General features: G+C 67.2%; 44 protein-coding genes, 1 other RNA gene, 1 pseudogene and 1 riboswitch. Of the genes and pseudogenes, 20 read left to right on the top strand and 26 right to left on the bottom strand.

All coding sequences use genetic code 11. From position 1 onward, the window contains the following. A pseudogene (locus ACZYZ5_RS20205) lies at positions 1–248 on the top strand (HNH endonuclease); the annotation flags it as partial. A gap of 140 nt (positions 249–388) precedes the next feature. On the opposite strand, the gene ACZYZ5_RS20210 reads toward ACZYZ5_RS20205, so the two are convergent. Further along, positions 389–1,261 (bottom strand): sulfurtransferase, encoded by an 873-nt coding sequence (locus ACZYZ5_RS20210; protein ID WP_463904136.1) that lies wholly within the window; start codon positions 1,259–1,261, stop codon positions 389–391. A 48-nt stretch (positions 1,262–1,309) separates the two neighbouring features. Here ACZYZ5_RS20210 and ACZYZ5_RS20215 point away from each other — a divergent pair, with 48 nt between their 5' ends. Next, a complete protein-coding gene (locus tag ACZYZ5_RS20215) occupies positions 1,310–2,464 on the top strand; it encodes a PLP-dependent cysteine synthase family protein (RefSeq protein ID WP_463904137.1) in 1,155 nt (384 codons plus the stop codon). A gap of 11 nt (positions 2,465–2,475) precedes the next feature. On the opposite strand, the gene ACZYZ5_RS20220 is transcribed toward ACZYZ5_RS20215, so the two are convergent. Next, the gene (locus tag ACZYZ5_RS20220) at positions 2,476–3,132 is read right to left on the bottom strand and encodes an MBL fold metallo-hydrolase (protein WP_463904138.1); all 657 of its coding nucleotides are present in this window, start codon (positions 3,130–3,132) and stop codon (positions 2,476–2,478) included. 105 nt (positions 3,133–3,237) lie between these two features. Here ACZYZ5_RS20220 and ACZYZ5_RS20225 point away from each other — a divergent pair, with 105 nt between their 5' ends. Further along, positions 3,238–3,696, top strand: a complete 459-nt coding sequence (locus ACZYZ5_RS20225; protein WP_463904181.1) for a Fur family transcriptional regulator — start codon at positions 3,238–3,240, stop codon at positions 3,694–3,696. Here ACZYZ5_RS20225 and ACZYZ5_RS20230 read toward each other — a convergent pair. The 8 genes from ACZYZ5_RS20230 to ACZYZ5_RS20265 all read right to left on the bottom strand — a co-directional run bounded on the left by ACZYZ5_RS20230 (position 3,693) and on the right by ACZYZ5_RS20265 (position 13,237). Then, on the bottom strand, positions 3,693–5,321 hold the full coding sequence (locus ACZYZ5_RS20230; protein ID WP_463904139.1) for an MDR family MFS transporter: 1,629 nt from the start codon (positions 5,319–5,321) through the stop codon (positions 3,693–3,695). The two genes, ACZYZ5_RS20225 and ACZYZ5_RS20230, sit on opposite strands and share 4 nt — an antisense overlap. Continuing rightward, complete coding sequence (locus tag ACZYZ5_RS20235) at positions 5,318–5,947, bottom strand: TetR/AcrR family transcriptional regulator (protein WP_463904141.1); 630 nt, start codon at positions 5,945–5,947, stop codon at positions 5,318–5,320. The genes ACZYZ5_RS20230 and ACZYZ5_RS20235 overlap by 4 nt, the downstream gene beginning before the upstream one ends. Positions 5,948–6,048: 101 nt before the next feature. Beyond that, positions 6,049–6,939 (bottom strand): metal ABC transporter permease, encoded by an 891-nt coding sequence (locus ACZYZ5_RS20240; RefSeq protein WP_463904142.1) that lies wholly within the window; start codon positions 6,937–6,939, stop codon positions 6,049–6,051. Then, entirely contained in the window at positions 6,940–7,755 is an 816-nt protein-coding gene (locus ACZYZ5_RS20245; protein ID WP_463904143.1) for a metal ABC transporter ATP-binding protein, read from the bottom strand. A 163-nt stretch (positions 7,756–7,918) separates the two neighbouring features. Continuing rightward, positions 7,919–8,890 carry a metal ABC transporter solute-binding protein, Zn/Mn family gene (locus ACZYZ5_RS20250; RefSeq protein WP_463904144.1) on the bottom strand — a complete coding sequence of 324 codons (972 nt, stop codon included), beginning with the start codon at positions 8,888–8,890 and terminating at the stop codon, positions 7,919–7,921. Between the two features lie 99 nt (positions 8,891–8,989). Beyond that, on the bottom strand, positions 8,990–10,054 hold the full coding sequence (locus tag ACZYZ5_RS20255; RefSeq protein ID WP_463904145.1) for a hemolysin family protein: 1,065 nt from the start codon (positions 10,052–10,054) through the stop codon (positions 8,990–8,992). Beyond that, positions 10,051–11,388 (bottom strand): hemolysin family protein, encoded by a 1,338-nt coding sequence (locus ACZYZ5_RS20260; RefSeq protein WP_463904146.1) that lies wholly within the window; start codon positions 11,386–11,388, stop codon positions 10,051–10,053. Before ACZYZ5_RS20260 ends, ACZYZ5_RS20255 begins: the two co-directional genes overlap by 4 nt. A gap of 370 nt (positions 11,389–11,758) precedes the next feature. After that, complete coding sequence (locus ACZYZ5_RS20265; RefSeq protein ID WP_463904147.1) at positions 11,759–13,237, bottom strand: GuaB1 family IMP dehydrogenase-related protein; 1,479 nt, start codon at positions 13,235–13,237, stop codon at positions 11,759–11,761. A 315-nt stretch (positions 13,238–13,552) separates the two neighbouring features. Between ACZYZ5_RS20265 and ACZYZ5_RS20270 the strand changes: the two genes are divergently transcribed. The 5 genes from ACZYZ5_RS20270 to ACZYZ5_RS20290 all read left to right on the top strand — a co-directional run bounded on the left by ACZYZ5_RS20270 (position 13,553) and on the right by ACZYZ5_RS20290 (position 19,842). After that, positions 13,553–17,341: a multifunctional oxoglutarate decarboxylase/oxoglutarate dehydrogenase thiamine pyrophosphate-binding subunit/dihydrolipoyllysine-residue succinyltransferase subunit gene (locus tag ACZYZ5_RS20270; protein WP_463904148.1), complete on the top strand. Its 3,789-nt coding sequence runs from the start codon at positions 13,553–13,555 to the stop codon at positions 17,339–17,341. A gap of 129 nt (positions 17,342–17,470) precedes the next feature. After that, on the top strand, positions 17,471–18,070 hold the full coding sequence (locus ACZYZ5_RS20275) for a GDSL-type esterase/lipase family protein (protein WP_463904149.1): 600 nt from the start codon (positions 17,471–17,473) through the stop codon (positions 18,068–18,070). Between the two features lie 129 nt (positions 18,071–18,199). Further along, positions 18,200–19,027, top strand: a complete 828-nt coding sequence (locus ACZYZ5_RS20280) for a DUF4097 family beta strand repeat-containing protein (RefSeq protein WP_463904150.1) — start codon at positions 18,200–18,202, stop codon at positions 19,025–19,027. After that, positions 19,027–19,647 carry a PadR family transcriptional regulator gene (locus tag ACZYZ5_RS20285; protein WP_463904152.1) on the top strand — a complete coding sequence of 207 codons (621 nt, stop codon included), beginning with the start codon at positions 19,027–19,029 and terminating at the stop codon, positions 19,645–19,647. Before ACZYZ5_RS20280 ends, ACZYZ5_RS20285 begins: the two co-directional genes overlap by 1 nt. 120 nt (positions 19,648–19,767) lie before the next feature. After that, entirely contained in the window at positions 19,768–19,842 is a 75-nt protein-coding gene (locus ACZYZ5_RS20290) for a 50S ribosomal protein bL37 (RefSeq protein ID WP_104061284.1), read from the top strand. 99 nt (positions 19,843–19,941) lie between these two features. On the opposite strand, the gene rsrA is transcribed toward ACZYZ5_RS20290, so the two are convergent. Both rsrA and ACZYZ5_RS20300 read right to left on the bottom strand, forming a co-directional pair. After that, the gene (gene rsrA / locus ACZYZ5_RS20295; RefSeq protein WP_463904153.1) at positions 19,942–20,202 is read right to left on the bottom strand and encodes a mycothiol system anti-sigma-R factor; all 261 of its coding nucleotides are present in this window, start codon (positions 20,200–20,202) and stop codon (positions 19,942–19,944) included. Then, complete coding sequence (locus tag ACZYZ5_RS20300; RefSeq protein WP_463904154.1) at positions 20,199–21,047, bottom strand: sigma-70 family RNA polymerase sigma factor; 849 nt, start codon at positions 21,045–21,047, stop codon at positions 20,199–20,201. Before ACZYZ5_RS20300 ends, rsrA begins: the two co-directional genes overlap by 4 nt. 302 nt (positions 21,048–21,349) lie before the next feature. Here ACZYZ5_RS20300 and ACZYZ5_RS20305 point away from each other — a divergent pair, with 302 nt between their 5' ends. The 11 genes from ACZYZ5_RS20305 to ACZYZ5_RS20355 all read left to right on the top strand — a co-directional run bounded on the left by ACZYZ5_RS20305 (position 21,350) and on the right by ACZYZ5_RS20355 (position 30,405). Further along, positions 21,350–21,931 carry a DoxX family protein gene (locus ACZYZ5_RS20305; protein WP_307459803.1) on the top strand — a complete coding sequence of 194 codons (582 nt, stop codon included), beginning with the start codon at positions 21,350–21,352 and terminating at the stop codon, positions 21,929–21,931. Positions 21,932–21,938: 7 nt separating this feature from the next. After that, the gene (gene aroA, locus ACZYZ5_RS20310; RefSeq protein WP_463904155.1) at positions 21,939–23,384 is read left to right on the top strand and encodes a 3-phosphoshikimate 1-carboxyvinyltransferase; all 1,446 of its coding nucleotides are present in this window, start codon (positions 21,939–21,941) and stop codon (positions 23,382–23,384) included. Beyond that, complete coding sequence (gene rsgA / locus ACZYZ5_RS20315) at positions 23,368–24,483, top strand: ribosome small subunit-dependent GTPase A (RefSeq protein WP_463904156.1); 1,116 nt, start codon at positions 23,368–23,370, stop codon at positions 24,481–24,483. Before aroA ends, rsgA begins: the two co-directional genes overlap by 17 nt. Positions 24,484–24,591: 108 nt before the next feature. Beyond that, positions 24,592–25,404 (top strand): histidinol-phosphatase, encoded by an 813-nt coding sequence (hisN, locus tag ACZYZ5_RS20320; protein ID WP_463904157.1) that lies wholly within the window; start codon positions 24,592–24,594, stop codon positions 25,402–25,404. Between the two features lie 383 nt (positions 25,405–25,787). Continuing rightward, positions 25,788–25,901: riboswitch (SAM riboswitch) on the top strand. A 34-nt stretch (positions 25,902–25,935) separates the two neighbouring features. Then, positions 25,936–27,402, top strand: coding sequence for an aminotransferase class V-fold PLP-dependent enzyme (locus ACZYZ5_RS20325; RefSeq protein ID WP_463904158.1), 1,467 nt, complete (start codon positions 25,936–25,938; stop codon positions 27,400–27,402). 103 nt (positions 27,403–27,505) lie between these two features. Then, the gene (locus ACZYZ5_RS20330; protein WP_463904159.1) at positions 27,506–28,264 is read left to right on the top strand and encodes a class I SAM-dependent methyltransferase; all 759 of its coding nucleotides are present in this window, start codon (positions 27,506–27,508) and stop codon (positions 28,262–28,264) included. A 36-nt stretch (positions 28,265–28,300) separates the two neighbouring features. Next, on the top strand, positions 28,301–29,014 hold the full coding sequence (locus ACZYZ5_RS20335) for a metal-dependent transcriptional regulator (protein ID WP_463904160.1): 714 nt from the start codon (positions 28,301–28,303) through the stop codon (positions 29,012–29,014). Then, positions 29,001–29,414 carry a fluoride efflux transporter FluC gene (locus ACZYZ5_RS20340; protein WP_463904161.1) on the top strand — a complete coding sequence of 138 codons (414 nt, stop codon included), beginning with the start codon at positions 29,001–29,003 and terminating at the stop codon, positions 29,412–29,414. Before ACZYZ5_RS20335 ends, ACZYZ5_RS20340 begins: the two co-directional genes overlap by 14 nt. Beyond that, entirely contained in the window at positions 29,411–29,785 is a 375-nt protein-coding gene (locus ACZYZ5_RS20345; RefSeq protein ID WP_463904163.1) for a fluoride efflux transporter FluC, read from the top strand. Before ACZYZ5_RS20340 ends, ACZYZ5_RS20345 begins: the two co-directional genes overlap by 4 nt. Before the next feature lie 62 nt (positions 29,786–29,847). Continuing rightward, positions 29,848–30,219 (top strand): hypothetical protein, encoded by a 372-nt coding sequence (locus ACZYZ5_RS20350; protein ID WP_463904164.1) that lies wholly within the window; start codon positions 29,848–29,850, stop codon positions 30,217–30,219. A 51-nt stretch (positions 30,220–30,270) separates the two neighbouring features. Next, a complete protein-coding gene (locus ACZYZ5_RS20355; protein WP_463904165.1) occupies positions 30,271–30,405 on the top strand; it encodes a hypothetical protein in 135 nt (44 codons plus the stop codon). A 110-nt stretch (positions 30,406–30,515) separates the two neighbouring features. Here the strand turns inward: ACZYZ5_RS20355 and ssrA are convergent. The 13 genes from ssrA to ACZYZ5_RS20420 form a co-directional block, all read right to left on the bottom strand. Next, positions 30,516–30,884: a transfer-messenger RNA gene (gene ssrA / locus ACZYZ5_RS20360) on the bottom strand. A 131-nt stretch (positions 30,885–31,015) separates the two neighbouring features. Next, positions 31,016–31,486, bottom strand: a complete 471-nt coding sequence (gene smpB, locus ACZYZ5_RS20365) for an SsrA-binding protein SmpB (protein ID WP_463904167.1) — start codon at positions 31,484–31,486, stop codon at positions 31,016–31,018. A gap of 108 nt (positions 31,487–31,594) precedes the next feature. Next, complete coding sequence (locus tag ACZYZ5_RS20370) at positions 31,595–33,007, bottom strand: peptidoglycan DD-metalloendopeptidase family protein (protein WP_463904182.1); 1,413 nt, start codon at positions 33,005–33,007, stop codon at positions 31,595–31,597. A 34-nt stretch (positions 33,008–33,041) separates the two neighbouring features. After that, positions 33,042–33,956: a permease-like cell division protein FtsX gene (ftsX, locus tag ACZYZ5_RS20375; RefSeq protein WP_463904168.1), complete on the bottom strand. Its 915-nt coding sequence runs from the start codon at positions 33,954–33,956 to the stop codon at positions 33,042–33,044. Further along, positions 33,953–34,747, bottom strand: coding sequence for a cell division ATP-binding protein FtsE (gene ftsE / locus ACZYZ5_RS20380; protein ID WP_463904170.1), 795 nt, complete (start codon positions 34,745–34,747; stop codon positions 33,953–33,955). The genes ftsX and ftsE overlap by 4 nt, the downstream gene beginning before the upstream one ends. 227 nt (positions 34,748–34,974) lie before the next feature. After that, positions 34,975–36,090: a peptide chain release factor 2 gene (prfB, locus tag ACZYZ5_RS20385; RefSeq protein WP_282381705.1), complete on the bottom strand. Its 1,116-nt coding sequence runs from the start codon at positions 36,088–36,090 to the stop codon at positions 34,975–34,977. 66 nt (positions 36,091–36,156) lie between these two features. Beyond that, positions 36,157–36,570, bottom strand: coding sequence for a pilus assembly protein TadG-related protein (locus tag ACZYZ5_RS20390; RefSeq protein ID WP_463904172.1), 414 nt, complete (start codon positions 36,568–36,570; stop codon positions 36,157–36,159). Positions 36,571–36,659: 89 nt separating this feature from the next. Beyond that, positions 36,660–37,169, bottom strand: a complete 510-nt coding sequence (locus tag ACZYZ5_RS20395) for a hypothetical protein (protein ID WP_463904173.1) — start codon at positions 37,167–37,169, stop codon at positions 36,660–36,662. After that, positions 37,150–37,548 (bottom strand): TadE/TadG family type IV pilus assembly protein, encoded by a 399-nt coding sequence (locus tag ACZYZ5_RS20400; RefSeq protein WP_463904174.1) that lies wholly within the window; start codon positions 37,546–37,548, stop codon positions 37,150–37,152. The genes ACZYZ5_RS20395 and ACZYZ5_RS20400 overlap by 20 nt, the downstream gene beginning before the upstream one ends. Positions 37,549–37,551: 3 nt before the next feature. Beyond that, entirely contained in the window at positions 37,552–37,731 is a 180-nt protein-coding gene (locus tag ACZYZ5_RS20405; protein ID WP_463904183.1) for a hypothetical protein, read from the bottom strand. A 131-nt stretch (positions 37,732–37,862) separates the two neighbouring features. Beyond that, on the bottom strand, positions 37,863–38,804 hold the full coding sequence (locus ACZYZ5_RS20410) for a type II secretion system F family protein (RefSeq protein WP_463904175.1): 942 nt from the start codon (positions 38,802–38,804) through the stop codon (positions 37,863–37,865). Further along, complete coding sequence (locus ACZYZ5_RS20415; protein WP_463904177.1) at positions 38,801–39,655, bottom strand: type II secretion system F family protein; 855 nt, start codon at positions 39,653–39,655, stop codon at positions 38,801–38,803. The genes ACZYZ5_RS20410 and ACZYZ5_RS20415 overlap by 4 nt, the downstream gene beginning before the upstream one ends. Further along, complete coding sequence (locus ACZYZ5_RS20420; protein ID WP_463904178.1) at positions 39,655–40,641, bottom strand: TadA family conjugal transfer-associated ATPase; 987 nt, start codon at positions 40,639–40,641, stop codon at positions 39,655–39,657. The genes ACZYZ5_RS20415 and ACZYZ5_RS20420 overlap by 1 nt, the downstream gene beginning before the upstream one ends. Before the next feature lie 119 nt (positions 40,642–40,760). Here ACZYZ5_RS20420 and ACZYZ5_RS20425 point away from each other — a divergent pair, with 119 nt between their 5' ends. Then, positions 40,761–41,012 (top strand): DUF3039 domain-containing protein, encoded by a 252-nt coding sequence (locus ACZYZ5_RS20425; RefSeq protein ID WP_463904179.1) that lies wholly within the window; start codon positions 40,761–40,763, stop codon positions 41,010–41,012. A 53-nt stretch (positions 41,013–41,065) separates the two neighbouring features. Here the strand turns inward: ACZYZ5_RS20425 and ACZYZ5_RS20430 are convergent, their stop codons facing one another. Then, a complete protein-coding gene (locus tag ACZYZ5_RS20430; protein WP_463904180.1) occupies positions 41,066–41,368 on the bottom strand; it encodes a helix-turn-helix domain-containing protein in 303 nt (100 codons plus the stop codon). Between the last annotated feature and the right edge of the window lie 195 nt (positions 41,369–41,563).

Here is a 41,563-nt window from a genome sequence, read left to right on the forward strand (position 1 = left end):
AAGCCTGCAACCACACCAAAGAAACCCCCGGCTGGTCCTCCCGACCACGCCCCGGACCCCGACACACCCTCGACATCACCACCCCCACCGGCCACACCTACCAATCCACCGCCCCGCCACTCCCGGGAACCCCCGTCGGACAACCGGAACTGGACCAAGCCGTGACCAGAAGCCGCAACCATCGCCCCGAACGCCGCCAGGCCGCAATCCGGCTGCGCGCCCGGGCGAAAAACCGGCTCCCCGCCTGAACTAACGCCGCCCGTCACGGGCCCGCCGCGGCCGCGCCGCCGCCGTCATGCTCGGACGGCAGCCACGCCGAACGTGCCCAGAACAACGCCGCCCGCCGATCCGCGGATCGACGGGCGGTAAGGGTGGGCTGCCCGTGCCTTTAGTCCGCGGCGGTGCCGTCGGCGTAGGGCGCATCCCCGGTCACAACAGGGTTCGAGGAGTTGTTGGACCATTCCGAGAATGACCCCGGATAGAGCGCCGCAGGGAATCCGGCGATTTCGAGGGCCGCAATTTCGTGGGCCGCCGTGACGCCGGAACCGCAATAGACAGCGGTGGGGACGTCGGCGCGCACGCCAAGCCCGGTAAAGCGCTCGCGCAAGGCCGCCGCGGACAGGAACCTGCCGTCTGCGCCGAGGTTTCCGGTGGTGGGAGCGCTCACGGCTCCGGGGATGTGGCCAGCGCGCGGGTCCACCGGTTCGAAGTCGCCCCGGTACCGCTCCCCCGCCCGGGCGTCCAGCAGCAGGCCCCGCTGGCCCCAGGAGGCCGCCTCCCCGGCGTCGATCACGGGCAGGGCACCGCCCGTCAGGACCACGTCGCCGGGCGCCGCTTGGCGTTCGCCACTTTCGAGGCCGAAGCCCGCGCCGCGCCAGGCGGCCAGCCCGCCGTCGAGCAGGTAGACGTCGGAAAGGCCGGCGTTCCGCAGCATCCACCAGAGCCGGGCGGCGGCCTGGTTGCCGCTGTCGTCATAGGCCACCACAGCGTCACCGTTGCGGACGCCCCAGGAACGGACGGATGCCTGGAACTGCTCCAGGGTCGGAAGTGGGTGCCGGCCGCGGCTCGGATCCGCGGGTCCGGCCAGTTCAGTGGCGAGGTCCACGAAAACGGCGCCGGGGAGGTGTTCGGCTAGGTAGTGGTCGCGGCCGTGCGGGTCGCCGAGCGCCCAGCGCACATCCAGCACCACGGTCCGCCGGCCAGTTTTGTCGGCTGCGTCCAGCCGGTCCTTCAGGGTGGCTACATCCATGAGGGTCTGCATCCGCCCACTCTATCCATCGAATTCTGCCGCCGCGGGTAGGCTGGTGCGGTGATCAGAGGGCGACAGCAGGACAGGGCATGGGCCGCCGAGGCCATCCGCAGAATCCACGCAGAGAACAACCGGTCCGCGGACACCCACTTGTACTCCGTCCCGCTGCCCCCGCAGTGGGGTGTCCAGCTGTACCTCAAGGACGAATCAACCCACCGGACCGGCAGCCTGAAGCACCGGCTGGCCCGCTCGTTGTTCCTCTTTGGCCTGGTCAACGGCTGGATCTCGGAAGGCACCACCATCGTTGAGGCCTCCAGCGGCAGCACGGCGGTATCGGAAGCCTATTTCGCCCAGCTGCTGGGGCTGCCGTTCATTGCGGTGATGGCCCGGACCACGAGCCGGGAGAAGATCGCACTGATCGAGCAGTTCGGCGGCTCCTGTCTGCTCGTCGACCACGCCTCGGAGGTCTATGAGGCCGCTGCGGAACTCGCAAAGCGCACCCACGGGCACTACATGGACCAATTCACCTACGCCGAACGGGCCACCGACTGGCGCGGCAACAACAACATCGCCGAGTCCATCTTCGACCAGCTGGCCCTGGAGGAGCACCCGATCCCCCGCTGGATCGTCGTGGGCGCCGGCACCGGCGGCACCAGCGCCACCATCGGCCGCTACCTGCGGTACCACCGCCATGACACGGAACTCGCCGTCGTGGATCCGGAGAACTCCGCCTTCTATCCCGGCTGGCTTGCAAGCCGGCAGGCTGCCGACGGCGGACCCCCCACCGAATCGGCCGACCGCGCCGGCACGTCCCGGGTCGCCGCCACGGCCCCGGCGGGCCAGCCCTCCCGGATCGAGGGAATCGGCCGGGCACGGCTGGAACCCAGCTTCGTTCCTGCCGTCATCGACCACATGGTGCAGGTCCCGGACGCGGCCTCGGTGGCGGCGATGCGCCATCTGCTCGAGCACGCCGGCCTGCACGCCGGCCCCTCCACCGGCACCAACCTGTGGGGCGTCTGGCAGCTCATCGCTGAGATGATCGCCCAGGGCCGCCGCGGCAGTGTCGTGTCGCTGATGTGCGACGGCGGAGAGCGCTACGCCGGAAACTACTACAAGCCGGAGTGGCTGAAGTCCCAAGGCCTGGACCCCGAACCGCATGAAGCGACCATACGGGAATTCTTCGCCACTGGAGCATGGCCGACCCAGGCGTCCTAGGTGCGTTACGCCTAGACCTCGACGCTGTCCAGGCTGGAGAGGTGCCGGTATTCGGTGCCGTACTTGGCGCCGAACCGGGTCACGTGCCCTTCCACGATGCCGCGCCCGTTGTCGTTGAGCAGGGCGTCGTGGATCGGGAAGGCTGTCGGGGCGCGGACTCCTATCATGAAGTCGACCACCTCCCCCACCTTGTTCCAGGGTGCGTGGATGGGCACCAGCAGCGTCCGGACGTCCGCGCCGTCGGGCACGATGAACGAATCTCCGGGGTGATAGACGTTGGAGTCCACGAAGTAGCCGATATTGGCCACCACCGGAATCTGCGGATGGATCAGCGCGTGCTGCCCGCCAAAGCACCGGACGGAAAACCCTGCCGTCTCGAAAGCCTCGCCGGGGGCCACGGTATGGATCCGCGGCCCGGCATCGGGCGCCTTGTCGTGCAGTTGTGCCGCGACTCCGGCCGGTGCATACAGCTGCAGGGAACTGCCGGTCGAAAGGGCGGCAGTGACGGCGTCGACGTCGATGTGGTCGGCATGTTCGTGCGTGATCAGCACGGCGTCGGCACCGGCGAGGGCCTGATCGGTCTCGGAGAAGTTCCCCGGATCGAACACCAGCACCTTGCCGTCCTTCTCGAGCCGGACACAGGAATGCGTGAACTTCGTCAGCAACATCTAGCCAGCCTAGGGTCCCGCCCCGGCGGTGTCCACGCGCCCGGCTGGTAATCTGGGACCTTGCCACCACCCCGTATCGAGACCCCCAGCGAAGCGAGTTCCACAATGTCCCACGGCGCCACAACTGACGGCAGCCGGGCCACGGTGCCGGCTCCCGCCGCGGCCAAGGAGCAGCGCGTCACCAAGCAGCGCCTCGCGGTCAGCGCCGCCCTCGACGAACTGACGGACTTCGTCAGCACCCAGGAGCTGCACCGCATCCTGCAGGACCGCGGCACCTCGGTTTCCCTGGCCACGTCCTACCGGATTCTGCAGTCCCTCGCGGACGAGGGCCTGGTGGACGTCCTCCGGAACGCCGACGGCGAGGCCGTGTACCGGCGCTGCGCCGTCACCGGCCACCACCACCATCTGCTGTGCCGCAGCTGCGGCAGGGCCGTTGAGATCGAGGCACCCGCGGTCGAGGCCTGGGCCGCACGGACGGCGACCGAGCACGGCTTCACCTCGGTCGAACACACGGTCGAGATCTTCGGGCTGTGCCCGGACTGCACAGCCCGGGCTGCCGGCTAGTTCCTGGCCCTGCTGGCCGGAACAAGGGCCTCGTCGTCGTCGGCGTCGTCGGCCGTGATCAGAATGTTGCCCTCCGAAATGGATTCGGACAGGACATCGTGCTCAATCGCGGTGGCCAGAGGCTTTTGCTTGACGAAGCACATCAGCACGGCGGCGACCAGCGCCAGCGGAACCATCCAGATGAAAATGGGTGTCAAAGCGTCATTGTAGGAGGAGATGATGGCCTCCTTAATCGGCGCGGGCAGCTGGCTGACCACCGCCGGAGTCAGTGAGTTTGAACCTCCCGGGGTGCCGCCCCCTGCGGCCGAGGCCGGAAGACGCTCGGCCAGCAGCTCAGCCAGCCGGCTCGCGAAAAGGCTCCCCACCACGGCGGAGCCGAGCGTGGCGCCGATCTGCCGGAAGAAGTTGTTCGACGCCGTTGCGGTGCCGACTTCGCGCAGCGGGAAGGAGTTCTGCACGATCAGCACCATGATCTGCATGCTCAGGCCCAGGCCCAGGCCCATCACGGCCAGGTAGGCGCAGATCTCCCAGAGCGGTGCTCCCGGCTGGAGGGTGGAGAGCAGCACGAGGGCGATGGCAACCAGCACGCCGCCCGCAATCGGCATCCACTTGTAGCGGCCGGTCCGGCTGACCATCTGCCCGGAGACCACCGAGGCAACCAGCAGGGCGCCCATCATCGGGATCATCAGCAGCCCGGATTCGGTGGCGTTGACGCTGAATGCCATCTGCAGGTAGGTCGGCAGGTAGCCGATGGCGCCGAACATGGCCACGCCGATCAGCAGGCCGGCGACCGTCGCGAGATTGAAGTTGAGGTCCTTGAACAGGTGCAGCGGGATGATCGGCTCGGCCGTGCGGCGCTCCACCAGGACGAAGGCGACCGCGCTGAGAACCGAACCGGCGATCAGCGCGAGGATGACGGGGTCGCTCCACGCGTATTTGCTGCCGGCCCAAGTGGCGAACAGCACGAGGCAGGTCGTGGCGATCGCGAGCAACAGCATCCCGCCGAGGTCCAGGCGCGGTTTGCCGCTGTGCTTCGGAAGCTTGAGGAAGAACACGGCGCCGGCCAGCGCGAGCAGTCCCAGGGGGATGTTGATCCAGAACACCCAGCGCCAGCCGGGACCCTCGGTGAACCAGCCGCCCAGCAGCGGACCGGCGACGGAGGCAATGGCGAAGACGCCGCCCATCATCCCCATGTATTTCCCGCGTTCGCGGGGCGGGACGACGTCGGCGATGACGGCCTGCGACAGGATCATCAGACCGCCGCCGCCGAGTCCCTGGACCACCCGGGCGGTGATCAGCACGCCCATGTCGTTGGCCAGGCCGCCGATGACGGACCCGATCATGAACAGGATGATGGCGGCCATCAGCAGGGCCTTGCGTCCCATGAGGTCACCAAGCTTGCCGTAGATCGGCATGGTGATGGTGGAGGCCAGAATGAAGGCGGTGATGACCCAGAGCATGTCGCTGACGCCGTGGAGTTCGCCCACGATGGTGGGCAGGGCCGTGCTGAGCACAGTCTGGTTCAGGGCGGCCAGGAGCATCGAGAGCATCAGGCCCACGAAGAGCAGCACCATGTGCTGCTTTCCTTCGGTCGGTCCCGCCACGGGGACAGCGTGCTTGGTCATAAAATCTTCCTTAGTAAATGGTGGAGCAGAGCCAATGACAAGTCGACGTTCTCCGGAGTAATTCCTTCAGAGGGGTCGTAATCAGCTGAACTGAGATTGAAACGGATGGGAACGCCGGCGACCATGACCAGCATGCGCGCGGCTTCCTCCGGGCCGAAGCCTATGGCGTTGGCCGTCCACGCGGGATCCTGGGCCAGTAACCCGGAGATTCCCTGGGTGACGAGGTTCTCGGCCTTGACCATGTAGTCCATATGGCGGCGGCCCAGATTGGGGTCCCGGGCAATCAGCATCCGGCGGCGTGCGCGGTTGGTGCCACCGATCGCCGTCCAGGCGACAGTCATCAGCAAACGCGATACCTGCCCCACCAAATCATCGGCCGTGACCGAGATACCGGAGAGAAGTGCCGCTTCCAGGGCGGGTTCACGCAACCCGACGATGGCGTCTTCCTTCACCTCAAAGTAGTTGAAGAAAGTCCGCGGCGAGACGCCAGCGCTGGCGGCGATCGCCTCTACCGTGGTCCGGTCGGCGCCGTGCTGCAGGGCAAGCGTTGCGGCCGCCTCGTGCAAGGCCATCCAGGTCTCGGCTTTTTTGCGCTCACGCAGGGGCACCGCAGCGGCAGAAGTCATGGCTCAATAATTGCATGACTGCAATGTTTGCACAAATGCAGACTTGCAGTGATGCAAGAAAGCCCATTGAGAGGGCGGCCTGCCGACGGCGGGCGGGCGGCTTAGCCGGCCGCCACCGCCGAGTGGCGCAGGACCCTGCCGTTAAGGCCGCGCTTGGCCCGGATCCCGCCGATCACCCGGCAGACGACGTAGATCAGGAAGGACAGGGTGGTCACGTACGGGCTGATGGGGATCCGGCCGCCCAGGGCCAGCAGGATGCCGCCGACGGTGGCCGTCATGGCGAACGCCACACTCAGGATCACCACCAGCCGGGGTGAAGAGGTCACCCGCATGGCCGCTGCCGCGGGAGTGATCAGCAGCGCCAGCACCAGCAGGGCGCCGACGATCTGGATGGAGAGCGCCACGCTGACGCCGAGCAGCAGCATGAACCCGATGGAAAGTGCCCGCACAGGCACACCGCGGGCCGAGGCGACGTCGGGATCCACGCTGGCGAAGGTCAGCGGACGCCAGATCGCCACCAGGGCAAGCATCACCACGACGGCGGCGATTGCCAGGACCTGGAGCTGGACGGTTCCGACGGACACGATCTGGCCGGTGAGCAGGCCGAACTTGTTGGCGGCGCGCCCCTCATACAAGGAGAGGAACAGAATGCCCAGGCCCAGCCCGAACGGCATAATGACGCCGATGATCGAGTTCTTGTCGCGGGCGCGGACGCCCAGCAGGCCCAGCAGCAGCGCCGCCACGACGGATCCCACTAGGGAGCCCAGGACGATGTCCACCCCGATGAGCAGGGCGAAGGCCGCGCCGGCAAAGGAGAGCTCGGAGATCCCGTGGACGGCGAAGGCCAGGTCACGCTTCATCACGAAGGTTCCGATCAGCCCGCCGAGCAGGCCCAGCACGGCACCCGCCCAGAGGGAGTTCTGCACCAGCGCGACCAGTTCGCCGTAGTTTTCGAAGTTGAAAATTGAATTGAGCAGACTGTCCAGGTCCATCTAGCCCACCTCCCCCGCCACCGCGTGGGCGTCCTCATGGTGGTGCGTCGTCGCGTCCGGCAGCCCGACGACGATCAGCCGCCCGTTGGCGTTGATCACTTCGACGTGGCTGCCGTAAAGATCGGACAGCACTTCCGTGGTCATGACCTCTTCCGGCGGGCCCACCCGGAACCGTCCGCCGGCCAGGTACAGCACGCGGTCGACATAGTCCATGATCGGGTTGATCTCGTGCGTTACGAACACCACGGCACTGTTCTGGTCGTGGCATTGTTTGTTGATCAGGGCACTCACGGCCTGCTGGTGCTGCAGGTCGAGGGACAGCAGGGGCTCGTCGCAGAGCAGCACCTTGGGATCGGTGGCAAGGGCCTGCGCCACCCGCAACCGTTGCTGCTCGCCGCCGGAGAGCTGCCCGACGGGGACCCGTGCGTAATCGCCGGCTCCCACCAGATCGAGGAGCTCATCGATTCTGCGGTTCACTTTCGCAGTGCCGAGCCGGAGCCCCCAGCGGTGGCCGTCGACGCCGAGCCCGACGAGGTCGCGGGCGCGCAGCGGCGTGTCAGGGTCGAAGGACTTCTGCTGCGGGACGTAGCCGATCCCCCGGCTGCCCCGCTCCACGGGCCGGCCCGCGAGCGTGGCCGTGCCGGAGCTCAGCTCCTGCAGGCCCAGCAGCACCTTGAGGAACGTCGTTTTCCCGCTGCCGTTGGGGCCGAGGACAGCGAAGAATTCACCCGGGTTGATGTCCAAGTCCAGGCCCTCCCACAGCGTGCGCTTACCGAACGCGAGGGAGGCTCCACGGAGGCTCACTACGGGTGTCAACTTGGCTTTCCTCGAATTCTGCACAAGCCTCCGGCTCACGCTCTGCACCAGGGGTGGCTGGCTGGACTGTCTGGCTGGGCTGCCTTGCCCGTCTGTCTGGCTGGGCTGGCTGGGCTGGCTGGGCTGTCCGATTGCGCAGTCAGGTCACGCTGTCCAGCTAATCTTAGGCCAGTGCATTGCCGATGTTGTCGACGTTGTCCGTCATCCACTGCAGGTAGGACTTGCCCTCCGGCAGGGTTTCGCTGAAGTTCACCACCGGGACACCGGCAGCTGCTGCCGCGTCCTTGACGGCGACCGTCTGAGGGCCTTCGGTCTGCTGGTTGTAGGCCAGCAGCCTGATGCTCCCCGAGCCCATCAGGTCGGTGGTCGCCTTGAGCACGGCGGGCGGAACGTCCGTGTCTTCTTCGATCGCGGCGGTGTACTCATCCGGGGTCTGGTTTTCCAGGCCGGCGGCTTCGAGCAGATAGAGCGGCACCGGTTCCGTCACGGCCACGGGCGCCGCACCGGCGGACGCCTTGATTCCCGCGAGCTTGGTGTCGAGGCCGCCGAGCGACTCCTTGAAAGTTGCGGCGTTGCTGCGGAAAGTCTCGGCAGAGGACGGTTCAAGCTCGCCGAGCTTGGCCGCGACGGCATCAGCCAGCCGGGCCATGGCAGGCAGGCTGTACCAGACGTGCTCGTTGAATCCGGCATGTTCGTGGCCGTGGCCGTCAGCATCGGCGGACGGGCCGGCGGTCGGTTCCGGGGCAAGCCCGGACAGCTCCACGGCATTGAGGACGTTGCCGTGGTCCAGTCCCGAGTCGTCCGCGAGCTTGTGGATGAAGTCGTCATATCCGCCGCCGTTGTCGACCACCAGGTCGGCCTTGGACACCGCCAGCTTGTCCTGTGTGGTCGCCTCGTAGGAATGCGGGTCCTGGCTGGTGCGCGTGATGATCGAGTTGACCCGCACCTTGTCCGCGCCGATAGTGCTGACGATATCCCCGTAAACACTGGTGGAGGCAACCACTTCGACGATTCCGTCGCCGGCACTGGCGGAATTCCCCGAAGCGGAATTTCCCGACGTCGGGGCGCAGGCCGTCAGCAGCAGGGTGGCGCCGGCAAAAGCGGCGACGATGGCACGGGCAGCGGGACGGCGCACGGAAAACCTCGGATCTGTTATTGAGAATCAGGAGCAATAGCAACTGCCCCGAGTGTATCCCTAAATAGGAATGATTCCTATTTAGGGATACACCGGCAGCTATTGGTCCTGGCCGAGCCTCCGGTAGCCGGTGGCCTGGGTGGCGTCCCGGATCTCGCCCACGAGCTGCTCGATAACGTCCTCCAGGAACAGGACGCCCTGGGTGAGGCCGTCCGGGCCGATCACGCGGGCCAGGTGCGAGCCGGTCCGCTGCATGACGGACATGGCCTTCTCGATTTCGTCGTCCATCGCCAGGTTCGCCAGCGACCGGATGTGGCTCTCCGCGATCGGCTGGTGGTACGCCGCGTCGGGGATGGAGAGCACATCCTTGATGTGCAGGTAGCCGGAGAGCATCCCGTCGTCGTCAAGCATCGGGAAGCGGGAGAACCCGGTGCGGCTCACGGCCTTCTCGAACTCCAGCGGGGTGGTGTTCGACTTCATCATCACGAGTTTGTCGAGCGGAACCATCACATCGGATGCGGTGTGTTCGGAGAACTCCAGCGCACCGGTGATGAGTCCGGCGTCGTCGTCCACGAGCCCGTGGCGGGTGGATTCCTGCACGATCGACTGGACTTCCTCGAGCGTGAAGGAGGAGGTGACCTCATCCTTCGGCTCGATCCGCATCAGTTTCAGGATGTGGTTCGCGGACCAGTTGAGCGCCACGATCACCGGCTTCACCAGCCGGGCGATGAACATCAGTGGCGGCGCGAGCAACAGGGCTGCCTTGTCCGCCACGGAGACCGAAATATTCTTCGGGACCATTTCGCCGATGGTGACGTGCAGGAAGGTCACCACCAGCAGGGCGACGGCGAAGGCGACGATGTCGGCGATTTCCACCGGGATGCCGACCGCCTCCAGCGGGACCGCCATCAGGTGGTGGATGGCCGGTTCGGCCACCTGCAGGATTAGCAGCGAGCAGACAGTGATTCCGAGCTGCGCGCAGGCGAGCATCAACGAAACGTTCTCCATGGCCTGCAGGGTGGTCTGCGCCCGCTTGGATCCCGCCTCGGCGAGCGGCTCGATCTGGCTCCGGCGGGCGGACATGACCGCGAATTCGGCACCAACAAAGAAGGCGTTGCCGAGCAGCAGCACCACCAGCCAGAGGATTCCCGCCCAGTCGCTCATGCGGCACCGACCTGGCCGTTGGAGTGCTCGTCGTGGTGCACCCGGACCGGCTTGAAGCAGATCCGGTCAATCCTGCGCCCGTCCATGCGGGTGACGGCAAGGGTGCCGCCGTCGACGTCGACCGTGTCCCCCACGGCTGCGATCCGGCCTAACTTGCTCATGACGTAGCCTCCCACCGTTTCGTAAGCAGACTCGTCGGGCACGGTCAGGCCCGGAATCTGCTCGGAGAGTTCATCGGGGCGAAGCAGCCCCGGGAAGTACCAGTCCCCCGACGCGCTCTGCAGCAGTCCCGGGCGCACCTTGTCGTGTTCGTCGGCCACTTCCCCGACGATTTCCTCGACGAGATCCTCCAGGGTGGCGATGCCGGCGGTGCCGCCATACTCATCCAGGACCACGGCCAGCTGCAGATTGCCTTCGCGCAGTTCGGCCAGCAGGGCATCCAGGTGAATGGTTTCCGGAACCCGGAGCACATCGGTCATGATGGCACCGGCCTCCAGCTTGGCGCGCCGGCCCGAGGGCACGGCGATGGCCTTCTTGATGTGCACGACGCCGCGGATGTCGTCCGACGATTCCCCGATGACCGGGAACCGCGAATAGCCGGTGCGGCGTGCGGCCTCCACGATGTCGGAGACCGGCTGGTCGCCGTCAATGGTCTCAACCCGGATGCGGGGCGTCATGACGTCCGCCGCTGTCCGGCCAGAGAACTTAAGGGTCCGGGCGATGAAGTTGGCGGTCCCGGCGTCGAGGGTTCCCATCGCCGCCGAGCGGCGCACAAGGGAGGCTAGCTCGGCCGGAGTCCGCGCGCCCGAAATCTCCTCCTTGGCCTCAAGGCCGAAGATGTTGAGCACCTTATTGGAGAAGCCGTTGAGCACCACAATGGCCGGCTTGAAGACCGCCGTGAACATCAGCTGCGGGCGGGCCAGGGCCCTGCCGACCTGAAACGACAGCGCAATGGCCATGTTCTTCGGGACCAGCTCGCCGATCAGCATGGACAGGAGGGTCGCGAAGGCCATCGCCATGACCAGCGACACGGACGAAACTGCCGCTTCCGGCACGCCCAGGGCGCCCAGCGGGGCTTCGAGCAGTTTGCCCACCGAAGGTTCCATGACGTAGCCGGTGAGCAGGGTGGTGATGGTGATGCCCAGCTGGCAGCTGGAGAGCTGCGTGGACAGGGACTTGAGGCATTTGAGCAGGGGCGCGGCAGCAGTATCGCCGTCATCCACGGCCCGCTGGACGGTGGCCTGGTCAAGGGCGACAAGGGAGAATTCAACGGCTACGAAGAAGCCGGTTCCGAGGATGAGCAGCAGGCCTGCGCCGAGAAGAAGCCACTCCATTTAGCGGCCCGCTTCCGGGGCGGCGGCGCGGCGTGGCGCCCGGCTGCCTCGGTATAGGGTGCCTGGGTATCGGGACGGGCTGCCCGGCGGAGGATGGTCAGCCGCGGCCGACCAGGTTTCCTGGAAGGTCCCGGGTTTCTGGAAGGCATGTGGCTGGCGTGCCGCCGGGGAATGATGGGCGCGTGAACGGGGTTTGCCGGCTCTTCGGGTGGACTGCGCGGGAACGGTTTCCGTTCCCGCCTGACAGCCCCCAGGCCGGCACCTAGATTTACTGTCCATAAGAGTTTCAGTCTACAGGTGCGGCGGGGGCCGGCCGCCGTCGTGTCACCTACGTGACGCCCGACGGCGGCCGCTGCGCCAGCGCCGCGGCTCACCAGCTCTGCGGGACCGGCCGGCCTTCCTCATACCCGGCCGCGGACTGGATGCCCGCCACGGCGCGTTCCCGGAACTGCGCAAGATCCGCAGCGCCGGCGTAGCTCATCGAGCTGCGGAGCCCGGCGGTGATCATGTCCAGCAGATCTTCCACACCGGGCCGCGCCGGATCGATGAACATCCGGGAGGTCGAGATGCCTTCCTCGAAGAGGGCCTTGCGGTCCTTTTCGAAGGCGCCCTCGCGCTGGTTGCGGTTCTGCACGGCGCGGGCGGACGCCATCCCGAAGCTTTCCTTGAACTGCCGCCCGGCGGCGTCCTGCTGCAGGTCCCCGGGGCTCTCGTGCGTCCCGGCGAACCAGGAACCGATCATCACCTGGCTGGCGCCGGCCGCCAGGGCCAGCGCGACGTCGCGCGGGTAGCGGACACCGCCGTCGGCCCAGACGCGCCCGCCGGCAGCCCGCGCGGCCGCCGAGCACTCCAGCACGGCGGAGAACTGCGGCCGGCCCACGGCGGTCATCATGCGCGTGGTGCACATCGCCCCGGGGCCAACACCGACCTTGACGATGTCCGCGCCGGCCTGGATGAGTTCGCGGGTCGCCTCCGCCGTGACCACGTTGCCCGCCACCACGGGCACGCCGGGGTTGAGGCCCTTCACCGCGGCCAGGGCATCAAACATCTTCTGCTGGTGGCCGTGCGCGGTGTCGAGGACCAGCACGTTGACCCCGGCGGCCAGGAGTTCCGCGGCACGCCCGGCGACATCGCCGTTGATTCCGACGGCGGCAGCCACCTTGAGCCGGCCGGCCGGGTCCAGCGAGGGCCGGTACAGCGTGGAGCGCAGGGCGCCCTTCCGGGTGAGGACGCCGGCCAGGACGCCGTCCCGCTGCACGGGGGCGAAGTCGGTCCCGGCGGCGTCCATCGCATCGAAGGCGCGGCGCAGGCCGGCGCCGGGTCCGGTACCGGACCCGCCGCCGTCGGAGGTGTCTTCCAGCTCGGCCGCGTCGAGCACCAGCGGCTGGTGGCGCATCACCGAGCCGAGCGAGGCGAACCGGTCCTGGCCCTCGCAGTCGGAGGCCCGGACGATGCCGGTGACGGCACCGGAGTCATCGACGACCATGACGGCCCCGTGCGGGCGTTTGCCCATCAGGTGCAGGGCGTCAATGACCGTGTCCGCCGGCGACAGCGTCACCGGGGTTTCCAGGACGGGGTGGCGGGTCTTGATCCAGGTCGTGACGTCGCGGATCACGTCGAGCGGCACGTCCTGCGGCAAAACCGCCAGCCCGCCGCGCCGGGCCATGGTTTCGGCCATGCGCTTGCCGGTCACCGCCGTCATGTTGGCCGCCACGAGGGGAATCGCGGAGCCCGTCCCGTCGTCCGCCGCCAGGTCAACATCCAGCCGGGACGTCACGTCGGAACGGGACGGTACGAGGAAGAGGTCTGAATAGGTTAGGTCGGTAGTGGGTTCGGTCAGGAAACGCACGGTTGCTCCTCAATAAACATTCCGGTGCTCAACGGGTTCTCTGTGTGATTCTAGCGAGGCTGCCCGCGGGCCCCGTACCTGTCCGGCGCCTGTCCGGGCGGCCCCTCCTGCGGGGCTCCGGACAGCTGGCGGGGGTGCTGTGACGGCGAGTTGAGGCGACTTGATGATTTGAGTCACCCTTATTGGCGGTTTGGCAAGAATCGTCACTAGACTGGCAGAGGTCTGGGTTCACTGGACGCGGAGACTGGTTCAATCGTCGTGCTGAGGCACCGTGAAGCCAGTGGGAATCGAACTCATGGAAGAGGCGTAATTCAAGTGCCAGAGCAGCCTAGCCACCGTCTACCAGAGGAATTTGGCGGAAACGAGTGGCTCGTTGACGAACTGTACGAGCGGTATCAGCAGGACAAGAGCACGGTGGATGCCAAGTGGTGGCCCTTGTTCGAATCCTTTGATGCCGGAGACAGCTCGTCCACCAACGGAGCCTCAGGCGCAGCGACAGTTGCGCACCCCGCCACGCGCGAACTTCCCGTAGTAGCCCCGGCTGCCGCGGCGGCAACGCAGCCGCCCGCGCCGGCCCCTGCTGCCGCCCCCGCCGCACCGGCCCCCGCCCCGGCGAAGAAGGCCCCGGCCACCGTTGCCCGCGACGGCTCCAAGAACCCGGACGCCGGCACCGCGCCGATTCCGGCCCAGCTCCCCAAGAACATCAAGGCCCCGACCGCCCCTGAGGAAGACGTCGTTTCCGTCCTCCGCGGACCGGCCAAGGCCATCGCCACCAACATGATCACCAGCCTGGAGGTTCCGACCGCCACCAGCGTGCGGGCAATCCCGGCGAAGCTGCTGATCGACAACCGCGTGGTCATCAACTCCAACCTGGCCCGCGCCCGCGGCGGCAAGGTGTCCTTCACGCACCTGATCGGCTACGCCGTCATCCGCGCCCTGGCCCAGTTCCCGTCGATGAACGTCTACTACGACGAGGTCGACGGCAAGCCTGTCGCGGTCCAGCCGGCGCACGTGAACTTCGGCATCGCCATCGACATGCCGAAGCCCGACGGCTCCCGCCTGCTGATGGTGCCCAACATCAAGAAGGCGGAGACCCTCAACTTCTCCGAGTTCTGGCACACCTACGAGGACCTGATCAAGCGTGCCCGCGCCGGCAAGCTGACCGCCGACGACCACTCCGGCACCACGGTCTCGCTGACCAACCCCGGCGGCATCGGAACCGTGCACTCGGTGCCGCGCCTGTCCAAGGGCCAGGCCGCCATCATCGGCGTCGGCGCACTGGACTACCCGGCCGAATTCCAGGGTGCCAGCGCGAAGATCATCGCGCACAACGCCATCAGCAAGGTCCTCACGCTGACCTCCACCTATGACCACCGCGTCATCCAGGGTGCCGGCAGCGGCGAGTTCCTGAAGCTTGTGCACCAGCTCCTGCTGGGCGCGCAGGACTTCTACGACGAGATCTTCGAGTCCCTGCGCATCCCGTACGAGCCCGTGCGCTGGAGCCCGGACCTGCAGGTGGACCCGGCCGACGAGATCAACAAGGTCGCCCGGATCCAGCAGCTCATCCACGCCTACCGCGTCCGCGGCCACCTCATGGCGGACACCGATCCGCTCGAGTACGTGCAGCGCAAGCACCCGGACCTCGACGTCCTCACCTACGGCCTCACGCTGTGGGACCTGGACCGTGAGTGGCCCACCGGCGGCTTCGGCGGCAAACCGATGCTCGCCTTCCGCGACATCCTGGGCGTGCTCCGCGACGCCTACTGCCGCACCACGGGCATCGAATACATGCACATCCAGGACCCGGAAGAACGCAAGTGGTTCCAGGACCAGCTGGAGCACGCGTACTCCAAGCCGAGCCGCGACGAGCAGCTGCGCATCGTCTCCAAGCTCAATGCGGCCGAAGCCTTCGAGACCTTCCTGCAGACGAAGTTCGTCGGCCAGAAGCGCTTCTCGCTGGAGGGCGGCGAGTCGCTGATCCCGCTGCTGGACGCGATCATCTCCGATGCGGCCGACGACGAACTCGACGAAGTGGCGATCGGCATGGCCCACCGCGGCCGGCTCAACGTGCTCACGAACATTGCCGGCAAGACCTACGCCCAGGTCTTCCGCGAATTTGAAGGCACCCAGGACCCGCGCTCCGTGCAGGGCTCCGGCGACGTGAAGTACCACCTCGGCACCGAGGGTACCTTCACCTCGGACAACGGCAAGGAGACCAAGGTCTACCTCGCAGCCAACCCGTCCCACCTTGAGGCCGTGGACTCCGTCCTCGAAGGCATCGTCCGCGCCAAGCAGGACCGCCTCGACCAGGGCGAAGCCTTCCCCGTGCTGCCGATCATGGTGCACGGCGATGCCGCCTTCGCAGGCCAGGGCGTCGTGGCGGAAACGCTCAACCTCTCCCAGCTGCGCGGATACCGCACCGGCGGCACCATCCACATCGTGGTCAACAACCAGGTCGGCTTCACCACCGCCCCGTCGTCGTCGCGTTCCTCCACCTATTCCACGGACGTCGCCAAGATGATCCAGGCGCCGGTGTTCCACGTCAACGGCGATGACCCGGAAGCCGTGGTCCGCATCGGGCAGCTCGCGTACGAGTTCCGCCAGCGGTTCCACAAGGACGTTGTCATCGACATGGTCTGCTACCGCCGCCGCGGCCACAACGAGGGCGACGACCCCTCGATGACCCAGCCGCTGATGTACAACCTGATCGAAGCCAAGCGTTCGGTCCGCAAGCTGTACACCGAATCACTGATCGGCCGCGGTGATATCACCGAAGAAGAAGCCGAACAGCTGCTGCGCGACTACCAGGAACGGCTGGAGCGGGTCTTCGCCGAAACCCATGCTGCGCAGACCTCCCCGATTCCGATCATCAAGGCGGACTCCGCCGCGGTGTCCGATCTGGAGCGCCCGATGGCCCAGCAGTCCGATTCCGGCATCAACGCCCCGACGTCAACGGCGATTTCCACCGAGACCCTGGCGCGCATCGGCAAGGCCCACGTCGACATCCCCGAGGGCTTCACGGTCCACGCCAAGCTCAAGCAGCTGCTGGAGAAGCGTGAAGTGATGTCCCGTGAAGGCGGCATCGACTGGGGCTTCGGCGAGCTGGCCGCTTTCGGTTCGCTCATCATGGAAGGCGTTCCCGTCCGGCTCGCCGGCCAGGACTCGCGCCGCGGCACGTTCGTGCAGCGTCACGCCGTCTTCCATGACCGCGCCAACGGCGACGAGTGGCTGCCCCTGGCCCACCTCTCCGAGGACCAGGCAAAGCTGTGGATCTACGACTCCCTGCTGTCGGAATATGCGGCCATGGGCTTCGAATACGGCTACTCGGTGGAACGCCCGGATGCCCTGGTGCTCTGGGAAGCGCAGTTCGGTGACTTCGTCAACGGCGCGCAGACCATCATCGACGAGTTCATCTCCTCGGCCGAGCAGAAATGGGGCCAGCGCTCCTCGCTGGTGCTGATGCTGCCGCACGGCTACGAGGGCCAGGGACCGGACCACTCCTCCGCCCGGATCGAGCGCTTCCTGCTGATGTGCGCGGAACAGAACATGATCGTGGCCAACCCCACGACCTCGGCCTCGCACTTCCACCTGCTGCGCCGCCAGGCGTACAGCCGGCCGCGCAAGCCGCTGATCATCTTCACACCGAAGCAGCTGCTCCGTCTCAAGGCCGCGGCGTCCTCGGTGGAAGACTTCACCACCGGCACGTTCCGGACGGTCATCCCCGAGCACGAGCAGCTGCAGCCCGACGCCGTCGAGCGTGTCCTGCTGGTGTCCGGCCGGCTGTACTACGATCTGCTGTCCACCCGGCAGAAGACCGGTGACAAGACGACGGCGATCGTCCGGGTCGAGCAGCTTTACCCGCTGCCGGCCGCCGAGATTGCCGCCGAGCTTGCCAAGTACCCGAACGCCGAGGTTGTCTGGGCACAGGACGAACCCGCCAACCAGGGTCCGTGGCCGTTCATCGGCCTCAACCTGCCGGACGCCCTGGACCGCCGGGTCCGCCTCGTTTCCCGCCCCGCCTCGGCTTCCACCGCGGCAGGATCGATGAAACGCCACGCAGCCGAGCAGGACTCGCTGCTCAAGCAGGCTTTCGCACGTAAGTAAGGTCAGCGCTGCCCGGCCGGAGATGGAATTACGCAACTCCGGCCGGGCACCGTTGTTTAACCGGCTTTGTCCCGTCCATCGCGAACGGTGGGGACGGCTTAATGGACGCTCTGAAGTGAAGAGGTAGTCGTGGAAGATCGTAAGCTGCGGATCGCAGCCGTGGGCGATGAAATACTGGCCGGGCTGGGAGACCCCCGCGCGCTGGGCTGGCTGGGGCGGGTGCTGGCGCGCACGCCGCAGGACGGGCTGTCCCTGGAATGCTATTCCCTGCCCTGCCCGCAGGAAGGCACCGAAGGCCTGGCCGCCCGCTGGTTCCAGGAGGCCGGCCGGCGCTTCAACGACCACCACGAGAACCGGCTGGTGATCGGGCTCTCCGGACGCGACGTCGAATTCGGGCTCTCCACGGCCCGCAGCCGACTCAACCTCGCCAACATCCTCGACTCCGCGTCGCAGAACAAAATCGAGGTCTTCGTCGTTGGCCCTCCGCCGACCCTGGACCCGACCCAGAACCGCCGGCTCGGCGAGCTCAACACCGCCTTCGCCGACGTCACGACGCGGCGCAAGCACCTGTACGTCGACACGTATTCCCCGCTGCTGAACCACGAGCAGTGGCGCCAGGACCTCGCCGCCAACGGCGGTACCCCCGGCCAGGCCGGCTACGGGCTGATGGCCTGGCTCGTGCTGCACCGCGGCTGGTTCCAGTGGCTGAGGATCGACGCCCCGGAGTAGCCAGCCGGGCCCCGGCGGCCGGGAACTTCGCGATATATCTTGACTCTGCAAATCCTGCGATATATCGTGACTTCATAGTCACGATATATCGCAATGATTCGCAGAATGTATCGCCCGCCCGGAGGAACCATGGCAGAGAACTACTGGACCGTCACCGGTCCGCAGACCATCGACGTCGACGGCGTCAGCTCGCTCAAGCTTGGCATCGTCCGGGGCCGCTTCGACATCGTCACCCACGATGAGGCCGTCACCCGGATCGAAGTGTCCGACGTGAACGGCGACCCGCTGGCGGTCAGCCTCGTCGACGGCCGCCTGGAGGTCCGGCACCAGCTGCACGGGCCGCAGGGCTGGTTCAAGAACCTCATGGGCACCGTCAACAACAGCAGCAGCAACTCGGTGGTCATCAGCATCGCCCTGCCCGCCGGTGTCGAGGTCGAGGCCGGCACCGTCAGCGGCGACGGCATGGTCTCCGGGATCAGCGGGCGCACCCGGCTGAACACGGTGTCCGGATCCGTCCTGGCCGACGGCACCTCCGGGAACCTGTCAGTCAGCACCGTGAGCGGTGAAGTGATCGCCCGCAACCACCACGGTGTGCTGACGGCCAAGAGCGTCTCCGGCGAGGTCACGGCCTCCGGCGATTTCAGCCACATCCGCGCCAACACCGTCAGCGGGGACCTGAGCTTCGACCTGCACGGCTACACCCAGGACTTCGGGGCAAATTCGGTGTCGGGTGATGTCACCATCCGCCTCCCGCACGACGTCGGCGTGGACATCATCGCCAAGTCCGCCAGCGGCGCGATCGTCATCAACGACCAGCGGTACAGCCAGCCCAGCGGGAGCGTGCAGACCATTGCCGGACCCGACTCCCAGCTCATGCTGGTCCGCACCAACTCCGTCTCGGGGAAGACCTCGATTTTCCACGGGCGGCCGGGCACGGACCCCACGAAGGGTCCCTGATGCCTCCGGTCTTTGCCCACGGGGCGCTGCGCCTCTACCTGCTCGCGCTGCTGGAGTCGGGTCCGAAGCACGGCTACGAACTCATCAAGGCGCTCAGCGAACGCTTCGGCGGCACCTACTCCCCCAGCGCCGGCACCATCTATCCCCGGCTTGGCAAGCTCGAAGAGGAGGGGCTGGTGGCCACCCACACCGAGGGACGGCGGACGTACTACAGCATCACCCCGAACGGTCTTGCGGAGCTGGACAGCCGTCGGGACGAACTCGCCGGCGTGGAGAACGACATCTCCGCATCGATCCGGCGGCTCGCGGACAACCTGCGGCAGGACATCAAGGTCAACATGCGCGGGCTGCGGGCGGATCTGGCCGCCACGGCCGAGGCGGCGCGCTCCTCGGCCCGCGCGGCCGGATCAACGGTCGCCTCGCTGGCGGGCCAGCGCTACTCGCAGGAGGGCGACAGCCGGCTGCGTGAAGCGGAGATGCTGGTGCAGGCCTTCCGCGACGACATCCGCGTGGAACTGCGCCGGCACGGCGGCCGGCATCCGATCACGCCCGTGACCTTGGAGACGGTCAAGACGGTGCTGGACCAGGCACGGATCTCCATTCGCAACTCCCTGGACTGATTCGGCCGCTGCGATTGTCCCCCGGGACCGCCTCCCGCCCCCGCCGGTTCGCGGCGCGTGCCCCGATGTGGGAGACTTGAGGGCAGCTCTTTTGAGTACCAAAAATTAAGGAGGCCAGCTATGAGCAAGCGTGCACGTAAACGTCGTGACCGTAAGCGTGGCGGCGCGAACCACGGCAAGCGCCCCAACGCCTAAGCAAAGCTTGGAATGACAGCTTTAAGCGAATGACCCCGGAAACCTCACGGTTTCCGGGGTCATTCGTTTTTGCCGGGCGGGACGTCGGGATGTCCGCGGTCAGGCCTGGACCGGGTTGCTGTTGTGAATCCGGTCCAAGATCGAGTTCTTGAGGTTCTCCGGGGCAGCCTCGGTGCAGGAACGCTTCACCATGACACGGATGACACATTCGAGGTCGTACTGCTCAAAGCACTCCGGGCACCCGTCCAGGTGGTCCTTGATCTCGGCGATGTCATCGTGTGTGAGGGCACCATCCAGATACTCGTAGATACGTTGCATCCGGGCGTCGTCGCAATCGCCCAGTCCCTGGCAGTCGCTCATTTCCTGTTCTCCTGTTTGTTGCTTCCGGCCGCTGCGGTGGCATCGGCGCCCTTGAATCCGCGCTCGGCGGCGTAGTCGGCGAGCATGTCCCGCAGCATCTTCCGGCCCCGGTGCAGGCGGGACATCACGGTCCCGATCGGGGTGTTCATAATGTCTGAAATTTCCTTGTACGCGAAGCCCTCGACGTCGGCGAAGTAGACCGCCAGCCGGAATTCCTCCGGGATGGCCTGCAGGGCGCGTTTGACGTCCGAGTCCGGCAGGTGGTCCAGCGCCTCCGCCTCCGCCGAGCGGAGGCCGGACGAGGTGTGGGACTCGGCCCGGGCGAGCTGCCAGTCCTCGATGGTGTCCGAGTTCGACTGCAGCGGCTCGCGTTGCCGCTTACGGTAGAGGTTGATGTATGTGTTCGTCAGGATGCGGTAGAGCCAGGCCTTCAGGTTGGTGCCCGGCTTGTACTGGTGGAACGCGGAAAAAGCCTTCGTGTACGCCTCCTGGACCAGGTCCTCGGCATCAGCGGGATTCCGGGCCATCCGCATGGCCGCGGAGTACAGCTGGTCGACGTACTGCATGGCGTCGCGCTCGAACCGTACCCGGCGCTCCTCTGTGGTTTCCGTCGCCACGTCCAGGACCTGCCCGTCCACGATCGTCTCCCGGGCGGCAGCATCCCGCACGGCGTCAGTCGGTGCCGGGTCCGTTACCGCGGCGGCGCCGGACTCCGGAACCGCTCCAGCTTCGGGGGCAGGCTCGGGGAGTGCGCCGGCGGGGCCGGCTACAGGTGACTTCGCGGGCGTGGCGCCGTTTCCGGCGACCTTTTGCATGGCCGCAACGGCCGGATCCATGGTGCTCATTGCGTCCCAGTCTACTGTCACCTTGCGGCGGGCGCCTGGAACTCCCGCAGTTGGGCGGTCCTGCATGCCCATGGTCCACAACTCCGCCGGTACTGTCTCCAGTTGCGTGTCCTTTACCAGAATCAAATGTCCGCCTCCCTGCTCGTCATGAGCTCGTCATTCGCTCATCGTCCGGCCGCAAACCGGCGGCCGCGACCTTTTATGCACAACCCCGCCTGGCAGGCAAATATTCCGCAAAAGTGCAAGACTAGAACCGGTTCTCCCGCATAAATTCAGCGGTTCGTCCATCCAGGAGGAAATTCATGTCTTTTGTCCGCTTTCTCGCCCGCCCCATGCTCGCCTCCAGTTTCGTCCTTGCAGGCATGGACAAGCTCAAGAACGCGGATGACACGGCCACGCAGCTGTCACCCCTGTTGCGCCGTGCGGCTGAATCCCTGCCGTTCCAGACCAACGAAAAAGTCCTGGCACGCGTTATCGGCGGCACCCAGGTCGGAGCGGGCGTGCTCTTCGCGCTCGGCAAGTCTGCGCGCCTCGCCGCGACTGTCCTGGCCGTCATCTCCGCACTAAACGGCTACGTTGAATGGCGCAGCGCCGACATCACCTCCAAGGAGGGCCGCGACGCCCGCCGCAAGCAGCTGCTCAAGAACGTCTCGCTGACCGGCGGCGTGCTGCTGGCTGCCGTCGACACGAACGGCCGACCCAGCCTGGCCTGGCGCGCCGAGCACCTCGCCGCGGACGTCAAGAAGTCCACGGGCCACCTCGCCGCCGACGTGAAGAAGTCCACCGGCCACCTCGCCGCCGACGTCAAGAAGACCACCGGCAAGCAGCTGAAGAAGGCCGATAAGGCCGTACGCAAAGCCGTAGACCACACCGTCGGGGCCTAAGACAGCAATGACAGGCCCCACCCCCACCGCAGCTGCCAACGCCGTTCCCGCGGACCTTCCGCCCTGGCGGGCGCCCTTCGCCGGACAGCCGCTTGACGCAACGGTTACCGTTCCGGGGTCCAAGTCCCTGACCAACCGGTACCTCGTGCTGGCCGCACTCGCCGACGGACCCTCGCGGTTACGCGCCCCGCTGCATTCGCGGGACTCAGCGCTCATGATCGAGGCACTGCGGCAGCTCGGGGCCACCATCACGGAGGTTCCGGGGGACGGCGATTTCGGGCCCGACCTGGCCATCACGCCCATCGGCCTGGAGGCCCCCGGGGCCCGAACCGGTATCGACTGCGGACTGGCCGGGACGGTCATGCGGTTTGTCCCGCCCGTCGCGGCCCTGCGCCGGGGGGTGACACTGTTCGACGGCGACCCGCACGCGCGCAAGCGCCCGATGGGGCCGATCATCGAAGCACTCACCGGGCTGGGCGTCGCCGTCACCGCGCCCAACGGCAGCCCCGCCTCGTCGCTGCCCTTCGCCGTCGGCGGCACCGGCGAAGTGCGCGGCGGCCACCTCGTCATCGACGCCAGCGCTTCCTCGCAGTTTGTCTCCGCGCTGCTCCTGACCGGAGCCCGCTTCACCGAGGGACTGCACCTCGAACATCAGAGCAGGGACGAGGCCGGGAAGCCCGTCCCCAGCCTGGACCACATCAACATGACGGTCGCCGTGCTCCGCGGAGCCGGAGTGTCCGTGGATGACTCCCGCCCGAACCACTGGATTGTCTCCCCCGGGCCGATTCGCGCCTTTGACCTCCGGATTGAACAGGACCTCTCCAACGCGGGCCCCTTCCTCGCGGCGGCCCTGGCCACCCGAGGCACCGTCCGCATCCCCAACTGGCCGACCGAGACCACCCAGGTCGGCGATCTGTGGCGCACCATCCTCACGACGATGGGGGCCACGGTGACACTCACGGACGGCACCCTGACCGTCACCGGCGGCCCGGAGATCAAGGGCGCGGACTTCGACGAGACCAGCGAACTCGCCCCCACGGTCGCCGCACTTTGCGCCCTGGCCAGCGGCCCCTCACGGCTGAGCGGCATCGCCCACCTCCGCGGGCACGAAACAGACCGGCTGGCCGCACTCGTCGCCGAAATCAACGGCCTAGGCGGGGACGCCGAGGAGACCTCCGACGGCCTCATCATCCGGCCCGCACCGCTGCACGGCGGTGTCGTCCGCAGCTACGCCGACCACCGCATGGCCACCGCCGGCGCAATCCTGGGCCTGGCCGTTCCGGGCGTCGAGGTCGAGGACATTGCGACCACCGCCAAGACCATGCCCGACTTTCCGCAGCTCTGGGAGTCCATGCTCGCCCAGCGCGCCCACGGCAGCGCAGCGCCGGCAGATGCCTCTCCCGCAGGCGCAGCCCCCGCAACGAAGGGCACGTCCGGTGGCACGCAGTACTGACTCCTGGGACGAATCCGACGTCCGGATCCGCCCCAACAAAAAGGGCACGCGGCCCCGCACCAAGGACCGGCCCGCCTACGACGACGCCGTCACCGGGCGGATCATCACCGTTGACCGCGGACGCTACACCGCCGTCGTCGCCGAGGGCACCCCCGAGGAACGCAAGATCATCGCCGCCCGGGCCAGGGAACTGCGCCGCAACCCCGTCGTCGCCGGCGACTTCGTCTCCCTCGTGGGGGACGTCAGCGGCGAACCGGACACGCTGGCACGACTGGTCAAGATCCAGGACCGCCATACGCTGCTGCGGCGCAGCGCCGACGACACGGACCCGATCGAGCGCGCCGTCGTCGCCAACGCCGACACGCTGGTGATCGTGGTGGCGGCTGCCAATCCGGAGCCCCGGACCGGGTTCATCGACCGGGCCCTCGTGGCCGCGTATGACGCCGGAATCGAACCGCTGCTGCTCGTCACCAAGGCCGACGTCAAGGATCCCGCGGAGCTCCTCTCCAACTACCAGCACCTGGCCTTCCCGGTGATCATCTCCAAGACGGCGGACTCCGCCGCCTCCGGCATCGATGCCCGCTCGGATGACGGGCTCTCCGCCCGGTTGGACAAGGACGCCGTCTCCCAGCTGCGCGCCCACCTCGACGGGAAGGTCACCGTCATGCTGGGCCACTCCGGCGTCGGCAAGTCCACCATGGTCAACGCCCTGACCGGCGCCGAACGCGCCACCGGCGGCGTGAACGCCGTGACCGGGCGCGGCCGCCACACCTCCTCCTCCGCCGTGGCCCTCAAGGTCAACGATGCGCCGCCGGGCAGCTGGATCATCGACACCCCCGGCATCCGTTCCTTCGGCCTGGCCCATGTGGACCCCGACCGGATCCTGCGGTCCTTCCCCGACCTCGAGCCCGGCACCGACGACTGCGAGCGGGGCTGCAAACACGATTCCAGCGCCGTCAACTGCGGCGTGGACGCCTGGGTGGCCGCCGGCCATGCCGGCGAATCGGGCCCCGCCCGGCTCGCCTCACTCCGCCGCCTGCTGGGAACCGACCCGCGGATGGAAGCCCAGGACGTCAAGGAACTGGGCACCGTCTCCTAGTCCGGCAGTGCGGCTGTCCGGCCGTCAGCTGCCCCGCGGCGGCCGGATCCCGCGGCGCAGCCACGTGGCCTCCCGCCCCGCCGACCGCTTTGGCGGTAGTTTGGAACCATGAGTCAACCCGCTTCGAGCTACAACGACGACCTGCGCCTTGCCCATGTACTGGCAGATTCCGTAGATTCCCAGACCATGAGCCGCTTCAAGGCGCTCGATCTTCGGGTTGAGACGAAGCCGGACCTGACGCCGGTGACCGACGCCGACAAGTCGGTCGAGGAAGCCATCCGCGGCCAACTCTCCCGCTCCCGTCCCCGGGACGCCGTCCTCGGCGAGGAGTTCGGCAGTTCCGGCCACGGCTCCCGCCGCTGGATCATCGACCCAATTGACGGGACCAAGAACTTCGTCCGCGGCGTCCCCGTCTGGGCCACACTGATCGCCCTCGTTGACGAGGGCGAGCCGGTCGTCGGCGTCGTCAGCGCCCCGGCGCTGGGCAAGCGCTGGTGGGCCGCCAAGGGCGCCGGAGCGTACATGGGCCGTTCGCTGGCGGCCGCCACCCGGCTGAAAGTCTCCAACGTCGCCAAGCTCTCAGACGCCTCCCTGTCCTATTCCAGCCTGGGCGGCTGGAAGCAGCGCGGCAACCTCGACGAGTTCCTTGGCCTCACCGAGGCGGTCTGGCGCAGCCGCGCGTACGGGGACTTCTGGTCCTACTGCCTCGTGGCCGAAGGCGCCGTCGACATCGCCTGCGAGCCGGAACTGAACCTCTACGACATGGCCGCGCTGGTCCCGATCGTCACGGAGGCCGGCGGGCGCTTCACGTCCCTCGAAGGCGAAGACGGCCCGTTCGGCGGCAATGCCCTCGCCACCAACTCCATCCTGCACTCGGAGGTCCTCAAGCGCCTCAACCCGGGCCTGGACGACCTGCTCTAGCAGCCCGCTTTCAACCGTTCAACCATCGCCGCATCGGTGGTCCTATCCGCGTGCAATCGATTCGAAATCTATTGCGAGGTCTCGTCCTTTGGCTGGCGTTGAGGCCGCCCGCGCACACGTCCTCGCTTCGGTCCAGCGCTGCTCGGGGCTGCCAGTGGACCTCCTGTCGGCTCTTTCGAAGAACTCCAGGGTGTCACGGCTGTCGAACACCTCTTCGCCGTTGGTATGCCGGCCGCTGCCGCGGCCTGCTAGCGGGCTTGCTGCCGCCGGACCGTCGCGCCAGGGCCAGGGTTTGGCTACCCGGCGGACACCGGCGTAACAAACAGCTTCACATTGCGTCCGCGCCTTTCCGCCGGAACGGGGTATGACCTACGCTCGAAGCAGGTCACGAGTGCCAGCGCGAAACCCCGGTTTGCTGGCCGGCAACCCTCCATTCGCGGTGGGGTGCCCCGGGTGACGACCTGGCCGGTCCGGAACGGACCCGGCAAGCGCGGATCCCCGGTGTGTGGGGTCCTTTTCGAGCGAGGTCCCATGACAACTGCCACCATTCCCACCACTCCTGAATTCCAGACCGGCGCGAGCCAGGCCCGTCCCGACGCGCGGTTCGCCGTGGCCCGCCGGCCGCTGTCCGCAGTGACCGGCGCCGAAATCCAGGCACCTCTGATCCAGGGCGGCCACGTCCGCTACGCCAACCTGGACTACGGCGCCTCGGCCCCTGCCCTGTCCGTCGTCTCGGCCTACCTCAACGAGATCCTGCCGTACTACGCCAGCGTCCACCGCGGCGCCGGCTACGCCTCACAGATCAGCACCTCGGTCTACGAGAACGCCCGCACCATTGTCCGGGAGTTCGTGGGCGGCCGGCCGGACGATGCGGTGATCTTCACCCGGAACACCACCGATTCCCTAAACCTGCTGGCCGGCTGCCTGCCCGCCGCCGGCGGCGTGCACACCGGCGAGGTGCTGTACCTGGACATCGAGCACCACGCCAACCTGCTCCCGTGGCAGCGCGTCCCGCACCGCAGCATCATCGCCGCCCCCACCCTCGCCGCCACCCTGGAACTGCTCCGCGCGGAGCTCGCCCACGGCGGCGTCAGCCTGCTTGCCGTGACCGGCGCCTCCAACGTCACCGGAGAGATCCTGCCGATCCGGGCCCTGGCCGCACTGGCCCACGACTACGGCGCCAGGATCGTCGTCGACGCCGCCCAGCTGGCGCCGCACCGCCGGATCGACATCGCCACGGACGACGTCGACTACCTCGCCTTCTCCGGGCACAAGCTGTACGCACCGTTCGGCGCCGGGGTACTGGTCGGCCGCCCCGACTGGCTCGACGCCGGCACCCCGCACCTGGCCGGCGGCGGGGCCGTGCAGGACGCCCGGATTGACAGTGTCAGCTGGACCACCGGCCCGGCCCGGCATGAAGGCGGCTCCCCCAACGTCCTCGGCGCCGCCACCCTGGCCCGCGCCACCCAGGTGATCGCCGACCTGGACGTGGACCAGTGGCACGCGCACGAAAACGCGATCCGGTCCTTCCTCGTCGAGGGCCTCGCCCGGATCGACGGCGTGACGGTCCACCAGATCTTCTCGGACAGTGCGTCCTTCGACTCGCCGGCAGGCGCCGGCCCTGTCGACGCAGCGGGCACCGGCACGATCGGCGTCGTCAACTTTTCGCTGGAAGGCTACGACGCCGGCCTTGTGGCGGCCTACTTGTCGGCCGAACACGGCATCGGGCTGCGCGACGGCCGCTTCTGCGCGCACCCCCTGCTCCGGCGGCTCGGGCTGCCCTCGGGCTCGCTGCGGGCCAGTTTCGGCCTGGGTTCCCGGCTGGAAGACGCCCAGCGGCTGCTCGCCGCCCTCGAGGAGCTGCGCCGGACCGGCCTCGGCTGGGACTACGTCGTGGATGCCGGACGCTGGGTGCCGTCCAACGACACCCGCAGCTACCCGCACTGGGCCCCCAACACGCCCGGCACCGCCGGCGCGGCGCCCTGCGCCCAGGACTGACGGTCCCGGTGCCGTCCCGGCGGCGTCCCGGCCGGAGCACCGGCCCTGCTGCGTGCGGTAAATTCGAAGGGTACCCATCCGGACCTGCCGAAGGAGATCGCACGTGGCACGCGGCGGACCCAAACTGCATGAGGAACGCCGCCAGGAGCTGGGGCAGAGCTTCCAGGACGGCGGGGCACACTACGAACGGGTCCGCCCCGGGTACCCCGCTGATTCGGCTGACTGGCTGATCCCCCCTGGGGCGGGGGACGCCGCGGACCTTGGCGCCGGAACCGGGAAGTTCACGGCGCTGCTGGCCGGTCGCGGCCTGCACACGGTCGCGGTGGACCCTTCCGCTGACATGCTGGACCAGCTGCGCCGGACGCTCCCGGACGTTACCGCCGTGGAGGGGACCGCCGAGCACACCGGGCTGCCCGCCGGGGCCTTCGACGTCGTGACCGTCGCCCAGGCCTGGCACTGGTGCGACCCGCTCTTGGCCAGCACGGAGATCGCGCGGATCCTCCGCCCCCGCGGTGTGCTGGGGCTGATCTGGAACCAGCTGGACACCTCCGTTCCCTGGGTTCACCGCCTCTCGCGCATCATGCATGCCGGCGATGTCCACAAGCCGGATTTCACACCGCCTCTGGGCCCGGAATTCACGGGGCTGCAGAGCCACCTCACGCGCTGGGAAGATCCGGTGCGCACCGCGGACATCATCGAGCTGACGAAGTCCCGCAGCTACTATCTGGCGGCCGGTGAGGGGACCCGGGCCAAGGTCCTGGGCAACCTCGACTGGTATCTGCACGGGCACCTCGGCCACCACCGGAGCGAGGTCCTCCCTCTCCCCTACCTGACGCAGAGCTGGCGGGCCGTCCGGGCCTGACGGTCTCCGGCGCCGCCTGACGGTAGGCTGGAAACTGTGAAGACCAGTCTGCCCTCCTCCTCGATCGAGGACTACGTCAAGGTCATCTACTCCTTTACGGAGTGGCAGGACAAGCCCATCACCTCCACCCAGCTGGCCCAACGACTCGGCGTGGCCAACTCCTCGGTCTCCGAGATGGTCCGCAAGCTAAAGGACCAGGGCCTCGTGGACCACCAGCCCTACAGCGCCATTACGCTGACGGCCGACGGCGTCCGGCTGGCGTTGTCCATGGTCCGGCGGCACCGGCTTATTGAAACGTTCCTGGTCCGGGAGCTTGGCTACCGCTGGGACGAGGTCCACGACGAGGCAGAGCTCCTGGAACACGCCGTCTCGGACACGTTCATCGAACGGATGGCAGCCAAGCTCGGCAACCCCGTACGGGACCCGCACGGCGATCCGATCCCGGCGGCGGACGGCTTCGTCCAGGTACCCGCGGCCCACCGGATGAGCGAACTCGACGACGGGCACACCGGCCGGATCACCCGGATCAGCGACGAGAACCCCGAGTTGCTGCGCTACCTTTCGGCCGAGGAGATCGCCCTGGACGCCGAGGTCGAGGTCCTGGGCCGCAAGCCGTTCGGCGGAGCCCTGGTGGTGCGCATCGGCTCCGGTGCCGCCCGGCACGAGTTCGACCTCGCCGAGGAAGTCGCCTCCGCCCTCTGGGTCCACAGCGAGTCCGGCCACCCCGGCTGCAGCCTTGAGCGAAAGTAGCGGCTGGCGTGCGTGGGCGGCGGTCGCCGTCGGCGGCCTGATCGGGACGGAACTGCGCTACGGTGCCGGCCTGCTGTTCCCCGAAACAGCCGGCGCCATCCCCTGGACCACCCTGGTGATCAACGTCGTCGGCAGCTTTGTCCTGGCGGCCCTCACCACGGTCTGGATCGCGCGGCCGAGAACAGCCTTCTGGCTGCGGGCCGGGCTCGGGCCTGGACTGCTGGGTTCCTTCACCACCTTTTCGGCCGTGGTGTTCGCCATCGACCAGCAGTTCCGTGCCGGTTTCCATGCCAGCTGGCTGGCCTACCTGGGCCTGTCACTGTTCCTGGGCCTCGGCGCCGCGGCCGCCGGCTGGAAAACCGGTAAGACCCTGGCCGATCTGGGCGGCGGGGCCGCATGATCACCGCCGTGTTAGTGGGAGTTTTCGGCATCGCCGGCGCCCTGCTGCGGTTCGCCGTCGACTCCTGGTTTGCGCACCGCCCGGACCGTCATCCGCACTGGCCCTGGGCGACCCTGACCGTCAACGTGACCGGCTCCTTCATCATCGGTGCCGCACTGGGGATCACAGGGCGGCTGGGGCTCGGGGCCGAGTGGCAGTCCGGCCTCACGGCCGGGCTCGCCGGCGGTCTCACCACCTTCAGTTCGTGGACCACCGCCACGGTGCGGCTGGTGAGCGAGACGCGGTTCTGCGCCGCCGCCCTCAACATTGCCGCGAACCTTGTCGCCGGCCTGGCGGCGGCCGCGCTCGGGCTGGCCCTCACAGGGCTGTGACGAGCCTAACGCCCGCGCCCTGACGGCGATTTGGGGACCGTCCCATCCCGTATCGTTGAACCATGGTTACCCGACGTGAAGCAGCCCAGATCCTCGACATTCCGCTGGAAATGGCTCACCGTCACGGCATCCCGTCCCGGCTGAGCGACGCCGAGCTCGGCGACCTCCTGGACAACCCGCCGGCCTGGCTTGTCCAGTCCAAGGCCAACCGCACCGGCAAGCGCCCCATCTGGGTCCAGCTGACCTGCGCGGTCTGCGGGTTCTCCGAGGCGTCCCGGCCGAAGAAGTGGTGGCCGGAATTCACCTACGTGTGCTGCGCCCACCACGCGCCGTACGAAGTTCCCGGCGTCGCCACCGGGCTGGTCCGCAGCGAGTATGAGGGCGTGGGCAGCCGCTTCGTCGGCATCGTGGACGTCGCGGTACCCGAGGCGTAACTTAGTATCACGGGGGCCATCCCGGGCCCCCTGCCGTTAGGGAGCGCCCACATGCCTGACAAAACGCCGCACCAGAGCTCGGCCAAGAAGCCGGTGAAAACCATCAAGGAAAAACGGGCCGAGAAGAAGTCCAAGAACGTCGCGGAAACGCACGCTGACCCCGTCGCCCACATCAAAAAGCGCTGAGCACGGCCCGCCAGCCGGGCAGTGCAGGCAAAGCAAAAGGCCGGAAGCTGTCGCTTCCGGCCTTTTGTGTGGAACTTTACGGGGTGGAGCACCCGTTTCCGGGCCTCCGATGGTGGAGATGGGGGGAATTGAACCCCCGTCCGATGTCGTGTTGTCAGGGCTTCTCCGGGCGCAGTTTGCGTCGGATTTTCTCGGCCCCAGCCACGCTACAAACAGCTGGCTGATCCGGGCCCAGTCATCAAAGAGTCCCGTTCACCCCGATGACGGGGGTAAACAGCAGTGGCTATTTAAATGACGCCAGGATCCGGGGCAATAGCAACCTCGGGCTGACGGACTGTCTTACTGCTTAGGCAGCAAGAGCGAAGTCAGTGCGTTTTGATTCGGCACTTATTGGTTTGCAGACAGCGTTTACGAGATAATTCTGCATCCTCGGCCCGCTTCACCTGTCGCGACTAACATCGTCGAAACCGATCATCCCCGTATTTTTTTATCAAACCGGACAGGTCCGGTGCCGAACCGCTGCTGCGGTTCCCGCCCCGTTCCTTCCCGGACTATCTAGCATAACGCACGTCCCGGCGGAATCATTCCTGCGGTTTCGCTGCGCCGGTCCCTAGCGCCGGTTCCGCTCGCGCATGACACGCAGGGCCTCGCGCTTGTCCTGCTGCTCGCGCAGGGTCTGGCGCTTGTCGTATTCTTTTTTGCCGCGGGCGACACCGATCTCCACCTTGGCCCGGCCGTCCAGAAAGTAGAGCTGGAGGGGGACGATCGTGAAGCCGGATTCGCGGATCTTGTGCGAGATCTTGGTGAGCTCGTCGCGGTGCAGCAGCAGCTTCCGACGGCGGCGCGCGGCGTGGTTGGTCCAGCTCCCCTGGTGGTACTCGGGGATGTGGATGCCCTCCATCCAAAGCTCGTCGTTGTAGAAGGTGCAGAAGCCGTCGACCATCGAAGCGTGGCCCGCACGGAGGGACTTCACCTCGGTGCCCATGAGCGCGATCCCGGCCTCGTAGGTGTCGAGGATCGTGTAGTCGTGCCGGGCCTTGCGGTTGGTGGCCACTACCTTACGGCCACTTTCTTTCGGCACGGTAGAACTCCTTGGATCGATGGGTGGGTCCGCTGCCGGGGCGGCGCGGGCTTCTTCCAGTTTACGGCAGAGCCGCAGCCCAGCCGCGGGCCTTCCGCTCCGGGCGGATCAGAGCAGGTTCATCGGATCCACGGCCCGGCCGTTGAGCCAGGTCTCGAAGTGTGAGTGGCAGCCGGTGGAGTTGCCCGTGGTTCCCGAATAGGCAATCAATTGTCCCTGGCTGACCTGCTGTCCGGGGGAAACGGTCACACTGACGTTGTGGTAGTAGACGGTGGTCAGCGAGTTTCCCTGGACAACGCCATGCGAAATCTTCACATTGTTGCCGCCGCCGTCGTTGGCCCAGCCGGCGGAGAACACGTTGCCCGCGGCTGCCGCGTAGACCGGCGTGCCGCATGCCGCGGCGAAGTCGATGCCAGTGTGCATGTAGCCACCCTGGCCGTAGAAGTCGGTGGTGCCCGGCGGAGTGGCGCGCCAGCCGAAGCCGGAACTGATCCGCACGCCGTTGAAGGGGTGCCGCAGCCCGAACGCGGACGGGTTTCCGGGCGGGGCTGGTACGTACGGCGCCGGGGGCCTGACCTGCCCAGCGGCGCGGGCAGCGGCGGCGGCTGCAGCCGCGGCGGCCTCAGCGATCCGGCGCTGCTCAGCTTCCCAGGCCTCGCGCAGCTTGCGGTCGCGCTCGACGATGTCCGCCGCGACGGCGTCCTGCTGGGCCTTGACCTGGGCGATCTGCGTCTGGATGGCGGGCTTGGCGGCCTGGAGTTCGGCGTCGAGCCGGGTGGTGTCGGCGATGAGCTGGTCCACCTGGGCCTTTTTGGCCTCGGCCTCGTCACGGGCGGCCTGTTCACGGGCCAGGGCGGCGTCGGCCTTGGCTTTCAGATCCTTGATTTCGACTTCCACCGCTTCGAGCCTGGCCTGGGAGTTGACGTTGGTGGCGTTCTGCTGGGTGAGCTTGCCCATCGCCGAGTTCTGGCTGCGCATGGCCTGGTCGGCCAGGTCGATGGTCTCCGTGAGGCTGCCGCCGTTGTTCGAGCCGAAGAACAGCGAAAGGTTGGAGGGCACACCGCCGGACTTGTAGGCCTGGGTGGCGATCTGCCCGATCAACTTCTTGGTATCGGCGATTTTCTGCTTGTCCGTCTCAAGCTGCTGGGTGATCTTGGCCTTGTTCTGTTGCGCAAGGTCCACCCGCGCGGCGAGGGCCTCGGCCTCCTTCACGGCACTGGCCACGCGGCCCTGGGCCTCCAGCAGGGCCTGCTGCGCACCGGGGAGCTGGCCCTGGTACAGGACGAGGTCCGAGGCGGCCTGCGCGATCCTGGAGTCCACGAATTCGAGGGAATGCTGCACCCGGGCCGCTTCCTCGCGGAGGGCGGCCTGCTGGTCCTCGAGGGTATCGGCGAACGCCACCGGGGTCGGGGCGCCCAGGCTCGCCGTCAGAATGAGCGCCAGTGCGGCGCTGACAATGCGGCTGCGGCGACCGGCCACCGGCAGCCGGGTCGAAACCGGCCGAGGGGCGGGTCGGTGCATCCGTGTCATGGGTATTCCCTTTTCGTTGCGCACGCTAAACCCTCAGGTATCGCCGGAGGGTCAGGAGTGATGATACTCCTGCCAGCAGGACGCCAAGGCCGATCAGGGCCGGCGCCAGGATCAGCGTCTGAGCTGCGGAGATAAAGGCGGTGTCCGGATACTGCTGGGACAGGTAGCCGCCGAGGAAGAAGTGCGCCACGGCCCACAGCGTGGCCGAGGCCAGCGCCGCGCCGATCACGGCGGCAATCACGCCTTCCAGGATGAACGGCAGCTGAATCACAATCTTCGACGCCCCAACCAGGCGCATGATCCCGGTCTCCCGCCGCCGGCTGAAGGCCGAGAGCCGGATGGTGGTGGCAATCAGCAGAATGGCGCAGACGATCATCACGCCGGCGACGCCGACGGCCACGAGCGAGGCGGCGTTCATGACCGAGAACAGCCGTTCCAGGAGCTGGCGCTGGTCGATCACGGTTTCGACGCCGGCCTGGGAGGAGAACGTCTCGCTGATGATCTGGTATTTCTCCGGATCCTTCATGTTGATCCGGAACGAGGCCGGAAGCTGGTCCGGCGTCACCGAGTCGACAATCGGGGAGTTGGAGAACTGTTCCTTGAAGTGCTTGTACGCGTCGTCCTTGGACTCGAACTGGAAGTCGTTGACGTACTGGGCCACGGCGGGCGATTCCAGCAGCTTGCCCAGGTTGTCCTGCTGTTCCGGGGTGGCGGGGCCGGTGGCGCAGCCGGCCGCCGTCGAACCGTCACTGCAGAGGAAAATGGCGACCTGGACTTTGTCGTACCAGTAGCCCTTCATCTGGTTGATCTGCAGCTGCAGCATGCCGGCGGCGCCGACAAAGGTCAGGGACACGAACGTCACCAGGATGACCGAGACCACCATGGAGAGGTTGCGGCGCAGGCCGCTGCCGATTTCGGCGAGGACGAACTGGAGCCTCACAGCTGGCCCTCCCCTGCGGCGCGGGCGGCGGCCGGTGCGGCTGCGGCAGGCTCGGGTTCCCGCCCGCTCGCATCCCGCAGGCGGCGTGACTGACCCACGATCGGAATCATGGAGGTGTAGAGGGCCTTGGCCTCATCCCGGATGATGACGCCGTTGTGGAGCTCGACGACGCGTTTGCGCATCTCGTTGACGATGTCGTCGTCGTGTGTGGCCATCACGACGGTGGTGCCGTTCTGGTTGATCTTGTCCAGCACCCCCATGATGCCCATGGAGGTGGTGGGGTCCAGGTTGCCGGTGGGCTCATCGGCCAGCAGGATCCCCGGCCGGTTGACGACGGCGCGGGCGATCGCCACGCGCTGCTGCTCGCCGCCGGAGAGTTCGTGCGGAAGGCGGTTTTCCTTGCCTTCGAGGCCGACGGTCTTGAGGACCTCGGGGACGGTGTCGCGGATGACGCTGCGGCTCTTGCCGATGACCTGCATGGCGAAGGCGACGTTGGCGAACACGGTCTTCTGCGGCAGCAGGCGGAAATCCTGGAACACGACGCCGATCCCGCGGCGGAGCCGGGGCACGCGCCAGCTGGAGATGTTCGCTACGTTCTGGCCGGCGACGTAGACCGCGCCGGAGGAGGCGCGGTCCTCTTTGAGGACAAGGCGCAGAAAGGTGGACTTGCCGGAACCGGAAGCCCCGACCAGGAAGGCGAATTCGCCGCGGTCGATCTCAAGGTTGATCGAATCCAGCGCGGGTCGCGCCTTCTGGTCATAGACCTTGGTGACATTTTCGAAACGGATCATAGCCCTAAGTACCCTGCAGGACGTGGACGGGTACGGCCCTGTTCTGCTGCCGGCGCGCGGGCTTTCTAGTGGGGGAAGTAGAGCTCCGGCTTCTCGACTATACGCACGGCTCCCGGCGGATTGGCCCGAGCGCGGGGGCGTGTCGCAGGATTAGACCAGAGGGGCAGCTGTGACACAAGCTACCGGCGGGCAGGGCGGAGCTCCGGCGGCCGGCCGCCGTCCGCAGACTACTTGTCCGCGTTGCGGTTGTCGGTCCGCCAGCGGATGCCGGCGTCGATGAAGTCATCGATCTCGCCGTCGAACACGGCGGAGGTGTTGCCGACCTCGTGCTCGGTGCGGAGGTCCTTGACCATCTGGTACGGATTCAGGACGTAAGAGCGCATCTGGTCGCCCCAGGAGGCCTTCACATCACCGGCGAACGCCTTCTTCTCGGCATCCTCCTGTTCCTTCTTCAGCAGCAGCAGCCGGGACTGCAGCACGCGAAGGGCCGCCGCGCGGTTCTGCAGCTGGGACTTCTCGTTCTGCATGGACACGACGGTGCCGGTCGGGATGTGGGTCAGGCGCACGGCGGAGTCCGTGGTGTTGACGGACTGGCCGCCCGGGCCGGAGGAACGGAAGACGTCGACGCGGATCTCGTTGTCCGGGATGTCGATGGAGTCCGTCTGCTCGATCAGCGGAATGACCTCGACGGCGGCGAACGAGGTCTGGCGGCGGCCCTGGTTGTCGAAGGGGCTGATCCGGACCAGGCGGTGCGTGCCGGCCTCGACGCTGAGCGTGCCGTAGGCGTAGGGGGCCTTGACCTCGAAGGTGGCTGACTTCAGCCCGGCCTCTTCGGCGTAGGAGGTGTCCATGATGGTGGTCGGGTAGCCGTGGCGTTCGGCCCAGCGCAGGTACATCCGGAGCAGCATTTCCGCGAAGTCGGCGGCGTCCACGCCGCCGGCGCCGGCCCGGATGGTCACGACGGCTTCACGCTCGTCGAACTCGCCGGACAGCAGGGTGACGACCTCGAGCTCCTTCAGTGCCTTGCGGATCGATTCCAGCTCGACGGCGGCCTCGCCCATGGAGTCGGCATCGTCCTCGTCCTGGCCCAGTTCCACGAGGACCTCAAGATCGTCGATCCGCGAGGTGAGGGAGTCCAGCCGGGCCAGTTCGGATTGTCGGTGCGAGAGCCTCGAGGTGATGACCTGGGCGGCCGCGGGGTCGTCCCACAGGTTGGGTTCGCCGGCTCGTTCGCTCAGTTCGGCGATGTCTTCCTTCAGCGCCTCGACATTCGAAACGTTCTCGATGGAGGCGTAGGTGGCGCGCAGGGCGCGGATTTCTGCGGGAAAATCAATGTTTGCCATGGTTTTTTAAGCCTACGCTATCCGTGCGAGCCGCCCGGACTGGGTTGCGGGGCCCGCCCGGGCAAGCTACCGCGTGAGCCGGGAACGCGCCGTCGAACTCGCTTCGATCCTGATGCCGTCCGGGACCAGGAAGTTGACCACGGGCGGGTGGACGGCGGCGCTGAGCACAACGACGGCGGTGGATCCGTCCGGGCTGCCCGTTCCCGGCCCGACGGCGAGCCCGTTGAACCGGGCGGAGGCGCTGCTGCGGTCCAAAAACTCGACGGCGGCGCCCCGCACGCGGGCTCCGGTCAGGACGGCGGTGGGACTGCCTCCGCCCGTTTCGAGCTGCCCAAGGGTGAAGCTGTCCGCGGCGGCCACCGAGGCGCCGTCGGCCAGTGACAGGAGCTTTTTGTGCTCGATATAGACGCTGGAGGCGGCAACGACCACCGTTGTGAGAAGCAGCGCCAGCAGCACAAAGCCAATGATCAGCACCGTCATTTGCCCGGCGTCGCTGTCCGGGTTCCGGGGCGGCGGAGCCGTTTCCGGTCCCTGCCACGGGCGCCCGGCGCGCTGCCTCCGGGGACGGCTCATCGGAAGCGGCCCACCAGTTGTGTGGCGGAGGCGCTGAGCTGCCCGGCGTTCAGGTTGAGCATCCCGCTGAACGGGACGAACGGGAGCGGCACCGTCAGATGGACGGTGACCGTCACGGCCGATCCCGCTGCCAGGCAGTCCGCGGGGACACAACTGGTCTCGACCCGGGCATTCGCCGCGGCGTGACCATGGTCGGCGAGCGCCAGCAGGACGGCCTGCTCGGCGGCTGCCCGGCCGGCGGCGGCATCGGTCTGGGCAACAAAGACCTTGGCGGCCTGGTCCGCGGCGCCGACGACCGCGAAGGAGCCGCCCTGAAGCTGGCCCATCGTGATGATGAAGTAGACCAGCGGCACCATCAATAACACCGACAGGAACGTAAACTCGACGACAGCGCTGCCCCGTTGTGCATCATCCGGGACGCGGGCGTCCGCTGTCGCGGAGTCTCCCCCGGACCCACGGCCCGGCGCGTCAGGGGTGTCCGGCGAGTCAGGGCTGGATGGCCGCATGCCCCTTCACCTCCAGGACGGCGCGGGGACCGATCAGTCCGATCACGGGCAGCGGAGCGCGGACCGTGACTTCCAGGGTCAGGATGCCCTGGTACGTCGTTTCGCTCGTCGTCACGTCCTGGGCGAACGCAGGGTTGAGCGCGACGCCAATCAGCTCCGCCGTCCGCTCCTTGGCATCAACAGCGCTGCGGTCCGCGAGCGTGCCGTATCTGGCGCCCGACGCCGCGGCGTCGATCAGTGTGTTCCGCACGTGCAGAACGAGGGTCAGCTGGACGATGGCGAGGAAGAACAGCGTCAGCAGCCCTCCCACGAGGACAAAGTCCACCACCGCCGACCCCCGTTCGTCAGCTTTGTCCCAGCCGGCGCCGGGCGGGCGCACGCGCTACTGCCCGACCTTGTCCATGGCCTGGTTGAACAGTCCTTCCAGGGCAGGGACGGCGATCGCGAGGAGTGCGGCGACGAGGACGGCGGACATCAGGGTGATCATCACCCAGCCGGGCACATCGCCCCGCTCGCGGGGATCACCGGGCCGTTCAGGCTTCCGGACAATGGCCGAATGCATCCTGGCAATCCCGGGCACCAGGCTGATGGTGCATAGCAACAGCGCCATGCGGTTAATGATCCGTTTCACGTTCTCCCCTTTTGGTTGGTTCTTCGTTTGTCTTCCTGCGCCTTCCCTGCCGTTTTTGGTTGTTACAAACCCATGCTGAGGGCGGCCAGCCCCGGAAAAACGGCGAACACGACCGTCAGTGGCAGGACGCCGAAAACGACGGGAACCATCATGCCGATTTCTTTTTTGCCGGCTGACTCCATCAGTTCCCGCTTCGCCGTGTCCCGGACGTCCTGGGCCTGGGCCCTCAGCACATCAGCGAGGGGTGTTCCGCGTTCGACCGCCACGATCAGCCCGTCCACGAAACGCAGCAACGGGCCGAGCTCCGTCCGTGACGAGAACTCCTGCAGGGCTTCCACAAGTGGCTTCCCTGCCCGCGTCTCCGCCAGGACCCGGGTGAAGTCCTTGGACAGCTCTCCCCGGGCACTGCGGCACACCCTGTCCAGTGCCCCCGTGGCGCTCTCTCCCGCGCTGACGGCGAGGGCCATGAGCTCGGCGATGCTGGGGAACTCCGCCATCATGCGCGCTTCGCGCTTCCTGACCTGGGCCCCCAGCACGTAATCGCGCAGCAGAAATCCACCGGCCGCGCTGCCAAGCACCAGCACGACGGCGAGCAATGGGCTGGACCGTGCGGCCGCACCGAAGACCATCACGGCACCGACCGCCGCGACAAAACCGCCCGCACCCCAGAGAAGCTGTTCTGCCCGGAAATCCGCCGGCGACTTATCGCCCCCGGCTCTCGCCAGGCGGCGGTCCAGCGCCGCGGAGCCGGGGTTCAGCCGTCCCAGCCACGAGACGGCGTCGCCAATGACCGGGCGCAGGATCCGTTCCAGCGGACCGAACGGGGTGAAGTTTCTTGGCACGGCGCGCAGGAGCCGGGATTCCAGATTGTGGGACTTCAGCTGCGGACCGATGCGCTCAACGAAGCTGGTCGGCCGCGTGAACGGCAGTCTGATCAGTAACAACCACGCACCGCAGCCCAGAACCACGCCGCAGGCAGCGGCCGCAGCCGTCAGCCCGGTCATCGGAGGACCCGCTCATCGGCCGGCAGGGCTCCAATGCGCAGCATGACGGCATAGGAGACCAGGGAGACGGCCAGCCCGCCAATCAAAACGGCGGCCCCGAGGGGCGTGTTGTACGCCGCCACCGCCTCGGGCCGGCTTGCCAGCAGCATCAGGACGATCCACGGCGCGGCCACCGCCAGCCGTGCGGCGTTGACGGTCCAGGACTGCCGGGCCTCCAGCTCGCTCCGGGTCCGGGCACTTTCGCGCTGGAACTCCGCCAGCGTGCCCAGCAGCCGGCCGAGGTCCGAACCGCCCACCTCCCTGGTTAGCCGCAGCGCCTCCACGATCCGGTCGGCCACCGGATCCGCCAGCCGGTCCTTCAGCCTGGTCAGGGAGGGATCGAACTGTCCTCCGGCGCGATAGTCGGCGCCAAACTCGCGGAACTCATGACGGAGTTCCTCTGGACCTTTGTCGCCCAGCTGGATGAGGGCTTCCGGCAGGGACAGGCCGGCGCGGATCGCCGAGCGGAGGTGGTCAACGACGTCGGGCCACAGCTGGCGCAGAACTGCCGTGCGCTTCCGCGCGCGCCACTTCACGACGGCCAATGGCAGCCAGCCCCCAAAGAGGCCAAAACAGCCTGCGATCGGCCACGACCTGGTGACGGCAAAAAACACGAGCGTCGTGAACGCTCCGACACCGAGGCAGCTCGCCAGCAGGCCGGGGCCGCTGACCCTTTCGATTCCTGCGGACCGCAGCAGATCCTCCAGCCGGCTGGGGCCAGGCCGGCGTCTGTCCGCCTTCGGTTGTTCCCAGGCGGACCACCAGATCAGCAGGAGTCCGGCGCCGGCAAGCATGCCCAGCAGCGCCGCCATCAGCGCTGCTCCAGCAGGGCCGCGACGTCGTACCCTGCCCGGGCAAACTTCTCGGGTGACGGCATCGAGTTGGCCCTGGGCTGCAGCTGGCAGCCAGCGAGGGCGAACACCATGGACGATTCGATAATGCCGTTCTCCACCCTCCGGCCCAACGACAATATTTCCGTCACTTCCCTGCGCCCGCTGGCGTGGCGGGCGCAGTGGACCACGAGGTCGATGCAGGAGGCAACCGTTGGAACCACGAAAGCACTGGAGATGTTCTCGCCGGCCAGCAGGGGGAGCGTGCAGATCTTGGTCACCGCGTCGTGGGCCGAATTCGCATGGACTGTGCACATCCCTGGAAGCCCCGAGTTCAGGGCGATCAGCATGTCCAGGCTCTCGGCCTCCCGGACCTCGCCCACCACCAGCCGGTCGGGGCGCATGCGCAGGGCCTCCTTGACCAGCCGGCGCATGGGGATTTCACCTTCGCCCTCGAGATTCGCCTGCCGGCACTGCAGCCCCACGACGTCCCGCAGCGGAAACTGCAGCTCGAAGATCTCCTCAACGGTGATTACGCGCTCGCGGGTTCCGATGCTGGCCGCCAGACAATTGAGCATGGTGGTCTTGCCCGCCTGGGTGGCGCCGGAAACCAGAATGTTCAGCCCACTGGCCACGGCAGCGCCGAGGAACCGCGCCGCCTGCGGCGTCAGCGTGCCCAGCTCCACCAGGTGTTCGAGCCGGCTGGCCTTCACCACAAACTTGCGGATGTTAACTGCCCAGTGTCGCCGCGTCACGTCCGGGATGACGACGTGCAGGCGCGAACCGTCAGGCAGGGCGGCGTCCACGAACGGAGAGGACATGTCGAGGCGGCGCCCCGAGCTTTTGAGCATCCGTTCCACGAGGTCCCGGACCTGCTGGTCCGTGAGCGAGACAGAGGTCAGCTCGGATTCGCCGTTCCGTGCCACGTAGATCTCGTTGGGGGAAGAGATTCGATATAGGTTTCTCAAAGGTTGAACTGTTACTCGCCTCCCACGAGGCCGGTAGCAGTTCACCTACAATCACAGCGACGGGCAACAGCAAGGTCTCCGCCCGTCACTGAATCACAACAAATCCATGGGGGATATACATGAACGCAATGACAGACACGCGCCCGGCAGTCCGTATCCAGGCTGACAGTGAAGCTCCGGTCGTCAACCACTACAACCTGCACGAGGACATCACGCGGTCCATCGTTACAGGTGAGAGCATCCTGGCCATGTGCGGCTTCGTAGGTCCGGTTCAGGGGCGGGGCAATGGTTCCGTAGCCCAGAAGACAAAGGGCGTCCTCATTGTCTGCGAGCCGTGCAAGCAGGCGTTCGAGGGACTGTCTGCCTTCTGACTCACACACAAGAAAGCCCCGCCAGTCAGCGCGACTGGCGGGGCTTTCTCTGTTCAGAGTGTTCGGTGCGTCCTCTTGGTTCGCCTTGCGCCCTTGGGCCCTGGGGTCCGTGCCGTCATGGCAAGGATCTCGTCAATGTCGCCGCGGCTGAACATGATCGAGCCGCCGACCTTGTGGAACGGCCATCGCTCAGACAAGCGAAGTGCCATGATCGTACCCTTAGTAAGCCCGAACATCTCCGCGACTTCCTCCGGTTTGTAGAGTTCCCGGGTCATCCCTGTGCGCCCCTTGCTTTCAAGCCGGTCACTGGCGCTTTCAAACGAGCCTTCTGGTCCAGTGCGTTCTTCAACAGTCATCCGCAGAGTTTATCTACCCGTGGCAATGAACAGTTGCGGTGGGCCACCGGGTCCAGGAATTCCCGCAACGCAGAAACCCCCGCCGGTCGCTATGAACTGCTCCCCGAAAGTTGGACTGAGAAATCAGTTCTGACTTTTGGGGAGCAGTTTTATGCGGGAGAGCAGTTCGTTGTCCAGGGCGCAGCGGGAGGCCGC

The organism is Pseudarthrobacter ribosi (assembly GCF_055412865.1).

Bases quoted from the DNA above. Each gene is read 5' to 3' on its own strand.
- ACZYZ5_RS20285 (WP_463904152.1), top strand. From the start codon at position 19,027: ATGCCTCCGGTCTTTGCCCACGGGGCGCTGCGCCTCTACCTGCTCGCG.
- hisN (WP_463904157.1), top strand. From the start codon at position 24,592: ATGAGTCAACCCGCTTCGAGCTACAACGACGACCTGCGCCTTGCCCAT.
- ACZYZ5_RS20390 (WP_463904172.1), bottom strand. From the start codon at position 36,570: ATGACGGTGCTGATCATTGGCTTTGTGCTGCTGGCGCTGCTTCTCACA.
- ACZYZ5_RS20240 (WP_463904142.1), bottom strand. From the start codon at position 6,939: ATGGACCTGGACAGTCTGCTCAATTCAATTTTCAACTTCGAAAACTAC.
- ftsE (WP_463904170.1), bottom strand. From the start codon at position 34,747: ATGATCCGTTTCGAAAATGTCACCAAGGTCTATGACCAGAAGGCGCGA.
- ACZYZ5_RS20405 (WP_463904183.1), bottom strand. From the start codon at position 37,731: ATGCATTCGGCCATTGTCCGGAAGCCTGAACGGCCCGGTGATCCCCGC.
- ACZYZ5_RS20300 (WP_463904154.1), bottom strand. From the start codon at position 21,047: ATGAGCACCATGGATCCGGCCGTTGCGGCCATGCAAAAGGTCGCCGGA.
- ACZYZ5_RS20325 (WP_463904158.1), top strand. From the start codon at position 25,936: ATGACAACTGCCACCATTCCCACCACTCCTGAATTCCAGACCGGCGCG.
- ACZYZ5_RS20235 (WP_463904141.1), bottom strand. From the start codon at position 5,947: ATGACTTCTGCCGCTGCGGTGCCCCTGCGTGAGCGCAAAAAAGCCGAG.
- aroA (WP_463904155.1), top strand. From the start codon at position 21,939: ATGACAGGCCCCACCCCCACCGCAGCTGCCAACGCCGTTCCCGCGGAC.
- ACZYZ5_RS20355 (WP_463904165.1), top strand. From the start codon at position 30,271: ATGCCTGACAAAACGCCGCACCAGAGCTCGGCCAAGAAGCCGGTGAAA.
- ACZYZ5_RS20350 (WP_463904164.1), top strand. From the start codon at position 29,848: ATGGTTACCCGACGTGAAGCAGCCCAGATCCTCGACATTCCGCTGGAA.
- ACZYZ5_RS20260 (WP_463904146.1), bottom strand. From the start codon at position 11,388: ATGGAGTGGCTTCTTCTCGGCGCAGGCCTGCTGCTCATCCTCGGAACC.
- ACZYZ5_RS20415 (WP_463904177.1), bottom strand. From the start codon at position 39,655: ATGGCGGCGCTGCTGGGCATGCTTGCCGGCGCCGGACTCCTGCTGATC.
- ACZYZ5_RS20395 (WP_463904173.1), bottom strand. From the start codon at position 37,169: ATGCGGCCATCCAGCCCTGACTCGCCGGACACCCCTGACGCGCCGGGC.
- ACZYZ5_RS20210 (WP_463904136.1), bottom strand. From the start codon at position 1,261: ATGCAGACCCTCATGGATGTAGCCACCCTGAAGGACCGGCTGGACGCA.
- ACZYZ5_RS20305 (WP_307459803.1), top strand. From the start codon at position 21,350: ATGTCTTTTGTCCGCTTTCTCGCCCGCCCCATGCTCGCCTCCAGTTTC.
- ACZYZ5_RS20410 (WP_463904175.1), bottom strand. From the start codon at position 38,804: ATGACCGGGCTGACGGCTGCGGCCGCTGCCTGCGGCGTGGTTCTGGGC.
- rsrA (WP_463904153.1), bottom strand. From the start codon at position 20,202: ATGAGCGACTGCCAGGGACTGGGCGATTGCGACGACGCCCGGATGCAA.
- ACZYZ5_RS20425 (WP_463904179.1), top strand. From the start codon at position 40,761: ATGAACGCAATGACAGACACGCGCCCGGCAGTCCGTATCCAGGCTGAC.
- ACZYZ5_RS20255 (WP_463904145.1), bottom strand. From the start codon at position 10,054: ATGAGCGACTGGGCGGGAATCCTCTGGCTGGTGGTGCTGCTGCTCGGC.
- ACZYZ5_RS20225 (WP_463904181.1), top strand. From the start codon at position 3,238: ATGTCCCACGGCGCCACAACTGACGGCAGCCGGGCCACGGTGCCGGCT.
- prfB (WP_282381705.1), bottom strand. From the start codon at position 36,090: ATGGCAAACATTGATTTTCCCGCAGAAATCCGCGCCCTGCGCGCCACC.
- ACZYZ5_RS20280 (WP_463904150.1), top strand. From the start codon at position 18,200: ATGGCAGAGAACTACTGGACCGTCACCGGTCCGCAGACCATCGACGTC.
- ACZYZ5_RS20220 (WP_463904138.1), bottom strand. From the start codon at position 3,132: ATGTTGCTGACGAAGTTCACGCATTCCTGTGTCCGGCTCGAGAAGGAC.
- ACZYZ5_RS20430 (WP_463904180.1), bottom strand. From the start codon at position 41,368: ATGACTGTTGAAGAACGCACTGGACCAGAAGGCTCGTTTGAAAGCGCC.
- ACZYZ5_RS20230 (WP_463904139.1), bottom strand. From the start codon at position 5,321: ATGACCAAGCACGCTGTCCCCGTGGCGGGACCGACCGAAGGAAAGCAG.
- ACZYZ5_RS20345 (WP_463904163.1), top strand. From the start codon at position 29,411: ATGATCACCGCCGTGTTAGTGGGAGTTTTCGGCATCGCCGGCGCCCTG.
- ACZYZ5_RS20370 (WP_463904182.1), bottom strand. From the start codon at position 33,007: ATGCACCGACCCGCCCCTCGGCCGGTTTCGACCCGGCTGCCGGTGGCC.